This window comes from Streptomyces sp. R11 (assembly GCF_041051905.1).
Taxonomy (GTDB): Bacteria; Actinomycetota; Actinomycetes; order Streptomycetales; family Streptomycetaceae; genus Streptomyces.
In genome coordinates, this window is the sequence record NZ_CP163432.1 from 3,587,354 (window position 1) to 3,644,595 (window position 57,242).

Here is a 57,242-nt window from a genome sequence, read left to right on the forward strand (position 1 = left end):
AAGGAGCTTCGCCCCGCGGCGGATGATGCCCTCGTGCTCCTGGTCGACGCCGGGCAGGAAGCCGGGCACGTCCACCAGGGTGACCAGCGGGATGTTGAACGCGTCGCAGAACTGCACGAACCGCGCCCCCTTCTCGCTCGCCCGGATGTCGAGCACGCCGGCCATGGAGGCGGGCTGGTTGGCGACGATGCCAACGACGTGGCCGTCGAGACGGGCCAGCGCGCAGACGATGTTGGTGGCGAAGGCGGCGTGGACTTCCAAGTAGTCGCCGTCGTCGACGAGTTCCTCGATCACCTTGCGGATGTCGTAGGAACGGTTGCCGTCCTCGGGGACCAGGTCGAGCAGCGCGTCGCCGGGGCGGTCCGCGGGGTCGTCGGTCGGGTGGGCGGGCGGCAGTTCGCGGTTGTTGGAGGGGAGCAGCGACAGAAGGTAGCGGACCTCTTCGAGGCAGGTGCGCTCGTCGTCGTAGACGAAGTGGGCCACGCCGGAGATGCCGCCGTGCACGTCGGCGCCGCCCAGGCCGTTCTGGGTGATCTCCTCGCCCGTCACTGCCTTCACCACGTCCGGGCCGGTGATGAACATCTGGGAGATGTCGCGTACGGCGAAGACGAAGTCGGTCAGGGCGGGCGAGTAGGCCGCGCCGCCCGCGCACGGGCCCAGCATCACGCTGATCTGCGGGATGACGCCGGACGCCTTGGTGTTGCGCTGGAAGATGCCGCCGTAGCCGGCGAGAGCGGAGACGCCCTCCTGGATGCGGGCGCCCGCACCGTCGTTGAGGGAGACCAGGGGCGCGCCCGCCGCGATGGCCATGTCCATCAGCTTGTGGATCTTCTGGGCGTGGGCCTCGCCGAGGGCGCCGCCGAAGATGCGGAAGTCATGGGCGTAGACGAAGACCGTGCGGCCCTCCACCGTGCCCCAGCCGGTGACGACGCCGTCGGTGTACGGCCGCTTCGCTTCCAGGCCGAAGCCCTGGGCGCGGTGCCGGCGCAGGGCCTCGACCTCGGTGAACGAGCCGGGGTCGAGGAGGAGTTCGATGCGTTCGCGGGCGGTCAGCTTGCCCTTGGCGTGCTGGCGGTCGGTGGCCTTGGGGTCCGGGCCGTTGCGGGCGCGTTCCTTGATGGTCCGCAGTTCCGTGAGCCGGTCCGCCTCGGTGGCGTCCGGGGCGGTGTCGAGCACGGGAGCTTCGGGAGCTCGGGGTTCGGTGACGGTTACGGTCATGATGCCTGGGCCCTTTCCTTCCTGTTCCTGGTGTCGATGAGGGCGTGCGTCCGGACGGCGGACGGGTCGTGGGCGCGCAGCACCGTGCGCAGGGCCGGCTGGACGGCGGAGATCCGCCGGTCGGCGTCGCGAGTGTGGAGCCACTCGGCGGGCACCGGGTGCAGGGCGGCCCGCCAGTCCTTGTCACCGGCCAGTGCGGCGGCGCCGACATGGCCGTCGCACAGGGGCATGTTGCGCACCGTCCAGCCGGTCGGGCGCCAGGACTCGGCGGCCTCGCCGAGGTAGTCGAGGTCGGCCGCGCGGGCGAGCCCGGTGCCGAGGCCCTTCAGATACGCCTCCTTGCGGGACCACAGCCGTGCGAAGGCCGTCTGGCGCCGGTCGGCGGGGAGCCGGGTGATCTCCTGCCGCTCAGCCGGGTGCAGCAGGGGCAGACAGGCGTCGACGGTCTGCGGCGACGGCAGGGCCTGGACGTCGACGCCGACCCGGGTGCGGGCGACCGCGACCAGGGCCAGGCCGTGGCTGTGCGAGAGCGAGAACTCGGGGGCGCCCGGCAGATCGACCAGGACCGGTCGGCCGTGCCGTTCCCCGCACTCCTCGCACCACTCCCGGCCGAGGGGCAGGAGCCGGGGTGCGACGCCCGTGTAGACCGACAGAACTCGGCGCAGGCCCACGTGGGCGGCGACGTACAACTGCCGGTCGCTCTGCCTGCGGTAGGAGGCGGCTCGGCGCCGCTCGTGCTCGTCGAGTTCGCCGTCCGGTACGTCGCGGGGCGAGGCGGGGGGCGGCAGCAGCCAGACGTGCACGTCCGACGGGCCCAACTCCCGGGTGCCACGCGGGGTGTTCGGTATGTGAGGGAGGTTCATGGGCGGCTCCCGGTGCCGGGCGTGGGTTCGGATGTGGGCTCGTCGACGGTTGCTGGGTCGGTTGCGCGGTCCGTGGGGTGGGGGTGTTCCCGGGGCCGGTCGGCCGGGGTGGTGGCCGCCGCTCGTGCGTCGCTGCGGTCTGCCACCGCCGCCACCAGGGCGGCCGTAAGGGAGATCAGGCCGCCCGCCCACAGCGCGGAACGGGTGCCGAGGTGCGCGGTGACGGCGCCGACGAACAGGGCGCCGAGCGGGGCGCTGCCCTGCAGGATCAGGGTGTAGAGGGCCATGACCCGGCCCCGGTAGGCGGGGTCGCTGCCCAGCTGGACACGGTGGTTGGCGGCCTGCGCGAAGTACAGGGAGGCGAAGCCGGTCGGTACCAGCAGGACCAGCGCCGTCGCCAGGTTCGGCGCCCATCCGGTGGCCGCCGCGAGGGCGCCGAAGGCGCAGGCCCAGCCGATGACCAGGCGGGCCCGGGGGCGGCCCCGGCGCAGGGTGCCGGTGAAGGCGGCCAGCAGTGATCCGGCGGCGAGCGCCGCGGTGAGCAGGCCGAAGGCGGCGGCGTCGGTGTGGAAGACGGTACGGGCCATGAGCGGCAGCGTCAGCTGGAGGTTCAGGCCGAACAGCGACACCGCCGCGAGCAGGGCCAGCGTCGCCACCAGGTCGGGCCGGGACCGCAGATGGGCCAGCCCTTCGGTGACCCGGGCCGGGCCCGCCGCCGGGCGGTGCGGCCGGTGCAGTTCCCCGGGCCGCATGGCGCGCAGCCCGGCCACGGTCGCCGCGTAGCTCGCCGCGTTGAGGAGCATCACGGTGCCGGTGCCGGCGGCCTCGATCAGCAGCCCGGCCAGTGACGGGCCCAGCACCCGCGCGATGTTGAAGTAGGCGCCGCTGAGCGCGGAGGCGTTGGGCACCAGGTCGGGTCCGACGAGTTCGGCGATGAAGGACAGCCGGGCCGGGACCTCCACGGCGTTCGCGACGCCGAGGGCGAGTGCGAAGACGTAGACGTGCCACAGCTCGGCCGCGCCGCCGGTGACCAGCAGGCCGAGCAGCAGCGCCAGCACGCCGGAGACGACGTTGGCCCCGGTCAGCAGGGCCCGCTTGTCGTACCGGTCGGCGATACGGCCGCCGTAGAGCGTCAGCAGCAGCATCGGCGTGAACTGGAGCGCGGTGACCGTGGCGAGTGCCGTGCCGGAGTCGCCGGTCAGTTCGAGGACGAGCCAGTCCTGGGCGACGACCATCATCCAGGTGCCGGTGGCGGACGCGATCTGACCGCCGGCGAAGAGACGGAAGTTGCGTACGGTCAGGGAGCGCAGGCTGGTGGCGAGCAGTCGGCGGGGCGGTCGCCGGCGCTTGCTCGGCGTCCTGCTCTTGCGTGGTGTTCCGGCCGGGGTCATGGACCGTCCCGCTCCGGCAGGCCTTCCTCGAAGTACAGGCACTCCTCGAAGAAGGCGAGCGCGCGCAGGTGGTAGGCGCGGGCCGTGCGGCCCAGGCTGATGTTGTGCCCGGCGTCCGGCTGCCGGTCGACGACCACGCGCGGCGCGGCGTTCAGCCTCGCCCGCAGGTCGTCGAGGGCGTCGGCGTCGTGCCGCCACCACAGTTCGTGCTCGGCGAAGGTCAGGCGTACGGGGACGCGCACGCGCGGGGCGAGCGCGTCGAAGACGTCCGGCCAGTCGGAGGCGGCCCGCAGCTCCAGTTCCGGGATGGGCTTCACGAAGGCGGCGCTGCGCTTGAAGGTGGCGGGCGGATAGAGGCCGAGCCGGCCCCAGTTGTGCTTCCAGCGGGCCCGGTCGGGACCGGTGAGCAGTTCCGCGGAGCGCGGGGCGTAGCGGTGCCCGCAGCCGGAGATGTCCAGGCCCAGCAGCTCGGCGGGCGGGGCTTCGGCGGCGAGGGTGAGGGCGAGTTTGCCGCCGAAGGAGTGCGCCAGCAGGAACGTACCGATGCCGATGTCGTACTCGGCGTCGAAGTGGTCGAGCGCGGCCCGCAGGACGCGGGCCTGCCCGGCGAGGTCCAGGCCTTCGGGGAGCCCGGCGGCGGAGTCGCCGTAGCCGGGCCGGTCGACGGCGAGGACCGCGTACCCCAGATGCGCTCCCAACGCGCAGAGGGAGGCGTCCGGTTGGGCCCCGCCGTCGAAGTACCCCGCGCTCATCCCGGCGCCGTGCAGCGCGACCACGGTGGCACGCGGCGGCGTGCTCTGCGGTGCGCTCAGCAGGGCCGACAGGGTGTGCCCGGCGGCATCGAGCGTGATCCGCCGCACGCGCGGGCCGACCGACAGGGACGTGGCCATCGTGCTACGCCACCTCCGGGGTGCCGAACCAGTGGTGCAGGGCGATCACGAGGGCCTCGATGCCGGTCGGGTCGTCGGCGAAGGGCCAGTCGGCCTCGGGCGTCGTGGCCTCGGCTCCGGCGCCGCGGGGGGTGCCGGCAACGGGGCCGCCGGCAGCCGTGGGGCTGGGGATGCGACCGCCGGCGGGCGAAGGGGCGGGAGCGGCCACGGCACCGGAGGCAGGAGCGTCCGCGGCCACGGGGCCGGAGACGCGGCCGTCGGCGGTCACGGGGCCGGAGGTGGGGGCGGGGGCGCCGACGGTGGCCGGGCGCCGCCGTGTGGAGGCTCCGGTGCTCTCGCCGACGGCCGCCCAGGCCACATGGCCGTCGGGGCGGACCAGCAGGGCCGTCGCGCCGGCGAAGACACCGAAGTGCTCGGGGGCGGCCGTGACGACGGTGACCCGGTCGGCCCAGGTGGCCGCGGCCTCGCGGACGGTGGCGTCGTCGGTCAGGTCGAGCAGGACGCCGCGGGCCGGGTGCAGCAGGGCGGTCGTGGTGGTCCGGGTGCCGTCGGACAGGTGGAGCGGGCGCGGCGGGAGGCGGCGGCCGACGAGGGGGTGGGTGCCGGGGCCCAGGTCGTAGGTGATGTCGAGGTGGCTGACGACACCGGCCAGTCGGCGGCGGACGTCCTCCAGCTCCATCAACTCGCCGAACACCTTGCGCACCGGGTCGGCCTCGGCGCCGCCGAGGAAGATCATCCCCTGCGCGCGGGTGTTCATCAGCAGCCGGGCGCCGACGGGGTGCCGTTCGTCGTGGTAGCTGTCGAGGAAGGCGTCCGGCAGCTCCCCGCGGATCACCGCGGCCAGCTTCCAGCCGAGGTTGACCGCGTCCTGCACGCCCGTGCTGAGCCCCTGTCCCCCGGCCGGGAGATGGACGTGCGCGGCGTCCCCGGCGAGCAGCACCCGGCCCCTGCGGTAGGCGGAGACCTGGCGGGTGGCGTCCGTGAAGGAGCTGACCCAGTCGGCGCCGCCACCGGCCAGCGACTCGCCGGTGATGCGCTCCCAGGCGGCCGCGACCTCGTCGAACTCCACCTCCTCCGGGCGGTCCCCGGCCGGCGTGCCGTCCTCGCACACGATGATCCGGTCGACGCCCGGCGCCAGCGGCGCGGCCATCACCATGCCGTTGTCCAGCCGCTCCCCCAGGAAGCGGGGCCGGATCTCGCAACCGGTGACGTCGGCCAGGTACATCCGGCGGGTGGCCGCGAGCCCGGGGAAGTCGAACCCGGCCGCCTTGCGCACGACGCTCTGCCCGCCGTCGCAGCCCACCAGGTACGCCCCGCGCACCCGCTGCTCGCCCTCGGGCGTGACCGCCACGATCTCGACGCCGTCGCCGTCCTCGGCCAGCTTGGCCAGTTCCCAGCCGCGCCGTATGTCCGCGCCCAGTTCACCGGCCCATTCCTCCAGGACGGCCTCCGTCTGGGACTGCGGAACGCCCCGCGCGCCGAAGTGGGCGTCCTCCAGGACGGTGTAGTCGAACTGCACGCCGCCGAAATGGCCCATCGGGCTCTTCTCCAGCGTGCCGAACCGCGGCAGCAGCCCGCGCTGGTCGAACACCTCCATCGCGCGGGCCGTGAACCCCAGCCCCCGGGACTGCCCGGTCGGCCGTGCCAGCTTCTCCACGACGACGACCCGGGCGCCGCCCAGGCGCAGTTCCCCGGCCAGCATGAGGCCGGTCGGCCCCGCGCCGACGACGATCACGTCCGTCACATCCGTGTCCACAGCGCTTCCCTCTCTGAACCTGAATTGAGATGATTTCATCCGAATTGCCAAGACTGTGGTGTCCGGTGGCGCGTCTTCCGGTCACAGCCCGGGATCGGGCCGTCCGAACCAGTGGCGGATCGCCGCCGACGCCGCCCACGGGTCCTCCCCCGCCCAGGCGACATGGCCGTCCGGACGGACCAGCAGCCCGTCGGCACCGTGCAGCGGCTCCGCCGAGTCCGGTCGTACCGCCACCGGAGTGACACGGTCGGACCAGACCTTGCCGAGCCAGCGCAGTTCGGCCCGGGCGGAGTCGGCGACCAGCAGCAGTCCGCGTCCGTCGCGCAGTGCTTCGGCGACGCCGACCGGGCCGTCCGGCGTCGGCAGCGTGCCGAGCGGGAGCCGGGCGCCGAGCAGGGGGTGGGTGCCGCCGCCCACGGGGTAGCGGATGTCGAGCCCGGTGATCATCGACGCGAGGTGGTCCCGCGTGGGGCCCGCGGCGATGAGCTCGCCGAGCAGGGTGCGCGCCGGTTCCACCTCCGGCCCGCCCAGCAGCAGCAGCGCCTGGGCCCGGATGTTGGCGAGCACCCGGCGCCCGACCGCGTGCCGCTCGTCGTGATAGGTGTCGAGCAGCCCCGCCGGGACCCGGCCGCAGGCCACCGCGGCCAGCTTCCAGCCCAGGTTGGCCGCGTCCTGGAGGCCGAGGTTGAGCGCCTGGCCGCCGCTCGGCATCTGTCGGTGGGCGGCGTCCCCGGCGAACAGCACCCGCCCGTGCCGATACCGCTCCAGCTGCTGGTTCGCGTCGCCGAAGGCGTTGAGCCACACCGGGTGCCCACCGCTCAGGTCCTCGCCGGTGACGCTTCGCCATACGTCCACGACCTCCGCGAAGTCCGGCGGTCCCGTCCGCGGCCGGGCCGGACGTCCGAAGGCGTGCACCATCACCCGCGTGACGCCGCCGGGCATCCGGGCCGCGATGGCCAGCCCGTGCTCCCGGCGCTCGAAACGCCGGTTCGGGATGTCGATCCCGGCGATGTCCGCGCGCAGCAGTTCCCGTCCCGCGGGCGAGCCGGGGAAGGCCGCCCCGGCCAGCCGCCGCACGGTGCTGTCCTCGCCGTCACAGGCGACGGTGTACGCCGCCCGCAGCCGGCGTACACCGTCCGGGGTGTCGGCCGTGACCTCCACGTACCCGTCCTCCTGGACGAGTTCGCGCACCTCCCAGCCGCGCCGGACGTCGGCGCCGAGGGCGCCGGCCCAGTCCTGCAGCAGTTCCTCGGTCCTGGTCTGGGGCACCTTCCACTGGCCTGAGTACGGGCCGGGCATGGTCAGGTCCATCGGTACGCCGCCGAAGTGGCCGCGGGGCTCGCGCGGCGGGTCGCCGAGCGCGTCCAGGAGACCGCGGCAGTCGAAGAGTTCCGCCGTGCGGGCGTGCAGCGTGGAGGCCCGGGACTCCGTGGTGGGGGTGCGCAGCCGTTCCAGTACGACCACGTCGGCGCCGCCGAGGCGGAGCTCGCCGGCGAGGAAGAGGCCGACGGGGCCCGCGCCCACCACGATGACCCGGGTGGCCGGGGAGGCGTCGTCGCCCGTGGCCCGGGAGGTGTGGTCCGCCGCAGCCCGGGAGGTGTCGTCGGCCATGGTCAGCGGCTCTTCTCCGCGTGGTCCCTGGCGTGACCCAGCGTGGCGCGGCTGTTGGTGCTCAGGGCGCCCTGGACGTACTCGCGGGCGTCCTCGACGGTCGCGTCGGGGCCGAGGATCCGCTCGATGTTGTCCGGGTTGAGCACGACCGTGTGCTGCGAGGTGGCGGCGACCCCGCGCGGGTACTCCTCGAACGTCCACAGGCCCGTGTGCAGCGTCATCAGGGCCGGCAGGGTGACCTGCTTGTAGGCGATCGCGCGGTGCGGGAAGGTCACCCGGTACGACTTGGTGGTGTGCGTCGAGCCGTCCTTGGCCCTGGTGTCCATCTCCAGCACCTGGAGGCCGGGCGTGGGCTCCTCGAAGCCGACTCGGGCCACGTGCGGGAGCCGGTCCACCCAGAGGTGGGCCTCGTTGATGAAGTCGTAGACGTCCTTGGCGGCGCCCTCGATGAGCACCGTGTCCTCGAAGGAGAAGGTCAGCTCGCGGGTGGCGTGGGCCCGCTCGACGTTCTCCTTCAGCGCGGCCAGCTCCGAGTGGGAGTTGCGGTCGACGGCCTCGTCGATCCAGGCGAGGCCCTCGGGGTCGTCGTCGACGGCGCGGTAGTCGTGCAGCAGCCGTACGAGGGAGTCGCCGCCCGGCAGTTCCTCGATCACCCAGGCGCCGCCCATCGCGGCGACCGGGGGCGCGGAGACCTCCTGGCGGAAGGTGATCCGGCGGTTCTCGGGGTCCAGGGTGCGGCGCGAGGTCCAGCTCTTGGGGGCGCCGTTGGCGGTGGCCCAGATGCGGATGCGCTCCTCGCGCTCGCCCTTCTCCAGGTGGTCCACGTAGATGGTGGGCGGGAAGATCCGGGGCCAGTTCTCCACCTCCGCGATCAGCCGGTAGACGGCGTCGGCGGGGGCCGAGACGGTGATCTCGTGCGCCACCTCGCGGGTTGTTTCTTCCGTCGTGGTCACGTCCTCGTCCTCATCTTCCTTTGTTGGTCCGGCAGGCGGGTGTCGGCGCCGGCGTCGGCGTCAGCAGCCGGCGGGGGTCAGAAGTTGCCCAGGCCGCCGCAGACGTTGATCGCCTGGGCGGTGACGGAGGCGGCGGTGTCGGAGGCGAGGTAGCCGACCATCCCGGCGACCTCCTCCGGCGTGGAGTAGCGGCCGAGCGGGATCTTGGCCTGGAACTTCTCGAGGATCGCGTCCTCGGTGGTGTCGTAGGCGGCGGCGTAGCCCTGGCGGACGCGCTGGGCCATGGGGGTCTCGACGTAGCCCGGGCACACGGCGTTGACGGTGATGCCGGTCGGGGCGAGTTCGTTGCCGAGGGCCTTGGTGAAGCCGACGACTCCGTGCTTGGAGGCGGAGTAGGGGGCGCCGAGGACGACGCCCTGCTTGCCGGCGGTGGACGCGATGTTGATGATCCGGCCCCAGCTGCGGCCGCGCATGCCGCCGGTGTTGAGCACCTCGCGGGTCATCCGGAAGACGCTGTTGAGGTTGGTGTCGATGACGTCGTCCCACAGCTCGTCCGCGATGTCGGCGGTCACTCCGCCACCGCTGCGGCCGGCGTTGTTGACGAGGACGTCCACGGCGCCGAAGCGGTCGACGGCCGCCTGCACGAACGCCTGGACGGCATCCGCCGAACGGACGTCCACGGCGGCGCCGTCCGCCTCCAAGCCCTCCTCCTGGAGCTGCTTGACCGTCGCGGCCACGTTGTCGGCGTCACGCGCCCCGATGAACACGCGGTGCCCGGCGGCACCCAGCTGCCGGGCCGCGGCCAGGCCTATGCCACTGGTGGCTCCGGTGATCAGCGCGACGCGCTGCGTCTGGTGCTGCGGCATGCTTTTCCAACTCCCTTGGGTGGAGCACTACGAGGACTGTGTGTGGGGGGTGCGCCGCCGCCGGGTGACATGCTGGATGCGCCGACGGCGGCGAGATCACGAAATGTCGGGTACGACGAGACGTCAGGCGGCGGCCTGGGTTCCGCCGCCCAGCTGGGCGTTGACCGCATCGATCAGGGCGCGCGGCGTGTTGCTCTCCGACAGGACGTCGTCGTCCAGGACGATCCCGTACTCCCGCTCGATCCGTCCGCCGGTCTCGAGCAACGCCAGCGACTCGTAGCCGAGGTGCTCGAAGTCCGCGTCGAGGATGTCGCCGTCGAGATCGACACTCTCCTCGGCGCCTGCGCCCTCGATGAGGATGCGCTTGAGGTCGTCGAGGGTGAACTGCTGCGGTTCCACGTGGGGTTCCTTTCGGGTGCGTGTTGTTGCTGACTGGTGGTCGGTGATTGGTGGCCCTGGTGGGTGGTGGCCCGATGGTCGGGGGCTGCTGATGGTGGGCGGTGGCCAGGGTGGCTGTGGTCGCCGTTCGACGGCCTGGGGCCGAGGCCCGGTAGCCGTGATCGGCAACCCCGCCCGGAGACGGGTGGCCGAGGTCGAGGTCGAGGGTCCGGTCGTCGGTGGCCGAAGCCCGGTGGGCCCGGAGGCCGAGGGGCAGCAGCCTGGTGGGTGGTTGCCGTTCAACTGCCGGGGGCCAAGGTCCGGTTGCCAGTGATCGGCAACCCCGCCCGGAGACGGGTGACCGAGGTCGAGGTCGAGGGTCCGGTCGTCGGTGGCCGAAGCCCGGTGGGCCCGGAGACCGAGGGGCAGCAGCCTGGTGGGTGGTTGCCGTTCAACTGCCGGGGGCCAAGGTCCGGTTGCCAGTGATCGGCAACCCCGCCGGGAGACGGGTGACCGAGGTCGAGGTCGAGGTCGAGGGTCCGGTCGTCGGTGGCCGAAGCCCGGTGGGCCCGGAGACCGAGGGGCAGCAGCCCGGAGGCCGGTGGGCTACAGCCCGGAGGCCGGTGGCCGAAGCCCGGAGGCCCGGAGGCCGGTGGCCGAAGCCCGGAGGCCCGGAGGCCGGTGGCCGAAGCCCGGAGGCCCGGAGGCCGGTGGCCGAAGCCCGGAGCCTCTTGAGAGGTGGCCCGTTGGCGGAGGTCGGTGGCAGTCGGCCGCCGGTCAGATGCCGGCCGGCCCCCGGGCCGCCGACACGTGGCGGCCGCTCAAGCCACCCCCCGCACCACCGCCGCCGAGTTGAAGCCCCCATGACCGCGGGCCACGATCAGGGCGGTCCGCAGCGCGGTCTCGCGCGGGCGGTCGGTTACCAGGTCGAGGGGGTGGTCGGGGGGCGGGGTCACGTGGACGGTCGGGGGGATGATGCCGTCGCGGATGGCGAGGAAGGCGGTGGCCAGGTCCAGGGGGGCCGCGCCCGAGTAGAGGCGGCCCGTCATCGTCTTGGGGGCGGTGACCGGGACGGACCGGGGGCCGAAGACCGCCGTGATCGCCTCGGTCTCGATGCGGTCGAGCTCGGGATCGGCCGCCGCGTCGGCGAAGACAACGTCCACCTGGTCGGGGCTCAACCCGGCATCGTCCAGGGCGAGTTCGATCGCGCGACGCAGGGCCGGCGGGCGCTCGGTGCCCGGCGCAGGGTCGAACGTCGCGGCGTACCCGGCGATCTCGCCGTAGATCCGCGCGCCGCGCGACCGTGCCGACTCCTCGGACTCCATGACGAGCAGCGCACCGCCCTCGCCCGGCACATACCCGTCGGCCGCCCCGTCGAAGGGCAGATACGCCTGGCTGGGCTCGTCGCGCGTGGTCAGCCGCTGCGCGGCGAGCTGGGCTACCCAGCCCCACGGGCAGATGGAGGCATCCACGGCGCCGGAGACCACGATCGGCGTGCCCTTACGGATCTGGCGGCGTGCCTGCGCCACCGCGTCCAGCCCGCCGGCCTGGTCGCTGACGACCACGCTGCTCGGGCCCTTCATGCCGTGCCGGATGGAGATCTGGCCGCTGTTGACCGCGTAGAACCAGGCGAACGACTGGTACGCGCTGACGTACTGGCTGCCCCGGCTCCACAGCGCCTGCAGCTCGCCCTGGCCGAACTCGAAGCCGCCCGACGAGCTCGCCGTGACCACGCCCATGTCGAACCCGGGCAGGTCCTGCGGCCGTATCCCCGCGTCCGCGAGCGCCCAGTCGGCGGCGACCAGTGCCAGCCGGGTCATCCGGTCGGTCTGCGGCAGCAGCCGGCTCGGCAGGTGCTCTTCGGCCGCGAAGCCGGGGATCTCACCGGCCAGCCGCGCCGGGTACCCCGACGGGTCGAAGCGGGTGATCCGCCCGATGCCGCTCTTGCCGGCGAGCGTCGCCGCCCAGTAGTCCTGAACTCCCAGGCCGTTGGGGGCCGTGACACCGAGGCCCGTCACCACGACCGCGTTCATGCCATGCTCCTCTCGGGACGGGCGAGCACCATCGCGCTCTGGAAACCGCCGAACCCACTGCCCACCGACAACACCGCGTCGGTCAGTTGCTCGCGGGCGGTGAGCGGCACGTAGTCGAGGTCGCACTCCGGGTCCGGGGTGTGCAGGTTGGCCGTTGGCGGCACCACGTGGTGCTCCATGGCCAGCGCGGACGCGGCGATCTCGATCGAGCCGATCGCGCCGAGCGAGTGCCCCACCATCGACTTGATGGAGCTCACGGGAGTGCGGTAGGCGTGCTCACCGAGGCTCTTCTTGAAGGCGGCCGTCTCGTGCCGGTCGTTCTGCTTGGTGCCGGAGCCGTGGGCGTTGATGTAGTCGATCTGGTCCACGTTCATGCGGGCCTCGTCCAGCGCCACCGTGATCGCCTCGGCCATCTCCGCGCCGTCCGGCCGCAGACCGGTCATGTGGTACGCGTTGCTGCGGGTGGCGTAGCCGGCGATCTCGGCGTAGATGTGCGCCCCGCGCCGCCGCGCGCTCTCCAGCTCCTCCAGGACGAACACCGCGCAGCCCTCGCCGAGCACGAACCCGTTGCGGGTGCCGTCGAACGGCCGCGAGGCCTGCTCGGGGTCCTCCCGGCGCGGGGTCGTCGCCTTGATGGCGTCGAAGCAGGCCATGGTGATCGGCGAGATCGGCGCGTCGGACGAACCGGCGATCATCACGTCGGCCGAGCCCTCACGGATGAGCTCGACGGCGTAGCCGACCGAGTCGATGCCGGAGGTGCAGCCGGTGGACACCACGGTGTTGGGGCCCTCCGCGCCGACGGTCCAGGCGACCTCGGCCGAGAAGGAGCTCGGGACGAAGTAGTTGTAGAGGTGCGGTACCGCGTACTCGTGGTCGACCAGGTGCAGCCGGCCGCCGTCACTGACGATCCGGTACTCCTCGTCCAGCCCCATCGTGGCGCCGACCGCGCTGCCGATGGTGACGCCCACCCGGTGCGGATCGTGGGCGGCCAGGTCGATGCCGCTGTCGGCCACCGCGCCGCGCGCCGCGACCACCGCGAACTGGGCGGCCCGGTCCATCCGGCGGACCTCCTGCGGTGTGAGCCCGTGCCGGTCCGGGTCGAAGTCCATCTCCGCGGCGACCTGCGAACGGAACGGGCTCGGGTCGAAGAAGGTGATCCCGCGCGTCGCGGTACGGCCCTCGCTGAGCATGTTCCAGAAGCTGTCCTTGCCGACGCCGCCGGGCGCGAGGACCTCGATCCCGGTGATGACGACCCGCGCGGGGCTGTCCCGACGGCCGCTCATCGGGAGGCCTCCCAGTTGTAGAAGCGCGTCGCCATGGCGTCGGCCGGGGAACGCCAGGTGGCCGGGTCGTACGCCTCTATGTAGGGCTTCAGGTCCTCACTGATGCGCACGAAACGCTCGTCGGACTTGGCCTTCTCGATCAGCTCGCCACCGTTGTCCGTGTCGAAGTCCTGCAGGTGGAAGTACAGACCTCGGTAGTGGAAGAGCTGGCGGCGTCGCGTACCCATCAGATGAGGCATCTCGGTCTCGTCGAACGCGCCGAACAACTTGGCGACATCGACCGCGGAGCCCGGTTCCATCCGAGCCACGATCAAGGTGCTGTGCATGAGCTCTCTCCTTGGAAAAGGTGCGTGGGAAAAGGGGGGCACGGAACGCGGAAAGGGAAGTCGATTTCCGTCAGTCGATGCCCCGGCAGATGTGCGGGTGGTCGCTGTCGTTCTCGTCGTCCTCGCCGGCCAGGAGCCAGGCGGGCGCCCGGGGCGCGGGCGCGTCGTGCCCGTCGTACGACTCGGAACACGTCGGGGAAAAGGTCCCGGAGTACGTCTGGGAATAGGTCCCGGAGTACGTCTTGGAATACGTCTTGGAATACGTCTCGGAGTACATCTGGTCACACCTCCCTGGGACTTCCTCAGTCCTTGATCTCGCAGATGGCTGCGCCGGAGGTGAGGGAGGCGCCGACGACGGCGGACAGGTCCTTGACGGTGCCGGACTTGTGGGCGTTGAGGGGCTGTTCCATCTTCATCGCTTCGAGTACGACGATGAGGTCGCCTTCCTTGACCTCCTGGCCTTCCTCGACGGCGACCTTGACGACGGTGCCCTGCATCGGGGAGGCGAGGGTGTCGCCGGAAGCGGCCGGGCCGGAGTTGCGCGCCGCCCGCCGCTTCGGCCTGGCCCCGGCAGCCAGCCCGGTGCGGGCCAGGCTCATGCCGAGGGAAGCAGGCAGGGAGACCTCCAGGCGCCGGCCGCCGACCTCGACCACCACGGTGTCGCGACCGGGCTCGTTCTCCGTGTCGGTGTCGGCGGGGGCGGCGAAGGGCTTGATCTCGTTGACGAACTCGGTCTCGATCCAGCGGGTGTGGACCGTGAACGGGCCGTCCTGACCATGGACTTCGGGCGCGAAGGCCGGGTCGTTGACGACCGCGCGGTGGAACGGGATGGCGGTGGCCATGCCCTCGACCTGGAACTCGGCGAGGGCGCGGGCGGCGCGTTGGAGGGCCTGCTGGCGGGTGGCGCCGGTGACGATCAGCTTGGCCAGCAGGGAGTCCCACGCCGGGCCGATCACGCTGCCGGACTCCACGCCCGCGTCCAGGCGGACGCCCGGGCCGGTCGGCGGGGCGAACGTGGTGACCGTGCCGGGGGCGGGCAGGAAGTTGCGGCCCGGGTCCTCGCCGTTGATGCGGAACTCGAAGGAGTGGCCGCGCAGCTGCGGGTCGTCGTAGCCGAGTTCCTCGCCGTCGGCGATGCGGAACATCTCGCGCACGAGGTCGATGCCGGCGACCTCCTCGGTGACCGGGTGCTCGACCTGGAGGCGGGTGTTGACCTCCAGGAAGGAGATCGTGCCGTCCATGCCGACGAGGAACTCCACCGTGCCGGCGCCGACGTAGCCGGCTTCCTTGAGGATGGCCTTGGAAGAGGAGTACAGCTCAGCGACCTGGGCGTCGGACAGGAACGGGGCCGGCGCCTCCTCGACGAGCTTCTGGTGGCGGCGCTGCAGCGAGCAGTCACGGGTGGACACGACCACGACGTTGCCGTGCTGGTCGGCCAGGCACTGCGTCTCGACGTGGCGGGGCTTGTCGAGGTAGCGCTCGACGAAGCACTCGCCGCGCCCGAACGCGGCGACGGCCTCACGGACCGCCGACTCGTACAGCTCGGGCACCTCTTCGAGGGTCCGCGCGACCTTCAGACCGCGTCCGCCGCCACCGAAGGCGGCCTTGATCGCGATCGGCAGGCCGTGCTCCTCGGCGAAGGCGACGACCTCGTCGGCGCCGGAGACCGGGTCGGGCGTGCCCGCGACGAGCGGGGCACCCGCCCGCTGGGCGATGTGGCGGGCGGCGACCTTGTCGCCGAGGTCGCGGATGGCCTGCGGGGGCGGGCCGATCCAGATCAGACCGGCGTCCAGGACGGCCTGGGCGAAGTCGGCGTTCTCCGACAGGAATCCGTAGCCGGGGTGGATGGCGTCCGCGCCGGACTCGCGTGCCGCGTTCAGGACCTTGTCGATGTCCAGATAGCTGCTTGCCGGGGTGTCACCGCCCAGGGCGAACGCCTCATCCGCGGCGCGGACATGCGACGCGTCACGGTCCGGATCCGCGTAGACGGCCACGCTCGCGATCCCGGCGTCCCGGCAGGCCCGGGCCACGCGGACAGCGATTTCGCCACGGTTGGCGATGAGCACCTTGCGCACGACTGGCCCCCTCCTCAATCGGCAGGAATTCTGGGATGATCAAGCGCGGCCGGGGGAATTCCACTCCCGGGCAGGCGCCGAATACCTGTCCATACTCCGTGCGGGACCTCGGCACTTTCAACAGCCGACCATTAAGCCTTCGGACCAGATCCTCAGCTGGGATACGGCTTTGTTGGCGCAGCGCCAGGCAAGTGTCAGGGAATTGTCAGAAGTCCCGTCGAAGCGCGCACGGCGGCAGAACAGTTGACCGCCACCCGAAAGGGCATGGGCATGCGAAAGGGCGAGCTCCCCCCGTCAGGAGCCCGCCCTTTTCGAAGTCGGCGGCGATGTGGTGACATCGCGCCGGATGCGAGATCAGCCGCTACCGAAGCGGAACCCCACTCCGCGTACGGTGACGATCCAGTCGCTGCCCCCCAACTTGCCGCGGAGGCTGCTGACATGGGTGTCCACGGTGCGACGGGACCAGGACCCACCCCAGACCTGCTGCATGATGCGCTTGCGCGAGATCACCGTCTCCGGATGGGAGGCGAGCAGATAGAGCAGATCGAACTCCTTGCGGGTGACCTCCACGACCTGGCCGTGCAGACTCACCTCGCGCGAGGCGGCGTCTATGCGCAACGGCCCCCGCGAGACGACCTGCTCGCTCTGCACCTGCGGACGCGAGCGACGCATGACGGCGTCCATCCGGGCCATCAGCTCCCGGAAGCCGTAGGGCTTGACGAGGTAGTCGTCCGCGCCGGCCTGGAGACCCAGGACACGGTCCAGTTCCGTCCCCCACCCGGTGACCGCTATGAGCGGGACGTCACTCAGGGAACGGATGGAACGGCACACCTCCAGACCGTCCAGGTCGGGTAGTTCGAGGTCCAGCAGAACGATGTCCGACACCTGGTAGGCCTGCAGGGCCGCGTTGCCCGTGCCGACCCCCTCGACCTGGTGGCCGTGTCGCCGCAGGCCGGCGGCGAGGGCCTCCATTTCGCCGGTGTTGTTCTCGACCACCAGGACCCGCCAGTTGGTCGACGGCTTCCGGATCTGCGAGGTGACGGGCTTTCGGAACTCCAGAGTGCTGCTCATTGCGCGTTGGCTCACTGCTCTCCCCCTGAACGTGTAGTTCCCGCTCGAGCGCTCTTGGCTTGTCGAGCCTAAAAACCTACCTCTCGGTTTGTCAAAAAAAAACTCGGTAAACTCACCGTCTGTGACAACTGATGCCACTTTTGCCGGAGTTGCCAGCACATGAAGGATCAATTCCGCCGCGAAACGTAACCGAGATCGTTGTTCTGGATCTTGAAAGTGGTCAAAATTCGCCCCCAGGCCATGAGAAAGTAATCACTGACGGCGGCTGCGGTTTGTTCTGGGTCTCAACAACCGGGCCTACTCGTCCGTAGATCGAGTACGGAGGGCGGCCCCGCCCGACGCATTGCGCATCCCCTGAGGCAGTGGTAGACCGTCCAGGATGTTCTCGGCTGGCTGATTCCCTGCTTCCACTTCTCCCCTGCCCTGGTCATGAGGTGGGAAAGTGTGATCTTCTGGGCAGTACTGACGGTGTGTCGATAGAAAACGAGAGCCGCAGCCGGACCGACGCTCCCGGCACTCGGGCATCCACACCCCACAAACAAACCTTCAAGTCCGTTTCCTGGACTGCGGGATGAAAGGATTCAGGCAGGTGGGACTACAACAGGAGAGGGCGATCCGCACCCGCCGACTGATGCTGAAGTCGGCGGCGGAGGTCTTCGACCGCGAGGACTATGCCTCGGCCAGGCTCTCCGACATCAGCGCGCGGGCCAACATGAGCACGGGCGCACTGCACTTCCACTTCGCGAACAAGGAGGACCTGGCCCAAGCGGTCGTGAGCGAGGCGCGAGGCATCCTGTGGCGCGCCGCGCGCCTCGCGTACGAGAAGAACTCCGAGCCGCTGCAGGCCCTCACCGACATCTCCCACACCCTGAGCCAGTTGCTGTCCTGGGACGTGGTGTCGAGGGCCGGGCTGCGGCTGGACAACGACCGGTCCCGCAGGGGGCGGGAGCAGTTCGCACACGCGTGGCACGCCTGCGTGCAGCGCCTGCTGGACCGCGCGCGCCAGGAGGGCGGGGTCGCCGCGCAGGTCCAGCTGCCGGCGCTGACCTGTGCGATCGTCGCCGCCACGACCGGTATAGGAGTACTGATAAAGGGGGGTGAGGGCGACCGGACCCGGCTGGCTTTCACGGGGTTCTGGCAGGGCTTCCTGCCGGGGCTCGCCGCGCCTGGACTGCTCGCCACGCTGAACCCCGGCGGCACACCGGACGTGGTCGACCACGCGGTCTCCGTCTCGCGTTACCTGCCCTACGCCACGGACGAGGAGGTCGACGCGGAGGCTGCGACCACGGGGGTGAGGTGATGCGTGCCCGATGCCGAGTCCGGGCCGGCCCGTCGGAGCCGTCGCGGGAGCGGCCCGTGGGAGCGGCCCGTGGAACCGGCCCGTGGAACCGGCCCGTGGAACCGGCCCGTCGGAACGGCACCTGGGAGCGGACGTCCGACCGGCCCGCCGCAGCGGCACGTGAACCCAGCCCGTGGGAGCGGCTCGTGGAACCGGCCCGTCGCAGCGGCCCGCGCGCCGGCCGTCGGAGCGGCCCGTGACACCGGCCCGTCGCAGCGGCCCGTGGGAGCGGCCCTGGAAGACCGGCCGTCGCAGCGACCGTGTGACCGGCCCTGGAACCGGCCCGTCGCAGCGGCCCGTGACACCAGCCCGTCGCAGCGGCCCGTGGGAGCGGCCCTGGAAGACCGGCCGTCGCAGCGACCGTGTGACCGGCCCTGGAACCGGCCCGTCGCAGCGGCCCGTGACACCAGCCCGTCGCAGCGGCCCGTGGGACCGGCCCTGGAGACCGGCCGTCGCAGCGACCGTGTGACCGGCCCTGGAGACGGCCCGTCGCAGCGGCCCGTGCGACCCGCCGTCGGAGCGGCCCGTGACACCAGCCCGTCGCAGCGGCCCGTGGGACCGGCCCTGGAGACCGGCCGTCGGAGCAACCGTCGGAGCGGCCGTGGGGCGGCCGTGGGGCGGCCGTGAGTTGGGGTGTCCGTGCCTTCGCATCCTGGCGGTTCCGTCAGCGGCGGACCGCCGGCCCGGGGAGACCGCGCGGGAGTTGCCTGCGGCAGTGCGCGGATCCGCCACGGCCTACGCCCCCGCGACGCAGGCCATGGCGACCGTATGTCCGCCGCCCGGGACGGACGGGATGACCGGCGAATCCGCCGGAACCCCCGGCACCGCCGCCAGGACGTGCCGGCTCAGCCGCCGGCCCTCGTCGCGTCGTCGCCCAGGGTCACGGTGAAGACGGGTTCGTCCTGCTGGAGGCCCTGCACATGCATCACGGTGCCCTGCTCCGCGGACCGGTCGGGGCCCGCCAGGATCCAGCAGGGCTCGGTCAGTTCGCAGTACTTGTGGAAGGCGATCCGCATCGAGGCGGGGTGGAAGTCGTGCCCGGGCGTCAGGACGTTGGCGGCCTGGCGGGCGGCTTCGAGGAGCACCATGCCGGGGACGTGGTCGTTGGGACGGGCGAAGAGTGTGGGGTGCGTGGTGTCCAGGCGGAGCCGCCAGCCGGGGCGATGCCTGGAGGGGGCGAGGACGACGTCCTTGCGGTCGCCGCGGCCGGCCTCGCGGGGCGCGACGGCGGTCAGCAGCGGCAGTGCCCGACCCGTGACGGCCGTCCGCTCGCCGCGCAGCCGGCGGTAGACGCGGGCCGAGGTGCAGCCCAGGATTCCCATGCTCGTGGCGAGCAGCCGGCCGAGGCGCTGGAAGCGCAGGTCGACCCGCATGCCGACGAGGCGCCCGGCGCGTAGCTGGACGTCGCTGCACTCGACCACGACGTCGATCGCGCCCGAGGCGCCCGCCACAGTGAACTCCGTTGTCTCGACCCGGTATCCGAGCTCCCGCATCAGGAACTGGTCGCCGATCGGCACTCCGAACTCGGCGTGGGCCAGCATCATCGTCGCCTGCCGGGTGGTCTCGGCGACGAGCAGCGGATCCTGACGCCCGCCGGGCAGCGGAGCGAAGAAGCGGTGTGCGGCGGGCCAGTTCACCGAGACCAGGAACCGGTGCTCGGTGAGGCGCAGCCACTCGACGGGGAAGCGGTCCTCGGGGTCCGGGCGGTGGCACAGCTCGGCGGTGGCCCGGCCGTCGGGAATCAGAACCGGGGAGTCGGTCCGGTATGCGGGTCGTGGGGCGGACTCGTCCGAGGGGATCGGTGCGGCCTGTCCGGCCGGCGGAGCGGTGTGCCGGGCCGTGCTCGCCACGCCGGCGGGGTCGGGTCGCTTCTGTGCCGGGTACATACCCGCACTGGACTCAACAAATCGGTCGACTACAGATATCGCGCCATCAGGCATGGATTGCCCCCTGAGTCGATAAATGAGGGGATCGTTCCCCTCTCGACAAAAGACTGGCAGTCCGGTTCTCTTTGCGGGGGAACCTGACCAAGCTCTGACATAGAAACAGGCACGGACGCATGGCACGTCAAGCGAGAGCCATCCAGACCCGCAAGTCGATCCTGCTGGCGGCGGCCGAGGTGTTCGACGAGCGGGGCTACAGCACCGCCACCATCACGGAGATCATCGCGCGGGCCGGTGTCACCAAGGGGGCGCTGTACTTCCACTTCACCTCCAAGGAGGACCTGGCCCTCGGGGTGATAGCGGCGCAGCTGGAGCTCGGCCCGTTGCCTCCGCAGCGCACGAAGCTGCAGGAACTCGCGGACCAGGGCCTGTTGTTCGCGCACCAGCTGCAGCACGACCCCCTGACCCGGGCCAGCGTCGGACTCGCCATGGACCAGTGGAGCGAGAGTGCCGAGAGCGCCGAGAGCAGCAATCCCTTTCACGGCAGGCCGTTCCAGTCCTGGGCGGACCGGCTCACCGGACTGCTCGTCGAGGCGCGCGGACGCGGCGAGTTGCTGCCGCACGTGGATCCGGCGGAGACGGCGGAGTTGCTGTCCGGGTCCTTCACCGGCATCCAGTGGACGTCCCAAGTGCTGTGTCAGCGCAGGGACTTGACCCGCCGCGTGATCTCCATGTTCCGCCACCTCCTGCCGACCATCGCGATGCCGCAGATCCTCCCGACGCTGGAACTGACCCCCGACCGAGCCGTGTCGCTGCTCGCATCGCGCGATGCGGCACTGGAGGGGGAGGACGCACCGGCCGACGAGGAGTACGACGCCGCGGCCGAGGGCGCCTCCGCCTCGGAGGCCGGCACGGCCTGGGAGCCCGACACCGCCCCCACCCGGGTACGGGAAGGGAGCGCTGCCCCGGAGGGGGAGGGCAGCGCTGCCTGATCGGCGGTCCGCAACGGCCCCCGTGGAACCGGCATCGCACATCACCGGAGAGGGGCGGAGGGCGACGTTTCCTCCAGGCGGTAGCCGACGCCCCGGACCGTGGTGATCCAGCCCTCGCCCAGCTTGGCGCGCAAGGCGCTGACGTGGGTGTCGACCGTGCGGGTGGAGATGGCCCACTCGTCCGCCCAGACCCCGGCGATCAGATTCCGGCGCGAGATCACCGTCTCCGGTGCCGAGGCCAGCAGCAGCAGGATGTCGAACTCCTTTCGGGTCAGCTCCAGGGGCTGCTCCCCCACCCACGCCTCACGCGTCCCGGGGTCCAGCCGCAGGGCCCCGCAGGACACGCCGGCCGGTCCCCCGCCGGTGGCGACGCGCCGGGTCACCGCGTTCATCCGGGCGATCAGCTCCCGGAACCCGTACGGCTTCACCAGACAGTCGTCCGCACCCGACCGCAGACTGAGCACCCGGTCCAGCTCGGTGTCCCGGCTGGTGAACGCGATCAGCGGGGTGGTGCCCCGGGCCCGGATCTCGGCGCACACCTGCAGACCGTCGACGTCGGGCAACTCCAGGTCGAGCAGGACGACTTCGGCCTGCTCCCACGCCTGTAGGGCCGCCCGCCCGGTGCGGGCCCGCCGGACCTGATGGCCGTTGCGCACCAGGCGGCAGACCAGGGGCTCGGCGGTCCCGTCATCCGGATCGATCACAAGTACGCGCATGTGCACTCCACTCCGGGCCGCGTCCGGGCGGCGCCAGGCACCTCCCGGTCGGCGGCCCGGACCGTCACTCGCCCGCCGACCGGGTGTGCACCACGCGGTAGGTGTTGGAGTCCCGCCAGATGGCCAGCGCGTCCACCGTGGCGTCGATCTTCTGCCGCTCCGCCGACCGCTGCGCCGCGGGCTGCTCACGGAAGGCGTCGTACGCCTCCTTGCTGTCCCACTGCGCGTAGACGACGACCCACTTGCCCTCGATGCCACGGCCGCGCAGACCGCGCAGCACCGTGTGACTGCGGTACCCCGGGACCTTCTGCAGCCAGTCCTGGGCAGCCCCGAGCGTGTCGACCAGGTCGTCCTGGTGCTTCTCGGCGACGCCGTACAGGTCGATGACCGTGTAGTCCTCGCGCTCCGGCCCGATCTCGGTGTCGCCCGCGCCCGGCTTCGACTGGGTGAAGACCGCTTCGTTCTGCAGGAGCCGGATCGCGGTGGTGATCTCACCGAAGAGCGGCAGGGTGCGGTGCTTGAACTCCTCGCCGGCGTACCGGGCCTCCAGGTCCTCGGTGGAGCGCCACTGGATGAAGTTGGCGGTGCCGAACTTGGTCTGCCCGCTGTGCACGGTGCTGGAGATCCAGCCGTCGTAGGCGGCGGCGTCGACGATCTCGCGCATCGCGGCGAGCAGGCTGTCCTGCTTCTCGGCGGAGTCGGTCGAGAACAGGTTGAGGACGGTCAGGTTCTTACCATCGGCTGCGATCTTCGGCATTCTCTTCTCTTCCGGTAGATCGGGTGATGAAAGGTTGACGAAAGAAGCAGAACTCGAATTTCCGGCTCAGCGGATCAGTGCTTCCCGACCAGCATGACAAGCCATCAACCCCTGCTGAAGGGCGCTCTGTTCAGGACTCCGCGCGGATTGTCAGGTCTTTTCCGCCAGCGTCAGATCTTCCGCAGCTACGTCAGGTCTTCGACAAGTGCCCTTGGGTGCCCATTGGCCACCGCGCGATGCTCGGGCAATGAATTCCGTCACGTCAACAGCCGAAATCAGCACCTTGCTGGACCGATATCTATTGGGCCTCGACGAAGACAAACTCGACGACGCCTGGGCGCGCACGCTGTTCAGCGACGACGCCCGCGTCGAGTTCCCGATGGCCCGGCACGAGGGCATCGAGGGACTCGCCGCCTGGCACCGGCAGGCACTCGACGCGTTCGCGCGCACCCAGCATCTCAACTCCCCGGCGGTGGTGGACCTCTCCGGCGAGGAGCGGGCGGTGCTGCGCGCCAACCTGGTCTCCACCCACGTACACCATCCGGACGCGCCCGGCGATCCGCTGTTCGTCTCCGGCACCCTCGTCCACGGCGAGGCCCGGCGCACCGAGCAGGGCTGGCGTCTGACGGAGCTGTCGTTCCAGCTGGTCTGGTCGACGGGCAACCCGCCACGACCGGAGGGCTCGCGATGACCGCGCTGGCGGCGGGGGGCGGCGAGCAGCAGATGGCCACCATGCTGCTCGGCATCGGCGTGATCCTGCTGGTCGGCGCCGCCCTGGGTGCGCTCGCCCGGAAGCTGGGCCAGCCGAAGGTGATCGGCGAGATCACCGCCGGCATCGTGCTCGGCCCGAGTCTGCTCGGTCTGTTCCCCGGCAACCTGACGGAGCGCCTGTTCCCTGGCGACGTACGGCCGTTGTTGTCCGCGGTCTCCCAGGTCGGCCTGGTCCTGTTCATGTTCGTGGTCGGCTGGGAGTTCGAGAAGCGGCTGATACGGCCGCACGCGCGTCTGGCGGCGGGCGTCTCGCTGTCGTCGATCGTGCTGGCCTTCGGACTGGGCGTCGCCGCGGCGGTCGTGCTGTATCCGCACCACGACACCGTGGCCGGCAAGCACATCTCCTTCCTCGCGTTCGCCACCTTCATGGGCACCGCGATGTCCGTGACGGCGTTCCCCGTGCTGGCACGGATCCTCACCGAGAACAAGCTGATGGACACCCGGGTCGGCGCCCTGTCACTGGCCAGCGCCGCGATCGACGACGTCCTCGCCTGGTGTCTGCTGGCGTATGTGTCGGCGCTGGTCAGCTCGGACGGCAACTACGCGGACCTGGCCCGCATCGGGGTGCTGAGCGTGGTCTATGTCGCGCTGATGTTCATGGTGGTACGGCCGCTGGTGGCCCGGCTGGTGTGGCGTTGGGCGGCGACGGAGCGCTGGAGCGCGCTGCTCGCGGTGCTGTGCGCGGGCGTGTTCGCCTCGTCGTGGCTGACGTCGTGGATCGGCATCCACCAGATCTTCGGCGCGTTCCTGTTCGGCTTCATCATGCCGCGCGAACCCAGGAGGGTGCTCGCGGCGAACCTGCGCCGGCCGCTGGACGACGTCAGCGTCGTGCTGCTGCCGGTCTTCTTCATCGTCACCGGCCTCGGTGTCGACCTCGGCTCCCTGACCGCGACCGACTATCTGTCACTGGCCCTGGTCATCACCGTTGCCTGCGCGGGCAAGCTGCTCGGCGCGATCGTCCCGGCCCGGCTGTCCGGCCTGTCCTGGCGTGAGTCCAAGGACCTGGGGGTGCTGATGAACACCCGTGGCCTGACCGAACTCATCATCCTCAACGCCGCCGTGAGCCTCGGAGTGCTCGACGGACGGATGTTCACCATGCTGGTGATCATGGCCCTCGTGACGACGGCGATGGCGGCCCCGCTGCTGTCCCGGCGCGAGCACCTCACGGCCGGCGTGAGTGAGAAGGCACGTACACCCGTCGCGGACGCGACCGCGCCGCGCACCTGACGAGGGGGCTCACGTGATACCCGTCCAGCCGTTGTCCCAGCACGGCCGACAGCTGCCGCAACCGCCGGTCGACGGCCGCGCGTTGCGTACGGTGTGCGGCAACTTCGCCACCGGCGTCACCGTCATCACCACCGGGGGTCCCGAGGACGGCGCCGCCACCACGGTGAACTCCTTCACGTCCGTCTCACTGGAGCCGCCGCTGGTGCTGTTCTGCCTGCACAAGCAGTCGCGGCTGCGCCCCGTCCTGGAGAAGGCCGGCGGCTTCGTCGTCAACTTCCTGACCCGCAGCCAGGAAGGCCTCGCCTGGAAGTTCGCGGGCCGCGAGTCGGCACGTCTGGCGGAGGTGCCGCACCACCGCTCCACGAGCGGACTGCCGGTCCTCACCGAGGCGCTGGCCTTCCTGCAGTGCCGTCTCGCCGACGAGTACGACGGCGGTGACCACGCCATCCTGCTCGGCGAGGTCACCGCCCTGGGCACGTCGACCGAGGAGGCCGACCCGCTGGTCTTCTACAAGGGCTCGATGCGCGTCCTCGACACCGATGTCCCCGCGCCGGCCAGGGGTTAGCAGCCGGTCCCGGCGCAGGTCAGCGCGGTACGGCCGTCGGTTCGTCCGCCGTGTCGAACTCCCGCCTGGCCCGCTCCACCTTCTGGAGGTTCTCCGCGGACCACTCGGCGAGGTGGGCGAAGATCGGCGCCAGGCTGCGGCCCAGCTCGCTGATCTCGTACTCGACCCGGGGCGGCACCTCGGGGTGGTACGTGCGCACGACCAGGCCGTCGCGCTCCATCTGGCGCAGTCGCTGGGTGAGGACCTTCGGCGTGATGGTGCGGATGTTGCGCTGGAGCTCGACGAAACGCTGCCGGCCGAACTCGTGCAGCGTCCACAGGATCGGTGTCGTCCAGCGGCTGAAGACGATGTCGACCACCGGGGAGACCGGGCACGCCAGCTCCGAGTCGACCTGTCCGCCACGCGTGGTGGTGCTGCCCATGGCGCCGGTGCTGCCCATTCGGACCCTCCCAGGAAGTCACTTTCCTCTAGGTACCTACTTTACCCAGGATGCTAGCTTCCCGGAAGACGGTGAGCGGGCTCCCGCTCCCGGCCTCGCGCCATGTCCTTTCCCTCCGGATGTCCGTCCCTACGGAACCCTTCCGTCACCTCCACTAGGAGCGACATGTCGACCCAAGAGTCGCTGCGCCTTCCCCGCCACTCCGATGCATCGGCCCCGCCGCACCGCCCGGGACTCATCCTGGCGTTCCTCTGCCTGGCCGGCTTCATGACCTTCCTCGATGTGTCCATCGTCAACGTGGCCCTGCCGACCATCGAGGACGAACTGCACATCTCCCAGACGTCGTTGCAGTACATCGTCACCACGTACGGCATGCTGCTCGGCGGCTTCCTGCTGCTGACCGGCCGGCTGGCCGACGCCTTCGGCCGGCGCCGGATGCTGCAGACCGGCCTGATCCTCTTCGCCCTGTCCTCGCTGCTCGCCGGGTTCGGGCAGAGCGCGGCCATGCTGATCGTGGCGCGCGGCGCCCAGGGCCTCGGTGCCGCGTTCATCGCGACCGCCGCGCTGTCCCTGCTCGCCAACAACTTCGCGGAGGGCGCCGAGCGCAACAAGGCGCTCGGTGCCTGGGGCGCGCTCAGCGGCATCGCCGCCGTCGCCGGTGTCACCCTGGGCGGTCTGCTCACCGACGGTCCGGGCTGGCGCTGGATCTTCTTCATCAACGTGCCGATCGGCCTGGTCTGCGCCCTGATCGCCCCGAGGATCGTCGGCGAGAGCCGCGCCGCGGAGCGCCGCAGTTCCTTCGACGTCGCCGGTGCCGTGACGCTGACCGCCGGTCTCGTGCTGCTGATCTTCAGCCTCGGCCAGACCGTCGACGACTCGGACGTCCCGATGGCCCGCGTCTACGGCGGCTTCGCCCTCTCCGCGGTCCTGCTCATCACGTTCCTGCTGATCGAGCGCCGCGCCGAGGCACCGCTGATCCCGCTCGGCGTCTTCAAGCGCAAGTCGCTGCGGGCCTCCAACATCGTCGCCGTCCTGCTGCTCGGCACCTGCGTCACGCTGTTCTTCTTCGCCAGCCTGTTCATGCAGCAGGTCCTCAACTGGTCGGCCCTGAAGACCGGTCTGGCCTACGTCCCGCTCGCCGTGATCGTCGCGGTCGGCGCCGGTATCGCCTCCCAGCTGGTGACCAAGGTCGCCGCCAAGCCGGTGCTGATGGTCGGCCTGACGCTGACCAGCGTCGGCATGTTCCTGCTGTGGCGGGCCCCCTCCGACGCCTCCTACGTCGTGGACCTGCTGCCCGCCTTCCTGATCTCCGGCCTCGGTCTCGGCCTGTCCTTCGTGCCGGTGCAGGTCGCCGCGTTCACCGGCACCCAGGAGGACGAGTCCGGTCTGTCCGCGGGGCTCATCAACACCGCGCAGGAGGTCGGCGGCGCCCTCGGCCTCGCCGTGGCCGCCACCTACGCCTTCCGCCAGGTCGAGCAGCTGACCGAGTGGGCGGACGGGGTGCCCGCGCGGGTGACCCAGGCGCGCACCGAGGTCTTCCACGACGCGTTCCTCGCGGGCGCCTGCTTCGCCGTGGCCGGACTGCTCCTCACGCTGCTCCTGCTGCCCTTCACCAAGGCGTCGGAGCAGCCGGCCGACGCTCCCGCCAAGGCCTGAGATCGGAAACCCGCAATAGATCGGAAAGCCGCCATGCCGACGTCACCACGGTTGTCCCCCGCGGCCGAGGACTTCCTCGCCGAGAACCATCTGTGCACCTTCACCACGCTGCACCCCGACGGCTCGCCCCATGTGACGCCCGTGCGGTTCACCTGGGACGGGGAGGCGGGCCTGGCGCGGGTCATGACCGCGGTGACACGGCGCAAGGCCAGGAACGTACTGGCCACGCCCGCCGGCCGGGCCTCCCTCTGCCAGACGGTGGGGCCCCGCTGGATCACCCTGGAGGGCACCGCCGCCGTCCACGACGACCCGTTACGGGTCCAGGAGGGCATCCGGCGGTACGCCAAGCGGTACTGGACGCCGCCGCCGGAGCCACCGGGCCTGGTCGTGATCGAGATCCAGGTCGACCGGGTGCTGGGCCTGCTCTGAGCCGGGTCCGAACCGGCCGAGGGCGTCGGAACTTCCTTCCGGCGCCCTCGCGTATTTCCACCGCCTGACGCAGCTGCAGAATCTCTGACGAAACTTGTCAGAGACCTGTACTTGCGGCCATTCAGCTTCCCCAACTCCCCCGGAATACTGGAGAAAAATCCACTGGGAGAGGAAACATGGATAACTTTCATGCCGACGTGATTGTCGCCGGGGCCGGCCCCTCCGGACTCATGCTCGCCGGTGAACTCCGCCTGGCCGGACGGTCGGTGGTCGTACTCGACCGCCTCGCGGAGCCGATGCAGCAGTCCCGGGCGCTCGGGTTTTCCGCCCGCACCATCGAGGAGTTCGGTCAGCGCGGACTTCTCGAGAAATTCGGTCAACTCGAGACGATACCCTTCGGGCATTTCGGTGGACTGCCCATTGACTATCGTATCGTCGAGGGCGGCAATTTCGGCGTCCGCGGTGTTCCGCAGTCGCGGACCGAGGCCATTCTGCTCGAGTGGGCGACCGGCCTCGGCGCCGAGATCCGCCGCGGGCACGAGGTCGTCGGCATGACCCAGGACGAGCAGGGTGTCGTCGTCGAGGTCGGCACCGCCGACGGCGTCGAGACGCTGCGCGCGGCCTACCTGGTCGGCTGTGACGGTGCCCGCTCCACCGTGCGCAAGCTGGCCGGCATCGACTTCCCCGGCACCAGCGCCACCATCGAGATGCTGATGGCCGACGTCGCCACCAACGAGCTGCGCATCCGCCCGACCGGCGAGGTCGGCGAGTCCGGCATGGTCGTGGTGCTCCCGCTCGGCCCGCAGGCCACGCGCGTCGTCGTCTTCGAGCGCGGCGCCGGTGTCCGCCCGACCCAGGAGGCGCCCACCTTCCCCGAGGTCGCCGCCGCCTTCCAGCGCGTCACCGGCGAGGACATCACGGGCCACAAGCCGCTGTGGACCAGCTACTTCACCGACGGCAGCCGGCAGGCCGCCGAGTACCGCCGGGGCCGGGTCTTCCTCGCGGGCGACGCCGCCCACATCCACCTGCCCATCGGCGCCCAGGGCATCAGCGCCGGCGTCGGCGACGTGGTGAACCTCGGCTGGAAGCTGGCGGCCGAGCTCAACGGGCACGCCCCCGAGGGCCTGCTGGACACCTACCACACCGAGCGCCACCCGGTCGGCGCCCGCATCGTCGCCAACACCCTCGTGCAGCGCTCCCTGTACCTCGGCGGCCCCGAGATGGAGCCGCTGCGCCGGCTCTTCGGCGAGCTGGTCGGCATCGAGGCGGTCCGCCGCCACCTGGTCGGCCTGGTCACCGGCCTGGACATCGGCTACGACATGGGCGAGGGCGGCCACCCGCTGCTCGGCCACCGGCTGCCCGACCAGGAGCTGCTGGTCGGCGACGAGAAGAGCAGCACGTACGAACTGCTCACCCGCGGCCGTCCGCTCCTGCTGAACCTGCGCGGCGGCGACGCCCTCACCGAGGCCGCCGCGGGCTGGGCCGACCGCGTCGACGTGGTCGCCGCCTCCCGCCCCGACCCCGCCGCCCCGGCCGCCGACCTGCTGGTCCGCCCCGACGGCTACATCGCCTGGGTCGGCACGGACGGCTCCACCGACGGCCTCGCCACCGCCCTCGAGCGCTGGTTCGGCGCCCCGCGCTCCGCTTGAGGTGCCGCGACAGGTCGTTCGTTGTCTGCGGCGCCGTCGTGGCTGGTCGCGCAGTTCCCCGCGCCCCTGAGGGCGCTGCCCCGAACGTACGTCAGAAGAGGAGTCCCGAGTTGACCGGCAAGGCCGAAACAGAGATGCCCACACCGAAAGCCGGCGAGTGGAACGAGTGCGACGTCATCATCCTGGGCGCCGGAATCGGCGGCTCGATCACCGGCGCGATCCTGGCCCGGCAGGGCGCGAAGGTGGTGCTCGTCGACGCCGGGCAGCACCCGCGGTTCGCGGTCGGTGAGTCGCAGAACCCGCAGCTCGTGGAGTGGCTGCACATCCTCGCCGTGCGCTACGACGTCCCCGAGATCAAGCACCTGCTCGACATCAAGGCGGTCACCAAGTACATCGGCGCCCACCACGGCAGGAAGCAGAGCTTCGGATTCGTACGGCACGTCCCGGACCGGGAGCCGGACCCGCGCGAGGCGACGATGTTCGTCATCCCGAAGATGCTGACCGAGGCGTCGCACATGTTCCGCCAGGACACCGACACCTACTACTTCAACGTCGCCGCCAAGTACGGCTGCACCCTGCGGCAGAACTGGCGCGCCACCGACCTGGACTTCGACGACGACGGCGTCACCGTCACCGGCCAGAGCGGCGAGGTCTTCCGCGCGAAGTACCTCATCGACGCCAGCGGTTTCCGCTCGCCGCTCGCCCAGAAGTTCGACCTGCGCGAGAAGCCCTCCCGGCTCAAGCACCACGCGCGCTCCCTGTTCACGCACTATGTCGGCATCAAGCCCTACGACGACGTGTGCAACTACCCCGAGGCGCTGCGCCCGCCGGCCGAGTCCCCGTTCCACGGCGGCACCCTGCACCACCTGATCGAACGCGGCTGGTTCTGGATCATCCCGTTCGACAACCACAAGGACTCGCGCAACCCGATGTGCAGCGTCGGCCTGACCTTCGACGAGCGGCTCTACCCGCAGCCCAAGGACAAGACGCCGGACGAGGAGTTCAACCACTACCTCGACATGTACCCGGCCGTGAAGCGCCAGTTCGACGGCGCGCGGCGGGTGCGGGAGTGGATCTCCACGCCGGACCGGATCCAGTACTCGTCGAAGCAGACGGTCGGCGACCGCTGGTGCCTGATGTCGCACGCGGCCGGCTTCGTGGACCCGCTCTACTCGCGCGGTCTGTCCAACACCTTCGAGGTGGTGGACGCGCTGTGCTACCGCGTCCTGGAAGCACTGCGCGACGACGACTTCTCGGCCAAGCGCTTCGAGTACGTCGAGCGTCTGGAGCAGGGGCTGCTCACCTACAACGACATGATCGTCAACAGCTCCTACATCGCGTTCTCCCACTTCCGGCTATGGAACGCGGTGTTCCGGGTCTGGGCCTGCTTCACCACGCCCGCCACCATGCGGCAGATCCAGGCCCGCCAGGAGTTCGTCCTGGACGGCGACGACCGGCACTTCCGCGAGATGGAGAACTCGCCCTATCCGGGCCTGTGGTGGCCGGACAGCCACGCCTTCAAGCACCTGCTCGACGTCACCAACGAGACCTGCCTCAGCTACGAGGCCGGCGAGATCGACGGCGACAAGGCGGCCGACATCGTCTTCCAGGCCATCAACGACTGCGAGTCGGTCAACACGCCCTTCGGCTGGAAGGACGGCGAGGACCACCGCTTCTACCGGGCCACCACCCCCACGATGATCAAGTTCATGTGGTGGGCGAGCACCAACGGCCCCAAGGAGATGCGCGACCTCGGCCGCTCGATGCTCAAGGGCGTCGCCAAGTCCGCCGTACGCGGCAAGAAGGTCTCCTGACCCGCTCCGGACCACCGCCGCACCCCCGAGACCGGCCCGCACAGGGCGTGGTGCCACCCCCACGCGCAGCCCTGTGCGGGCCACCGGCCACCGACCCCCGGCCCCCCGAACCCTCACCGAACCTCCGTCCACCACACCCGCATCGACACTGGGACACCGTGTGATCAGTCGTAGAACCCTGCTCGGCGCCGGCTCGGCCGCAGCCGGCATCGCCCTCGTGCCCGCCATCCCCGTCGCCGCCGAGGGCTCGGGGACACCGTGGAACCAACTCGCCGCCAAGCTCTCGGGCCGGCTCGTGCTGCCCACCGACCCCTACTACTCCGTCGCCCGCCAGCTGGAGCTGGGCCAGTTCGACGCCGTCAACCCGCAGGCGGTGGCCTACTGCGCGAGCGCGGCGGACGTCTCGGTCTGCGTGCGCTTCGCCCAGGACAACGGCGTCCGTACGGCGGTCCGCAGCGGCGGCCACAACTACGGCGGCTGGTCCACGACGCCGGGCATGATCATCGACGTGTCGAGGCTCAACGCCGTGACGGTGAAGAGCCCCTCGTCGGTGGAGATCGGCCCGGGCGCGCAGAACGTCAACATCCTCAACGCGCTGGCCCCGCACCACCTGGTGGTCAGCGAGGGCGGCTGCCCGACCGTGTGCGCCGGCGGCTTCCTGCAGGGCGGCGGCTTCGGCTTCCTGACCCGGCCGACGGGCATGGCCAGCGACGCGGTGACCGCCGCCCAGGTGGTGCTCGCCGACGGCCGTGTGGTGACCACCTCGGCGAAGCAGTACCCGGACCTGTTCTGGGCGCTCCGCGGCGGCGGTGGCGGCAACTTCGGCATCGTCACGAAGTTCACGGTCACCCCGCACAGCGGCGACCAGATGGCCATCAGCAACCTGATCTTCCCCTACGACCGGATGGCCGACGTCCTCGACGGAGTGGCCCGGTGGCTGGTAGACGCCCCGCACACCATCGGCGGCGGTGCCTACGTCGTGCAGCCCGACGCGGCGCCCGGCTCCGTTCCGCAGGCCAACGTCTTCCTCGCCTCCCGCGGCACCCCGACCGAGCTCGCCGGCGAGGCTGCCCGGTTGATCGCCCTGACCGGCGCTCCCGTGCAGCGCCAGGACGGCGTCATGACGTACCAGCAGCTCATGATGATGATCTTCGGGTGCGCCACCCTCACCGAGGCGCAGTGCCAGCGCTCCGAGAAGACCCCGCAGGGCACGCTGTCCCGCCCGGCGTACGGCCTGGAGCGCACCCGGATGGGCAGCGAGCCGTACCCGGCGAGCGGCTGGGCGGACGTGATGACGGCGTTCGACGCGAACCGCAGGGCGGGGCAGGCGCGTTACCTGGACTTCCACTTCTTCGGGGGCGCCGCGAACGACATCGCGCGCACCGCCACCGCGTATGTGCACCGCGACTCGCTCTTCTCGGTCAACTACCGGGTCCTGATCAACGACCCGGCCCAGGTGACCGACGAGGCCAAGGCAGTGGCGAACACCTGGGTCGACAACGGCTTCGCGACGGTCGACCCGCTGTCGAACGGCGAGACCTACCAGAACTGGATGGACCCGTCGCTGGAGGACTGGAAGGCGTCGTACTACGCCGAGAACTACTCCCGGCTGACCCGGATCAAGTCCAAGTACGACCCGTACCGGTTCTTCCGCTTCCCGCAGTCCATAGGCAGCGCCTGACCGCCACGGCCCGAACCTCGAAAGGCCGCCGGACAACGGGGTCCGGCGGCCTCGCGGGGAATGTGCGGTACGGGCTCAGGGCTTGCGGCCGTACCAGCCGACCAGGCGGTCGATGGCGGGGGCGTCCTCCGGGACGTCCACGACGGGGCCGAACGGCACCTGGCCGCCGCGCGGCTCGCGGGGCACGGCACGCTGCATGGCGGCGAGCGGTGCGGCCAGGACGTCGTCGTCCCAGGCGGGGCTCTGGCCGGTCGCCTTGGCCAGGTCCCAGGTGTGCAGCACGAACTCGTTGGTGTAGATGACCGCGGCGGCGGCGCCGGGGACGGGCCCCCAGGGCAGCCCGATCTCCCGGCCCAGAACCGCCGGGTCCGTCCAGACGGACCGCAGCTCCTTCGTCCCGGCGGCCCAGGCCTCGGCCCAGGCACCGTCGGCGACGTCCTCGGCGAAGTGCGGAACGCTGAAGAACTGTCCGCCGGCGCCGATCACGGCAACCCGGCGGAGCACGGAGACAAGGTGATTGGACAGTTGGCGCACCGAGTAGTCCGGACACGGCGTGGTGCGGTCGTAGTGCTCGGGCCGCACCGAGGCGAGCACGTCACCGGCCAGGTCGACGGCCTTCAGCAGTCCGTTGCGGGGGTCGTTCATCGAGTTCGTCATGTCGTCGAGTCTTCCGGCCAAACAGGCCATCCTCCGGCCACTTTCCAGGAAAGGCTGATCACTGATGCGAGCTGACCGATTGGTGGCGGCTCTGCTCTTCCTCCAGGCGCGCGGCCGGGTGACCGCCGCGGAACTCGCCGCCGAGCTGGAGGTCTCCGAACGCACCGCACGGCGCGACCTGGAGGCCCTGATCGCCTCCGGCGTCCCCGTGTACGCCCAGCGCGGCCGGGGCGGCGGATGGCGGCTGGTCGGCGGAGCGCGCACGGATCTGACCGGGCTCACCTCGCCGGAGGTGCAGGCGCTGTTCCTGGCCGCGGGCTCCTCCGCGGCCTCCCCCGAACTGCGCGCGGCGCTCCGGAAGTTGCTGCGGGCGGTGCCGGAGCCGCTGCGGCCGCACGCCGAGGCGGCGTCCCGGGCGCGGATCGTCGACGACCAGGACTGGTCGCGCACCGCCGTGATGGCGAGCGGCCCGCACCACACGGCCCTGGAGCGAGCGGTGCTGGACGGCGTACGGGTCCGCCTCGGCTACGCCCGCCCAGGCGGCGTACCGCACGAGCGCACGGTGGACCCGCTCGGGCTGGTCCTCAAGGCGGGCCACTGGTACATGGTGGCCGGCACGTCGGACGGGCTGCGTTCCTTCCGGCTGGGCCGGGTGACCTCGGCGGAGGCGACCGACGAGCCGGTGCGCCGTCCCGCCGACTTCGATCTGACGGCCGCCTGGCGGACGTTGGTCACCCAGCTGGAGGACCGCCTCCTCGCCGCGACGGTGACGGCGCGGGCCGACCAGGACGCCCTGCCCGTGCTCCAGCGCCTGCTCGGCGGGCGGCTGAGCATCGGCCGGTTACTGGAGGACGGCAGACGGGAGATCGAGGCCGCCGGGCCGTCGGTGGAGGTGCTGGCCGCGCAGCTGGCGGCTCTGGGGGCCCGGGTCGAGGTGGTGGGCCCGCCCCAGGCACGCGAACACCTGGCCCGCCTCGGCCGCGACCTGATGGCGCGCTACGAGGTGCTCCAGGAAGCAGCGACGACATAGTCGCTTTCCTCTAGGTACCTACTATACGGAGGATGCTAAAGTCGCAGACATCGCGTTGATCCGCCCCAACTCCACCCTCTTTACACACCTTTGGGAGTCCTCATGTTCGTTGTCACCGGAGCCTCCGGAAACGTCGGCCGCCCGCTCGTCGAGACCCTCGCCGCCGCCGGCGAGAAGGTGACGGCCGTGTCCCGCAATCCCCTCTCCTACGACCTTCCGGAGGGAGCGCGGCATGTCCGCGCCGACCTCGCCGATCCCGCCACCCTGGGCCCCGCCCTGGACGGCGCCGCGGCCCTGTTCATCCTGCTCGCCGGTGAGCTGCTCGGCGGCGGCGCGCCCGCGGTCGACGTGCTGGCGGCGGCCAAGGAGGCCGGCGTGCGGCGCGTGGTGCTGCTCTCCTCGCAGATCAACGGCACCCGCCCGGACGCCCTCTCGCACGGCCGGCTGCGGGAGTTCGAGGAGGCCGTGCGCTCCTCGGGCCTGGACTGGACGATCCTGCGCCCGGGCGGTTTCGCCTCCAACGCCTACGCCTGGATCGAGAGCGTCCGCACGAAGCGCGCGGTGATCGCCCCGTTCGCCGACGTGGCGCTGCCGGTCGTGGACCCGGCGGACATCTCCGAGGTCGCCGCCGTGGTCCTGCGCGAGGAGGGCCATGTCGGCCGGACGTACGAGCTGACCGGCCCGGCCGCCGTCACCCCGCGCGAGCAGGCGGCGGCGCTGGCCGAGGCGATCGGTGAGCAGGTCGGCTTCGTGGAGCTGACGCGTGAGCAGGCTCGCGAGCACATGGCGCAGTTCATGCCCGAGCCGGTGATCGACGGCACGCTCGACATCCTCGGCGAGCCCCTGCCCGCCGAGCAGCGGGTCAGCCCCGACACGGAGAAGATCCTCGGCCGCCCGGCCGGCTCCTTCGCGGGCTGGGCCCGGCGCAACGTCCACGCCTTCAAGTGACGCCGACGCCCGGCGCCGCGGAGTAGCGCGCCGCCGCGGCCCCCTCAGCACCGCCCCGGATCCGGAATTCCCCCGTACGGGTCCGGGGCGGGCCATTCGGCCTCAGCACAGGGCAGGCTTGCGCCAAGCACACTCGACGTCCGTGTTGGTCCCGCCCCCGCGGATCGACGCGGAACCGGCGACCTCGGCGGTCGACCGGGCCAGCGTCACCACGATGGCGTCCTCCAACGGCTTCACGGACGAGGCCAGGTAGTTGTTGAGGACGATGCCGTAGACGAGTTCACGCCCGCCGGAGTCCGTGACGTACCCGGAAAGAGCCGAGGCGCCCGTCAACGACCCCGTCTTGGCACGGGCGTTGAGCGCGGCCGGCGTCCCGCACATCCGTGACCGCAGCGTGCCGCCGACGAAGCGGTCGGGGTCGCAGGCGACCGGCAGCGCACGGTGCCAGTCGGCGTACCAGGGCTCCGCCCGCACGGCGAGGAGCAGCTCGACGAGTTGCCCGGCGGCGAAGTTGTCCATCCGCGACAGCCCCGAGCCGTCGACCTGCCGCACCTTCCCGGCGTCGATGCCCACGCCCTTGAGGTAGCCGCTGATCGCGTCCAGCCCGGCGCCCCAGCTCCCCTGCCGCGAGACCTCGTGGCCCATGGCCTTGGTGAGGATCTCGGCGTGCATGTTGTTGGAGAGCTTCATGAACGGGATGAGCAGGTCCTTGAGAGCCATGGAGTCGTGCGAGGCCAACTCCGTGGCTCCTGCGGGAGTCGGGCGTCCCAGGCGGGTCGGCCCCACGACCTTGACGCCATGGTCCGCGAGCGCGACCCGGAAGACCGCGGCGGCGTACCCGGTGGGCCCCCACACGCTGACCCACTCCTTGGCACCGGCGCCCCCGACGGGTGTCGTACCGCTGACCACGACGGTGTTCGTGCCGTGCTCGCGCTCGACGGTGAGATCGTTCGCCCCGCCGGCGGCGACCGTCGTGGCCCGCACGTCGATGTCGACGTAGTCGGTGTCGGGCGTGACGGTGACGACCGGCTCGTCACCCGCCTCCTCCCCCGGCCCGACCGTGACGATCACGGTCCCGGTGTCGTAGTCGGTGTCCGGCGCCACGCTCAGCGCGCTGATCTGGGCCGAGTAGTACGACGACTCGTCATCGGCGGCCCAGGACCGCCCGAGCCGCACGCTGTCGAACCGGGTGTCGTCGGCGATCAGCCGCCCGTCCACGCGCCTGATCCCCGACGCGGCGAGACGCGCGGCTAGCCGGTCGTAGTCACCGGCGAGCAGGGTCGGGTCCCCGGTGCCACGCAGATACAGGTCGCCCCGCAGCACGGATCCGTGCCGGCGCCCGGTGGTCAGCACGTCGGTGGTGAACCGGTACTGCGGCCCCAGGATCTCCATGGCCGCGGCCGAGGTGGCGAGCTTGGTGTTGGAGGCGGGCATCAGCCGGGTGGCGGGCAGATGCTGGTAGAGGAGCTCACCGGTACCGGCGTCCGCCACCACGACGCTCGCCACGCCGCCCTCCATCCGCGCATCGCCCAGGATGGTGTCGACGGCCTCCGGCAGGCCGCTACGGTCCGAGTCCGCACCGGCCTGCGCGCCGGGCCCCAGGACGGCGGCGACGAGCGCCACGGCGACGGGCCATGTCCACAGTCTGCTACGGGAGTTGACGCATCTCCCGGAAGTTCTCACGGGTCCGCTCATGCTTCAGCAGCATCCCGGACAACCGCCCGCGGCGACAGAGCGCCCTCGACTCACCCCAGTCCCCAGGCCCGCCCCATCCGATACGCGGCACACAGGTTCACGTCGAGGACATGCGCCCCGGCACTCCCGCACTGCTCGCTCCCGCTCCCCGGATCGACGGGCTGCCCGTGCCCCATCCCGGTGACGCTGTACGTCTCCACGACGGCACGCCCGCCCGCGTCCCGGAAGACCTGATGCGGATACCCGGCCACGGTGTCTCTCACATCGGCGGCCTGATCGCTCCCGTGCACATCGGTCCACTGCTTCACCAGGTCGGTCATGTTGACGGGCTTCACGGTGTAGTCGGCCGTGCCCTGGAATGCGACGAGGGTCGGCCAGGGCCCGGCGTACCCCGGCCGGGCGGCCCGCACCCGGTCCCCCCACTGCTTCGGGGTCTGTGTCGCCCCGACGTACATGCACACATACGGCGACCCGGCCGCCTGCGCACACCCGTACGGCAGCCCGGCGACGATCCCGCCCGCCGCGAACTTCTCCGGGTACGTCGCCATCATCACCGCGGTCATCCCGCCCCCGGCGGACAGCCCGGTGGCATACACGCGCGAGGCGTCCGCGGAGGTGTCGGCGAGCTGCCGGTCGACCATCTGGGCGACGGACGCGGCCTCGCCCTGGCCGCGCGCGATGTCGCCGCTCTGGAACCAGTCGAAGCAGGACGAGGCGTTGTTGGCGCTCTGCTGCTGCGGCAGCACGACGGAGAAGCCCCAGCGGTCGGCGAGTTGGAGCCAGCCGCTGCCGGTGCCGTATCCGGAGGCGTTCTGTGTGCACCCGTGCAGCGCGACGACCACGGGCCGTCCGGCGGGCAGCCCGTCGGGGACGTACCGGAACATGCGCAGCGCACCGGGGTTGGGACCGAACCCCGTGACCTCCTGGAGGGAGGCGGCCTCGGCTCGGCCCGGCGTGAGGAAGGCGGCGATCAGGGCGACGAGAAGGCTCGCGCAGACGGCGATTCGACGGCTTGCGGCTCTGGTCTGTGTCATGCGGAGGGACCGTAGAAGCATGAACGACCCGTCGATATGGAGTGGGACACCACAACGGACGCCTCACCCATAGTGGTTCATCGAGCGGGCGAGGGTGCCGTCCGGAACTGCCGCACGAGCCTGCGCGGATCCCGCACGACCTCCCACAGCCCGACCGCGAGCAGCAACAGGCTGCTGACGAAGCAGACCCAGAACACGACCTGGGCGCCCGCCGCGAGGTTGTGCGTCCCGCCGTCCTCGTAGAGGCAGTACGCCTGCGGGGGAAACGCCTTGGAGACGCCGACGCCGCCGTAGCGCACGGAGCACGGGTCCTCGCCGGGGTCCTTGATCGTGTCGTCCGCCATGACGATCAGCAGCCAGGCCGCCGCCGCGACCGGAATCGTGACGAACGCCGTCGCCCTCGCCCAGGCCGGAAGGCGGGGATGGCCGATGAGTCCGTTCAACGCGACCAGCACGACGACGTACCCGGCGACGACGGTGACGGCGACGACGGTCCGCCCGATCACCTCGTCCAGGAGCCAGGCCACTCCCACCACCGGAGGCGCGGTGAGGACGAGGACCCTGACGCCGGGCGCGATGCGCGGATGGACGAGCAGGCCCAGCGCCAGGGCACCCGCCAGGACGGCGAGAAGACCGGTCACCGGTACGTCTCGTCCTTCTTCCACGGCCCCACCCCGAGCTTCCCGGTCGTCCCGAGGTCCAGTTCCGGCATCACCGTCACGGGGTCGGCACCCTGCTCGGCCCGCACCCGGACGTACGGCGCGTTGACCGGGTCACCGAGGCCGGCCTCGGTGGTGTTCCGCCAGGCCAAGGTCGACTGGGCGGCCTCACCCGGCCGCAGCACCACGGGTTGCGGCCGGCCGGTCCCACCGGTGCCGGTGCTGATCTGATCGGTGCCCTGGAGGATCCGCACGCCGTCGACGATGTCGTGGTCCGCGTCGAGGAGTTCGAGCTGCGGGTAGCCGTTGAGCTCGTAGGTCCGGGTGCCGCAGTTGACGAGATGCAGGCCGACGACGCGCAGCCCCATGGCGGCGTCCCCCTTGTCCGCGTAGACATGCACCCCGGACGCCGGACACGGTCCCGAGGCCGAGGACCCCTCGCCGACGGGAACGCTGCGCACCTTGATCACCTTCGCACCCGTCACCTCGGGTACCTGAGCGGCGGGTTCCGTCATGACGACGGCCGCCTTGACGGTCCGTCCCGGCTCGACCGACGCGACGGTCTGCTCGACGTTGTCGACGGAGCCGCCGGACGCCGACAGGAACCCGATGGTCACCGTGTAAGTGGCCGCCTCCGTCCCCTGGTTGGTGACCTCGAACGCGGCGGAGAAGTCGGCGTCGCAGCCGCTGCCCTGCCCCCAGGCGTACAGGCCGGTCACCCTGACCCCGTCCTCGCCCGGACCGTCGCCCGAGGAGGGCAGGGGCAGCGGCGTCGGCGTACCGGAAGGGGTGACGGCCGCTTCAACGGACGGCGGCGGGCTGCCGTACTGCACGAAGTCCGACGGGCACAGCGACGCGGCGCTGACCGGGGCCCCGGCGCCGCGAGCCCTCGTCGCGTCATCGCCCTGGGAACCACACGCGGCCAGCAGCAGAACACCGGCGAGGGCAGCGGGGACGGTGCGCGAGGCGGTAGGCATCCGCTCACCTCACCAGGGGCCGCGCCAACGGTCTGTGGCGGAACCCACACCTCCGGTCACAGGGGTGTCACAGATCACTCCGGCCTCACAGGGCCTGGCCTGAGAGTCCCGCCATGACAAAGGCCCCGCTGCCCGGAGGCGGCGGGGCCTTTGCCCACATGGGTTAGGGAGGTTCGGAAACCTCCCGATCGTGGAGATGGCGGGAATCGAACCCGCGTCCAACGGTGCAGAATCAGGGCTTCTCCGTGTGCAGTTCGCTGCGATTTTCTCGGCCCCGGCGATCACGCGAACAAGTCGCCGACGGGCCCAGTCACTGTTTGGTTTCCCTCTTCACCCCGTGACCGGGATCAAGGTTTAGTTCCCTAGCTGATGCCAGGATCCGGGTCGGGAACAGCCCCGGGCTGACACTTCGCAAGTCGCTACTTAGGCAGCGAGGGCGAAGGAATCGCGCTTGGTGTTGGCGATTATTTTTTGCGACATATGGTTTACGAGATCATTGCCGCTTCCTCGACACGCTTCCCCTGCTTCAACAGCCGCTGTCGAAACCGATCATCCCCATGTTGTTTTTTCAATTCCCCTCCGGAAACCTCCGGCGACCGGAGAGGGGCGCGCACCCTCTGTGAGGTGCAGTGCCATCGTACGTGACCAACGCACGACCATGCCAGCGTATTCCTTGCAGCGCGCTACTGGGCGCGCTGCCGCCGCTTCGCCGCCGCGATCGCCCGGTCCGACTCCCGCCGGTCCTGCTTCTCCCGCAAGGTCTGGCGCTTGTCGTACTCCTTCTTGCCTCGCGCCAGAGCGATCTCGGCCTTCGCGCGACCGTCCTTGAAGTACAGGGCGAGGGGCACGATCGTGTGACCCGTCTCCTGGGACTTCGCCTCCAGCTTGTCGATCTCCTCGCGGTGCAGCAGCAGCTTGCGCTTGCGGCGCGCGGAGTGGTTGGTCCAGCTGCCCTGGTGATACTCGGGGATGTGGGCGTTGTGCAGCCACGCCTCGCCCCGGTCGATCTGGACGAAGCCGTCGGTCAGCGAGGTCCGACCCTCACGCAGCGACTTGACCTCGGTGCCCATGAGGACCAGGCCGGCCTCGAAGGTGTCGATGATCGCGTAGTCGTGCCGGGCCTTCTTGTTCTGGGCGACGATCTTGCGCTTGCCGCCCTTCTCACCGTCTCGGCCCGCTTTGCCGGCCGCCCCACCGCCCTGCTTGGGCTGGGACTCCTTGGGTACGTACATTCCCTTGCTCATAGTGCCGTCCATTTTCGCACTACGGAGGGGGTGCGGGGAAAGCCGATTTACGAGTCGCCGAGGCCGCTGAGGACCGTCTCGGCCCGCTCCAGGACCTGTTGGTCGGCCTCCAGGTCGGGGGTGATGCCGCGGCCGTCGACGGTTCGCCCGGAGGGGGTGCGGTAGTGCCCGACGGTCAGCTCGGCGACGGAGCCGTCGGGGAGGCGGCTCGGCATCTGGACCGAGCCCTTGCCGAAGGTGCGGGTGCCCACGACGACCGTGCGGCCGCGGTCCTGCAGGGCGCCGGTGAGCAGCTCGGCCGCGCTCATGGTGCCGCCGTCGACGAGCGCGACCAGGGGTCTGGCCGTGTCGCCGCCGGGTTCGGCGTGCAGCGCGCGCTGGTCGCCGTCGACGTCGTAGGTGGCGACCAGGCCGCCGTCGAGGAACGCGGAGGCGGCGGTGACGGCCTCGGTGACCAGACCGCCGGAGTTGCCCCGCAGGTCGAGGACGACGCCGGTGGCGGCCGGGGCGCGTCGTACGGCCTCGCGGACCGCGTCGCCGGAGCCCTTGGTGAAGGAGGCGATTTTGATGACGGTGACGCCGTCGGCGAGTTCCCGCACGGTGACCGAGTCGGTGGACAGCCGGGCCCGGCGCAGCGTGAGGTCCCACGCGTGCGTGCCGCGCTCCAGGCCCACGGCCACCGCCGTACCTGCGTCCGCGTCGGTAGCGTCGCCCCGCAGTAAGGAGACGACCTCGGTGACCGGACGCCCGTCGACCTTCTGGCCGTCGATGCTGCGCACCAGGTCGCCCGAGCGGATCCCGGCGACGGCGGCGGGCGACCCCGCCCGCACCCTGGTCACCTCGATACGCCCGTCACGCTCGCGGCGCGCCCACAGCCCGACGCCGGTGTACTCGCCGTCGAGGGCCTCCTCGAACTCCTCGTACTCGCCCTGGGAGTAGACGGCGCCCCAGCGGTCCCCGCTGCGGCTGACCGCGCGCTCGGCGGCCTCCATGGGGGACTTGCCCGCGGCCATGGCCTGGGCGGCCGCCTCGGCGACATCCACGTGCCGGCCCGCCGGAGCGGCCGAACCGGCGGCGTCGGCGGGGGTTTTCCGGTCAGGGCCGGGCAGCGAGCCGGTCGCGGCACCGGCGACGAGCACGCTCGCGAAGACCAATGTCAGGGCGGCCCCGCGGCCGAAGCGGCGGGGCTGACAGAACAGGTCACGACCTGACATGCCGGTGAGTCTAGGACAACGCGAGGGGCCGTACGGTCCGTTGACCGGACGGCCCCCTTGGCGTTGGTCACACCTTCAGATACTTGCGCAACGCGAAGAACGCAGCCAACGCGGGCATCAGCAGGCTCGTCGCGAGGATGAGCGGCAGCTTCGTCAACACCGCGTCCCAGCCGATGAAGTTGATCAGCGTCAGCTTCTCCGACAGGGCCAGACCGTGGTCGATGATGAAGTACCTCGCCATCACCAGGAAGGCACACGCGACCGACCCGCCGATGAGTCCGGCGACCGCGGCCTCCATGATGAACGGCGCCTGGATGTAGAAGCCGGAGGCACCGACCAGCCGCATGATGCCGGTCTCACGCCGTCGGCTGAACGCGGACACCCGCACGGTGTTGACGATCAGCATGAGCGCGACCACGAGCATCAGCGCCATCACGGCCCGCGCGGCCCAGTTCATGCCGTTCAGCAGCCCGAAGAGGTTGTCCAGAATGCCCTTCTGGTCCTGCACCGACTGCACACCGTCGCGCCCGTCGAAGGCGGTCGCGATGACCTGGTACTTCTCCGGGTCCTTCAGCTTGATCCGGTACGACTCCTGCATCTGGTCCGGCGTGAGCGAGGCGGCCAGCGGGGAGTCGCCGAACTGCTCCTTGTAGTGCTTGTACGCCTGGTCCTGCGACTCGTAGGTGACCTTCTCGACGACCGTCATCTTGTCCAGGTCGGCGAGGATCTCCTTCTTCTGGTCGTCGGTCACCGCGCCCTTGGCGCAGTTGGGGTCGGACTCGGCGTCGCTCTTGTTGCAGAGGAACACCGAGACGTTGACCTTGTCGTACCAGTAGCCCTTCATGGTGTTGACCTGGTCGCTCATCAGGAGCGACCCGCCGAACAGAGCGAGCGACAGGGCGACGGAGACGATGACGGCGAAGGTCATCGTCAGATTGCGGCGGAGACCGACACCGATCTCGGAGAGTACGAACTGGGCGCGCATGGCGTCTTCTTCAGGCCTTTCCGTGGACGGTCGCGGTCAGTGCTGGTAGCCGTAGACGCCGCGTGCCTGGTCGCGGACGAGGCGGCCCTTCTCCAGCTCGATGACGCGCTTGCGCATCTGGTCCACGATGTTCTGGTCGTGCGTCGCCATCACCACGGTGGTGCCCGTCCGGTTGATCCGGTCGAGCAGCTTCATGATGCCGACGGAGGTCTGCGGGTCGAGGTTGCCGGTGGGCTCGTCGGCGATCAGCAGCTTGGGCCGGTTGACGAAGGCCCGCGCGATCGCCACCCGCTGCTGCTCACCACCGGAGAGCTCACCGGGCATCCGGTCCTCCTTGCCGCCCAGCCCGACGAGGTCGAGCACCTGCGGCACGGACTTGCGGATCTCGCCGCGGGACTTGCCGATGACCTCCTGTGCGAAGGCCACGTTCTCGGCGACCGTCTTGTTCGGCAGCAGCCGGAAGTCCTGGAAGACGGTCCCCAGCTGGCGGCGCATCTGCGGCACCTTCCAGTTGGACAGACGCGCGAGGTCCTTGCCCAGGACGTGCACCTGCCCGTGAGTGCACCGCTCCTCGCGGAGGATCAGCCGCAGGAAGGTGGACTTTCCGGAGCCGGAGGACCCGACGAGGAACACGAACTCGCCCTTCTCCACTTCCAGGGACACATCCCTGAGTGCGGGGCGGGTCTGCTTGGGGTAGACCTTGGAGACGTTGTCGAGTCGGATCACGGGTGCACCATGGGTCGCCGGGGTTAGATGAGCGTGACCATACGCGAACCAGGGGTAGGGGCGCAGGCACCGGGAGGGGTTGCGTGAGGCTTGTGCAGTTTGTGCCGGGTTGGCAACCACCCCTCCGAGAGCGCCCGCGCCCTTTCCCGGGGAACCTGGCATTGTGGAGGGGGGAACGTTCTCGGGGCCGAACCCGTTGAACCCCCGGAGGGAACTGGCTAGGAGGGTGGCGCATGACGTACGACCGGCTGGTGTGCGCGAACTGTGCCGCGCCCGTGAGTGAGGGCCGCTGCCCCGTGTGCCGGGCGAACCGTGAGCGGCTGCAGCAGGAGAACCTGTTTGCGGGTCTGAACCCGATGACGCTGATCGCCCTGCTGGCGGTGCTGATCGCGGCTGTGGCACTGCTGGCGCACCAGACGGCATAGGGCGACGCCCGCACCGTGTACTGACGTGCGGACATGGCGAGGGGCCCGGAGCGAATTGCGCTCCGGGCCCCTCGGCCGTACGGCGTGAATCACGCAGCGTGGACGACCGGCTACCGTCAGGCAGCCGCACCGCCACGGCCGCCCACGAGGCGCGGCAGAATGCGGAAGCCGATACCACCGGCGATCATCGTGGCGGCGCCGACCAGCAGGAACGTGGTCTGAGCGGCACCGGTCTCGGCGAGCTCCTCACCGTTGCCCTGGGCGGACGTGTTGGCGCCGGTGCCCGTGCTGTCGGTGTTGGTCTCCGTCAGGGAGGAGGAACCCTCTTCCTGGGTGGAGGTGCCACCATCGGGGTCGGTGTTGTTGTTACCGCCGCCGTTGTTGCCGTTGCCGTTCCCATTGCCGTTGCCGTTCCCGTTGCCCGGGTCGGTCGGCTCGGTGGTCGGGTCCTCGGTGGGCTCCTCCGGCTCGGTCGGCTCGACCGTCGGGTCCGTCGGAACCGTGGGCTCCTCGGTCGGGATGTCCGTCGGGATGTCGGTGGGGACATCGGTCGGCGGGTCGGTCGGCACCGGCGGGTCGGTCGGGTCGTCCTCGCCACCGATGCAAATGCCGAGCAGGCAGTCCTCCGCCGGCGCGGCCGAAGCGGCACCCGCAGCGGTCAGCGACGCACCGGCCGCGATCACGGCACCGGCCGCGAGGCGCGCGATACGGATCCGCGTCTTCTTCGTCATGTGGTTGCTACCCCCAGTAGCTGAATCGTCAGTGAGGCGGCGCTCGGGGGCCGTGATCGACGGAGGACGTCGCTTAACTCGAATCCCCCGGTTCACATGCGCCCCAGAGATACGCATGCCACGCTTTACCCTTCCCATTTTTCAAAGACACGTCAAGGCCGTTTGCGGGCGCCATGTCCAAATACGGGAGCTATGCCAGGGGTTGGAGCCTGTGAGTGTGATGTAAAACCCAGACATGCAGGCACAGAAAAGGCAACTGCCGCTGAAGTTGCGGCAGTTGCCTTGTCGACAAAGTTACTTCTCCTGCTGCTTGCGCCAGCGAATCCCGGCCTCCAGGAACCCGTCGAGCTCACCGTTGAACACGGCCTCGGGGTTGCCGACTTCGAACTCGGTGCGCAGGTCCTTGACCATCTGGTACGGGTGCAGCACGTACGACCGCATCTGGTTTCCCCAGGAGTTGCCGCCGTCGCCCTTCAGGGCGTCCATCTTGGCCTGCTCCTCCTGGCGGCGCCGCTCGAGCAGCTTGGCCTGGAGGACGTTCATCGCGGTCGCCTTGTTCTGGATCTGCGACCGCTCGTTCTGGCAGGAGACGACGATGCCAGTGGGGATGTGGGTGAGGCGCACCGCGGAGTCGGTGGTGTTGACACCCTGACCGCCCGGGCCGGACGACCGGTACACGTCCACGCGCAGCTCGGACTCGTCGATCTCGATGTGGTCGGTCTGCTCGACCACGGGAAGGATCTCGACGCCCGCGAAGGAGGTCTGGCGGCGCCCCTGGTTGTCGAAGGGCGAGATCCGCACGAGCCGGTGGGTGCCCTGCTCGACCGAGAGCGTGCCGTAGGCGTACGGCACCTGCACGGCGAAGGTGGTCGACTTGATGCCGGCCTCTTCGGCGTACGACGTCTCGTAGATCTCGGTCTTGTAGCCCTTCTGCTCCGCCCAGCGCAGGTACATCCGCTGCAGCTTCTCGGCGAAGTCGGCGGCGTCGACGCCGCCCGCCTCGGCACGGATGTTGACGAGTGCCTCGCGGGAGTCGTACTCGCCGCTGAGGAGCGTCCGGACCTCCATCTCGTCCAGTGCCTTGCGGACGGCGACGAGCTCGGACTCGGCCTCGGCGCGGGTGTCCGGGTCGTCCTCCTCCTCGGCCATCTCGAACAGCACGGCGAGATCGTCGATCCGGCCACGCAGGGCTTCGGCCTTCCGCACCTCGGCCTGGAGGTGGGACAGCTTGCTGGTGATCTTCTGCGCCTCGTCCGGGTTGTCCCACAGGGACGGCGCGGCCGCCTGCTCCTCGAGCACGGCGATGTCTGCCCTCAGCTTGTCGAGGTCCAGAACGGCCTCGATCGACTCCATGGTCGAGGAGAGGGACTTGAGCTCTTCGGATACATCGACGACTGCCACGCCTCCAGCGTAACGGCTCCGCCAAGCGGGCCATGCCGGGTGACCGTGCCCGACGGCGTGCCCGGCGTCACCGCTGACGTACCAGGGGGCTCCCCCTGGACCCCCGGGCCTTCGCCTCTCGACGCCGGTCCAGGCATTCCAGCCCGTCCGGCGTTTGAGGACGAGGCCCGTTCAGGGCCGAAGCGGGGGTCTGGGGGCCGCAGGCCCCCAAGGGACGGGACGGGCGACGGGGGCGACGAAACTACGGGGTCGCCGGAGCCGTGTTGTTCGTGTCCTGGGGTGTGGCCCCGGCGTCGTCCTCCGAGGTCGCCAGCCACGCGCCCACCCCGGCCGCCGCGACCAGCGCCACCGCGGCCGCCCCCACCGCCACCCGGCGCCGGCGCGTCACGGCGCGATGGCGGGCGGAGCCGGGGCGCGGGGCGCCCGCTGCCCGAGGCACCCGCGCCGTACCGCGCGCACCCCCGGCCAGTTCGTCGGGCCCCGGCACCCTCATCGACGTATGCGTGTCCCGGTTGGAGTCCGCCGGCTTCGCGCCCGGCACCAACGGGACCGCGCCACGCCGCCGCACCCGCTCCCCCGCCGGCGCCGCCTCCTCGGCGGCCGGAGCCTCGTCCTCCGCAGGCTCCGCGTCCGGCTCGTCCACGTCCAGCGGCGGCATCCCGGCCACCAACGGCAGCAGCTCCCGCAGCCGCGCCCCGAGCTCCGACGCCCGCAGCCGCGAGGCCGGTGCCTTCGCCAGGCACTGCACGAGCAGCTGCCACAGCTCGTCGGGGATGCCGGGCAGCGGCGCCACGCTCTCCGTGACGTGACGGCGGAGCACCGCGCCCGGGTGGCCGCCGCCGAAGGGGGTGAAGCCCGCGAGAAGCTCGTACAGGACGGTCGCCAGCGCGTAGATGTCGACCGCGGCCCGCGGCGGCAGCCCCTCCACGATCTCCGGCGCCAGGTAGTCCGGCGTCCCGATGATCTTCGTGGCGCGGGTGCGACGCGGCGAGTCGATGAGCTTCGCCACGCCGAAGTCCGTCAGCAGGGCGGGATGGGCACCCCCGGGACCCAGCGGCCCCTGCATGTCCAGCAGGACGTTCTCGGGCTTGACGTCCCGGTGCACGACCCCGGCCGCATGCGCCGCCGCCAGCCCGTCGGCGACGTCCGCGACGATCGCCACGGCCGCCTCGGGCGCGAGTCGCCGCTCGCGGTCGAGCCGGGTGCGCAGGTCCGTGCCCCGGACCAGGTCCATGACCAGCGCGAGGTCATTGCCGTCGACCACGAGGTCGCGTACGGAGACCACGTTCGGATGCTCCAGGCCGAGCAGGGCCGTGCGCTCCTGCACGAAGCGTCCGACGAGTTCCTGGTCGGACGCGAGGTCCTCGCGCAGCAGCTTGATGGCGACGGGCCCCTCGGGCCCCTCGCCCAGCCACACCGTGCCGGCGCTGCCCCGCCCCAGGATCTGGTTGGCGGTGTACCGGCTGCCGATCTTCCGTGCCAAGGCTGCTCCTACAGACGCGTGTGTCGCTAAAACTACGCGTCCGAGGAGCCAACCTTCACCGCCGAGGCGGAAATCACCCGCCAGGTGTCGACAAATAACCAAACCAGCCGACGCCGTACCGCGTCGGCCCCGGGTCAGCTCGTGCCCGAACCGCCACCCGAGCCGCCCAGGTCTCCGATCCACCCGCTCACGGTGCTGACCCAGTCGCTGAGCTGCTCCCAGTAGCCCTTGCCCGTGCCGATCCACTCCTGCAAGGGGCTCAGCTCCCAGACCAGCCAACCCGCGACGAAGAGGATGACGATCGTGAAGAGGCATCCCTTGAGGCAGCCGAGGCCGGGGATCCGCATCGGGTTGGCGCTGCGCTGGCGCGGCTGACGCGGCTCGCGCCGGGGCCGCTGCGGCTCCGGCGTGGGCGGCGGTGCGTACCGCTGGGGCTGCTGCTGCGGCTGACGCTGCGGGGCGTACTGCTGCGGCTGGGGCTGCTGCGGCTGGTGCTGCTGCGGATGGCCGTAACCCTGCTGCCGGCCCTGCGGCGGCCGCTGCTGCTGGGGCTGCTGCTGCGGGCGGGCGACCTGGCGCTGGGGGCGCCTGCGCAGCGGGTCCTGGTTGGGATCGAGGTACTGGACCTGCGTCTGCTCGTTGCGGTCCCGGGCCGCGCGCAGCTGGTTCTGCCAGGGGTGCGGGTCCTCGGGGCCGGGCTGACCGGGCTGTCCCGGCGGCATCGGCGGCATGACGGCCGTCGGGTCGGCGGCGCCCCGTCCACCGGGGCCGCCCGTGTTCGGCAGTACGGCCGTGGGGTCCGCGGCGCCCGCCGCGCCGGTGTGCGGCAGGACGCTGGTCGCGCCGTTGGGGTCGTACGCCCCCGGGGCCGCGCCGTGCTGCAGCACCTGGGTGGGGTCGGCCGAGCCCGGCACGGCCGCCGGCGCGGGGTCGGGCGCGAGCAGCGCGGCGACGCCCTCGGCCGCCGCGATCTGCGCGGAGTTCGCGTGCACGCCGATGCCCTCGGCGACGACGCGCAGGCCGCGGGCGAGGTTCTCGGCGCTGGGCCGTTCGTCGGGGTTCTTGCGCAGGCAGCGTTCTATGACGGTCCACAGCGGGTCGGGGACCGTGGAGGGGCGGCGCGGCTCGGCACTCAGGTGCTGGTGCAGGACCTCCAGGGCGGAGCCGCCGCCGAACGGCGGACGGCCGGTGAGCAGCTCGTAGAGGAGGATTCCGGCGCCGTAGATGTCGACGGCGGACGTCTGCGGGCGGCCCTCGGCGGACTCGGGCGCGATGTACGCGGGCGTGCCGACGAACTCGTGGGTGCGGGTCAGGCCCGGGGAGTCGGCGAGGCGGGCGATGCCGAAGTCGGTCAGCATCGGGTGCATCTGGCCGCCGTTCTGCTGGAGCAGGACGTTGGCGGGCTTGAGGTCGCGGTGGACGACGCCGTCGGCGTGGCTGCACGCCAGCGCGTCGGCGATCTGCGCGGTGAGCAGGGACGCGGCGACCGGGGTGAAGGGGCCGTTCTCGCGCAGGTAGCGGTGCAGGTCGGGGCCGTCGATGAGGTCCATGACGAGCGCCAGCAGCTCACCCTCGACGACCAGGTCACGGACCCGGACGATATTCGGGTGGGTCAGCCGGAGCAGGACGGACCGCTCCCGCAGGAACCGCATGACGATGTCCGCGTCGCCGGCGAGCTCCTCCTTGAGGACCTTGATCGCGACGGTCTCGCCGGGCTGCCCCTGCACCGCGGCCTCGGCGCCCGCGGTCTCCCGCTGGCGGGCCCGCCAGACGGTCCCCGTGGCGCCGCGACCCAGCGGCTCCTCGAGGAAGTACTTGCTGCCTACCGGCCGCACGTCGCGCTCCCTGCTGCTTGCCTACGTTCCGACCCACTGTAGTGCCGTGCCCCGGGGCACCGGCCTGTCCTCTTTCTGTGCGTCTTACGTACGGCTTCCCGTACATGTTCGAAGGAAAGACGCTCGGCTCTGTCTCGTGGTTGCCGCAAGCGGACGTGACCGATCTCAAGCGGTCGTCGGTAGGTCATCTGTCAGGCACTTTTGCGGGCAGAGCCGACCAATCAAGATCACTTGTCTTCGGGCGGGGGGCGCGTTGTCAGTGGCAGGTGCGAGGATGCCTGCAGTACTGGCCGATGTGCTCGTGTGGGGTGGGGAGGGCCGTGTTGGAGGGCCCTGGTCCGCGCCCGCGCAGAAGGGACCGCTGACGCCGATGCAGATCCGGCTGACCGTCGTAGACCCGCTGGCCCCACCTGCCCCGGCGCGTGGCCGCGCCGCGAGCTGCGACGTGCTGGTCACGGCACCAGCGGGCACGGCCCTGGCCGCGGTGGCCTCGGCACTCGCCTCGGCGGTGTCCGGGGGCGACGGCCCGGTCGTGCTGTACGCGGGCGCGGAGCGCCTCGACGACCGGCGCAGCACACTGGGTGAGCCCCCTCTGATAGACGGCGCCGTGCTCTCGCTCGGCGCCCCGGCGGCGCCCGAGCCCCACCCCGAGCTGGACGACGCCCCTACCCAGCTCCATGTCGTGGCGGGCCCCGACGCGGGCGGGGTCCACCTGCTGCACGGCGGCGAGATCCGCATCGGCCGCTCCGCCGAGGCCGACGTACCGCTCGACGACCCGGACGTCTCCCGGCTGCACTGCGCGGTCACGGTCGCCGCCGACGGCCGCGTCTCGGTCGCCGACCTGGGCTCCACCAACGGCACGACGCTGGACGGCACCCGGCTGACCACCCGCCCGGTGCGCTTCGTACCGGGCGCGCTGCTGCGGATCGGTGAATCGGCCCTGCGGCTGGCTCCGGCCGGCGGCCCGGGGGCACGAGTGCGGACCGAGCCGGACGGGGAGGGGCACACCCGTGTCCCCGGCGCAGGCGACCGCGAGGTCGACGGCCCGGCGGCACCCGCGCGGGGTGACGCGGCAGTGCCGCACGCACGCGTGGCGGACGGAAGCGGCGCTGACGCCTCCTCGGGAGCGCGGCCGACCGCTCAGGGGCACGGCACCGGCGAGCCGCCCGTCGTGCCCGTCCAGGGCGGAGCACCGCGGATCGAGCGGCACGGCGGGTCGCAGCCGCCGCTCCCGGGACCGCGGGCAGGCGACACGCACGGCGCGGGCTTCGGGGTGGGCGCGCTCGACGGGGGTCAGGGCGAGGAAGACGCCCGGGACATGTTCCCCGGTGCGTCCCCCACGGCCGCCGGGGCCGGGCTCACCGACGGCACAGCGGCCGGCAGCACCCGCAAGGGCACCCCGCTGCGGGGCACCGACATCCCGCCGGGCGTGCGCAGGCGCGGCGGTCTCACGGCGTGGGCGCGGCGGCTGGCCGGCGGGCGCGGCGAGCAGGACGAGGTCCGGCGCGGGACGTACGACGTCGACGAGCCGGCCGAGGCGACCGGCCTCCCCTCGGCGACGAGCCGGTCCCGGTTGCCGGAGGCCTGGCCGGATCCGGCGTCCCTGCTGCTGACCGCGCTGGGGCCCGGGCCCCGGCTGTGGGAGCGCTCACCGGGTCACCCGGAGGCGCTCACGGTGCGGCTCGGCACGGCCGACCGTGCGGCGCCCGACGGCTCGGGGCTGCTGCCCGCGGTGCCGGTGACCGCCGATCTGCGGGAGGTCGGCGCGCTGGGCCTGGCCGGTCCGCGCGAGCGGCTCGCCGGGCTGGCCCGAGCGGTGCTCGCCCAACTCGCCGCGCTGCACTCGCCCGATGCCCTGGAGGTGGTCCTGCTCAGCGCGGACCGCTCCCGCCCGCTGGAGGAGCGCACCGCCGAGTGGGCGTGGCTGGGCTGGCTCCCGCATGTCCGCCCCGGTCACGGCCAGGACTGCCGCCTGCTGCTGGCCTACGACCGCGAACAGGCGACGGCCCGCACCGAGGAGTTGCTGCGCCGGCTGGAGGACCTGACGGCGCAGCCGCGGGGCGCGGTCGCCGCAGCCGTGCCGGACGGGCAGGTGCCGGCGCAGCGTGCCGCACGGCGGCCGTCGTGGGCACAGGACGACGGGCCCGGCGACGGGGCGGACGGGTTCCCGGGGCCGTACACCGTGGTCGTCGTGGACGGCGATCCCGGGGGCGCCGATGTGCGCGAGGCGGTGGCGCGGCTGGCGTTGGAGGGGCCGCGGGCCGGGATCCACGTCGTGTGCCTCGCCGAGACGGCTTCGGCGTCGCCCGCGTCGCCGGTGACGGAGACCTACGAGGCGGCGTGCACGGTGGCGCCGGTGTTCCGGGAGTGCGGGGCGGTCGGGCTGCTCAGCGGGGACGTGGCGACGGCGCTGCGGCTGTTGCGGGTGGCACGGGGCGGGTCGTCCGAACAGGGCGCCGTCGGACGCGAGACCGCCGCAGCTCACGGCACGGCCGGCAGCGCCCCGCGCGGGCACGACACGGCCGACACCCCGGCCGGGCCCGGCGCCGCGACACCCGGCCCCACTCCCCCCGCAGCCACCCCGCACGGCCCCATCGGACACGGCACCGTCGCCGCGGTGGACGCCGTCTCCCTCGCCTGGGCGGAGCGGTTCGCGCGGGCCCTGGCGCCGTTGCGGACGGAGGGGGCCGTCGGGGAGGGGCACGCGCGCTTGTCCGTGCCGTTGCCTCAGGCGGCGAGGCTGCTCGACGAGTTGGGGCTGGCCCGGGCCACCCCGGCGTCGCTGATGGCGCGGTGGGCCGACGCGGCCGACGACCCTCAGGCCCTCGGTGGGCGGGCCTGTGCCGTGCTCGGGGCCGGGCCGCGCGGGCCGGTCGGCGCGGACCTCGGCGCCGACGGACCGCACCTGCTGATCGAGGGGCCGCCCGGCAGCGGGCGTACGGAGTTGCTGCGGGCCCTCGTCGCGTCGCTCGCCGCGGCCGAGCGGCCGGACCGGCTGGGCGTCGTGCTGATCGACGGCCGGGACAGCGTCGGCGGGAGCGGCGGGCACGGCGAGGGGCTGCGGGCGTGCACGGACATACCGCATGTGACCACCCACCTGACCGCCAACGACCCCGTCCGCATGCGGGAGTTCGCCCAGTCGCTCAGCGCCGAGCTGAAGCGGCGCGCGGAGCTGCTCGGGCGGTCCGACTTCGCCGAGTGGCACACCGGGCGTGAGCTGTCGGGCCGGATGGTGGCACAGCGCGCGGCGGGGGCCGGTGCCGCTGATCTCACGGGGGATCTGGACGCGCCGTCCAGTTCCACGATCAGGCTGCGGCCGGGGGCGGCCCGTCGGCAGGCCGAGGCCGTGCCGCCGCTGCCCCGGCTCGTGGTGGTCGTGGACGACCTGGACGCGCTGGTCTCGCCCGCACTGGGATCGCCGGGCAGGCCGGCGGCGGGCTCGGTGATACGCGCGCTGGAGGCGGTGGCCCGCGAGGGCGAGCGGCTCGGCGTGCATCTGGTGGCCGCGGCGGCCATCGGTGGCCGTACGGCGGAGTCGGAGCCGGCGCGACTGGCGACGCTGCGGGTGACGCTGGACGCGGTGACGGCGGGCCCGGACGAACCGGCGCCGGGGCGCGGCCGGTTGACCTGGGCGGACGGCAGAGCGGTGCCGTTCCAGGGCGGGCGGGTCACCGGACGTATCCCGCGGACGGCGACGCTGCGGCCCACCGTCGTGCCGCTGGAGTGGCACCGCATGGGTGATCCGCCGGCCCGGCGCCCGGTCCGCGAGCTGGGGAACGGGCCTACGGACCTGGCGTTGCTGGCCAGCGCGGTGGAGAGGGCGGCGCGGGAGGTCTCGGCGACCGAGGTGCCCTCGCTCCTGTGACGCCGGTCGGCGCAATCCAGCCCGTCCGGCGTTTGAGGACGAGGCCGTTCAGGCCGATAGCGGGGGTCTGGGGGCGACAGCCCCCAGGGACGTTCACCCCAGCGCAGGGCCCCTGGTCACGAGCCGGTCACGATCTCCCACTTGACAGCGGACGCGGTCTTGCCGCCCCCAAACCCAAGGCGTAGACCAGATCGCACGGGACAGCGCTCGAACGTTCGACGAGGCACGAAGAACGGGGCAGTGATGCGCACCAGCACGAGCAGCAGGAACCGGACAAGCAAGGCCGTCAGGGCCGCGGCGGCCGTATGCGCGGGCGCCCTCGCACTCTCGCTCACCGCATGCGGAGGCGACGACAACGACAGTGGCAACGAACAGGGCGGATCCGGCCAGGAGACCGCCGACACCGTCACCCTTCCCAAGCTGAACGGCGAGTCCCTCGAGGTCGCCGCCGTATGGACCGGTGCCGAGCAGGAGAACTTCAAGAAGGTCCTCGCGGAGTTCGAGAAGCGCACCGGCGCCAAGGTCACCTTCGTGCCCGCCCAGGACCCGATCATCAACTTCCTCGGCTCGAAGGTCGCGGGCGGCCAGCCGCCGGACATCGCGATGCTTCCGCAGCCCGGCGCCATCAAGCAGGCCGTCGACAAGAAGTGGGCCAAGCCCCTCGGCGCCGAGGCGATCAAGGAGCTCCAGGAGAACTACTCGCAGGGCTGGCAGGACATCGGCAAGGTCGACAACAAGCAGTACGGCGTCTACTACAAGGCCGCCAACAAGTCCCTGATCTGGTACAACGCCCAGGTCTTCGAGAACGCGGGGGCCACCGAGCCCAAGACGTGGGACGAACTGCTCACCACCGCGCAGACCGTCTACGACTCCGGCGTGACGCCGTTCTCGGTCGGTGGCGCGGAGGGCTGGACCCTCACCGACTGGTTCGAGAACGTCTACCTCTCGCAGGCGGGCCCGGAGAAGTACGACCAGTTGGCCAGGCACGAGATCAAGTGGACCGACCCGTCCGTGAAGGACGCGCTCACCACGCTCGCGCAGGTGTGGGGCAAGAAGGACTATGTGGCGGGCGGCGCGGACGGTGCGCTGCAGACCGACTTCCCGGCCTCCGTCACGCAGGTCTTCACCGGCGGCGACCAGCCGAAGGCCGCCATGGTCTACGAGGGCGACTTCGCGCAGGTCAACATCACGCAGGCCAAGGCGAAGGTCGGCACGGACGCCAAGGTGTTCCCGTTCCCGACCGTGGGTGACACCGCACCCGTCGTCTCCGGCGGCGACGCGGCCGTCATCCTCCAGGACTCCAAGGCGGCGCAGGCCCTGGCCACCTTCCTGGCCTCCCCGGACGCGGCGACGATCCAGGCCAAGCTCGGCGGTTACCTCTCGCCGAACAAGAACGTGGACAACTCGGCGTATCCGAACGAGGTGCAGCAGAAGATCGCCAAGGCCCTGATCGACTCGGGCGACGACTTCCGCTTCGACATGTCCGACCAGGCCCCGCAGGCCTTCGGCGGCACACCCGGCAAGGGTGAGTGGAAGGCTCTCCAGGACTTCCTGAAGAACCCGTCGGACGTCGCGGGCACACAGCAGAAGCTGGAAGCCGACGCGGCCGCGGCCTTCGGACACTGACGCCGTGGCGTCGACGGACGCGGCAGGGGGCACCGCGCCCCCTGCCGCACCCAAGTCGCGCGGAAGCGTGACCGGCACGCGCAGGACCGTGGTGGTGCTCTTCCTGCTGCCCGCTCTCGTGCTGCTCGGCGCGCTCGTGGTCTACCCCATCGGGTACTCGGTCGTGCGCAGTTTCTACGATCAGTCCGGCGGCGGCTTCGCAGGATTCGACAACTACGAGGCGCTGTTCACGGACGAGGGCATCCGTACGGCACTCAAGAACAACATCATCTGGGTGGTGTTCGCCCCGACGGTCGCCACCGCGCTCGGTCTGATCTTCGCGGTGCTGACCGAACGGGTGCGCTGGGGCACGGCGTTCAAGCTGGTCGTCTTCATGCCGATGGCGATCTCGATGCTGGCGGCGGGCATCATCTTCCGACTGGTGTACGACCAGGATCCGGACAAGGGCGTCGCGAACGCGGTGTGGGTGGGCGTGCACGACACCTTCGCGCAGGCGTCGGCGTTCCCGAAGGCGCACCCGGGGCGGGAGTCGCCACTCGAAGCGGCACCGGGCGGCGGCTTCATCACCAAGGACACCGTCAGCGCCGGCACCCCGGTCAGCCTGCCCCTGGTGGGCGTCGCCCCCGACCAGATGCCGGACGACTCCAAGGCGGCCGTACCGGCGAAGGCCGATCCGGCCGGGATCACCGGCACCACCTGGCAGGACTTCACGCGCGGCAAGGGCGTCGGCACCCTCGGCGGGGTCGACGCGGCCGAGCTGGGCTATGCCGGGATGAAGATCGAGGCCGTCAAGGACGGCAAGGTCGTGGCCGCCACGAAGGCCGCCGACGACGGCACCTTCACACTGCCGGCCGCCGCCGAGGGGGCCCAACTGCGGCTCCCGCCGGACAACTTCAAGGAGCCGTACAACGGCCTGGACTGGCTCGGCCCGTCCCTCGTGACGCCGGCCATCATCGGGTCGTACATCTGGATGTGGGCCGGTTTCGCGATGGTGCTGATCGCGGCCGGGCTCGCGGGCATCCCCCGCGATCTGCTGGAGGCGGCCCGCGTCGACGGCGCCAACGAGTGGCAGGTGTTCCGCCGCGTCACCGTGCCGCTGCTGGCGCCCGTCCTCGCGGTGGTCACCGTCACCCTGATGATCAACGTCCTGAAGATCTTCGACCTGGTCTTCATCATCGCCCCGGGCTCCTCCCAGGACGACGCGAACGTCCTGGCACTGGAGCTGTACCGCAAGGGCTTCTCCGAGGACCAGCCGGGCATCGCGAGCGCGATCGCGGTGTTCCTGCTGCTCCTCGTGATCCCGGTGATGTGGTTCAACATCCGTCGGCTCAGGCGGGAGGGGCGGCGATGAGTACGCATGCCGGTGGGCCCAGCAAGGCGGCGGCGCCGCCGTCCACGACCGTCAAGGCCGAGCAGTCCCTCGGCGGCCGGATCGCCTCGTTCGTCAGCGGCGGGGTGGTGCGGGTATTTCTCATCCTCGTGGGCCTGTTCTGGCTGGTCCCGACGATCGGGCTGTTGCTGTCGTCGCTGCGGCCGCCGGAGGAGATGACCGCGAGCGGCTGGTGGGAGGTCTTCAGCAAGCCCTCCCAACTCACCTTCGACAGCTACGACAAGCTCCTGAGCAACAGCGACATCACCGACTCGATCCTGAACACCGTGCTGATCACGGTCCCGGCGACGGTCCTGGTCGTCGTGATCGGCTCGCTCGCGGGATACGCGTTCGCTTGGATGGAGTTCCCGGGCCGCGACTGGTGGTTCCTGGGCGTGGTCGGCCTGCTGGTCGTACCGGTGCAGGTGGCGCTGATCCCGATCGCCGAACTGTTCGGCAGGATCGGCATCTTCGGCTCCCTGACCGGCGTGATCCTCTTCCACGTCGGCTTCGGACTGCCGTTCGCGGTGTTCCTGCTGCGGAACTTCTTCGCCGAGATCCCTAGGGAGCTGCTGGAGGCGGCCCGGCTGGACGGCGCCGGTGAACTGCGCCTGTTCTTCCGCGTCGTGATGCCGCTCGGCGGTCCGGCGATCGCCGCGCTCGGCATCTTCCAGTTCCTGTGGGTGTGGAACGACATGCTGGTCGC

48 protein-coding genes, 1 other RNA gene and 1 pseudogene (2 of these 50 running past the window's edge) are annotated in these 57,242 nt (G+C 71.3%); 17 read left to right on the forward strand and 33 right to left on the reverse strand.

All coding sequences use genetic code 11. The annotated features are described in order from the left end of the window. The 15 genes and pseudogenes from AB5J55_RS16345 to AB5J55_RS16415 form a co-directional block, all read right to left on the reverse strand. Positions 1 to 1,218 carry the 5' portion of an acyl-CoA carboxylase subunit beta gene (locus AB5J55_RS16345; RefSeq protein ID WP_369271383.1) on the reverse strand. Its footprint begins 396 nt before the window's first position, so only the first 1,218 of its 1,614 coding nucleotides appear in the window; the start codon lies at positions 1,216 to 1,218; the stop codon falls past the left edge of the window. After that, a complete protein-coding gene (locus AB5J55_RS16350) occupies positions 1,215 to 2,081 on the reverse strand; it encodes a 4'-phosphopantetheinyl transferase superfamily protein (protein ID WP_369271384.1) in 867 nt (288 codons plus the stop codon). The genes AB5J55_RS16345 and AB5J55_RS16350 overlap by 4 nt, the downstream gene beginning before the upstream one ends. After that, entirely contained in the window at positions 2,078 to 3,472 is a 1,395-nt protein-coding gene (locus AB5J55_RS16355) for an MFS transporter (protein ID WP_369271385.1), read from the reverse strand. Before AB5J55_RS16355 ends, AB5J55_RS16350 begins: the two co-directional genes overlap by 4 nt. After that, positions 3,469 to 4,362 (reverse strand): alpha/beta hydrolase, encoded by an 894-nt coding sequence (locus AB5J55_RS16360; protein ID WP_369271386.1) that lies wholly within the window; start codon positions 4,360 to 4,362, stop codon positions 3,469 to 3,471. Before AB5J55_RS16360 ends, AB5J55_RS16355 begins: the two co-directional genes overlap by 4 nt. Before the next feature lie 337 nt (positions 4,363 to 4,699). Then, positions 4,700 to 6,157: pseudogene (locus tag AB5J55_RS16365) on the reverse strand (FAD-dependent monooxygenase); the annotation flags it as partial. A 42-nt stretch (positions 6,158 to 6,199) separates the two neighbouring features. After that, positions 6,200 to 7,729 carry an FAD-dependent monooxygenase gene (locus AB5J55_RS16370; protein WP_369271387.1) on the reverse strand — a complete coding sequence of 510 codons (1,530 nt, stop codon included), beginning with the start codon at positions 7,727 to 7,729 and terminating at the stop codon, positions 6,200 to 6,202. A gap of 2 nt (positions 7,730 to 7,731) precedes the next feature. Next, positions 7,732 to 8,682, reverse strand: a complete 951-nt coding sequence (locus AB5J55_RS16375; RefSeq protein WP_369271388.1) for an aromatase/cyclase — start codon at positions 8,680 to 8,682, stop codon at positions 7,732 to 7,734. A gap of 77 nt (positions 8,683 to 8,759) precedes the next feature. Further along, on the reverse strand, positions 8,760 to 9,548 hold the full coding sequence (gene fabG, locus AB5J55_RS16380) for a 3-oxoacyl-ACP reductase FabG (RefSeq protein WP_369271389.1): 789 nt from the start codon (positions 9,546 to 9,548) through the stop codon (positions 8,760 to 8,762). 123 nt (positions 9,549 to 9,671) lie between these two features. After that, positions 9,672 to 9,947, reverse strand: a complete 276-nt coding sequence (locus tag AB5J55_RS16385) for an acyl carrier protein (protein WP_369271390.1) — start codon at positions 9,945 to 9,947, stop codon at positions 9,672 to 9,674. An 800-nt stretch (positions 9,948 to 10,747) separates the two neighbouring features. After that, positions 10,748 to 11,959 (reverse strand): ketosynthase chain-length factor, encoded by a 1,212-nt coding sequence (locus AB5J55_RS16390; protein WP_369271391.1) that lies wholly within the window; start codon positions 11,957 to 11,959, stop codon positions 10,748 to 10,750. Beyond that, positions 11,956 to 13,242, reverse strand: a complete 1,287-nt coding sequence (locus AB5J55_RS16395) for a beta-ketoacyl synthase (RefSeq protein WP_369271392.1) — start codon at positions 13,240 to 13,242, stop codon at positions 11,956 to 11,958. Before AB5J55_RS16395 ends, AB5J55_RS16390 begins: the two co-directional genes overlap by 4 nt. Continuing rightward, the gene (locus AB5J55_RS16400; protein WP_369271394.1) at positions 13,239 to 13,568 is read right to left on the reverse strand and encodes a TcmI family type II polyketide cyclase; all 330 of its coding nucleotides are present in this window, start codon (positions 13,566 to 13,568) and stop codon (positions 13,239 to 13,241) included. The genes AB5J55_RS16395 and AB5J55_RS16400 overlap by 4 nt, the downstream gene beginning before the upstream one ends. A gap of 70 nt (positions 13,569 to 13,638) precedes the next feature. Beyond that, positions 13,639 to 13,845, reverse strand: coding sequence for a hypothetical protein (locus AB5J55_RS16405; protein ID WP_369271395.1), 207 nt, complete (start codon positions 13,843 to 13,845; stop codon positions 13,639 to 13,641). A 25-nt stretch (positions 13,846 to 13,870) separates the two neighbouring features. Further along, positions 13,871 to 15,643 (reverse strand): biotin carboxylase N-terminal domain-containing protein, encoded by a 1,773-nt coding sequence (locus tag AB5J55_RS16410; protein ID WP_369271396.1) that lies wholly within the window; start codon positions 15,641 to 15,643, stop codon positions 13,871 to 13,873. A 354-nt stretch (positions 15,644 to 15,997) separates the two neighbouring features. Further along, a complete protein-coding gene (locus tag AB5J55_RS16415) occupies positions 15,998 to 16,714 on the reverse strand; it encodes a response regulator transcription factor (protein WP_369271397.1) in 717 nt (238 codons plus the stop codon). 589 nt (positions 16,715 to 17,303) lie between these two features. On the opposite strand from AB5J55_RS16415, the gene AB5J55_RS16420 reads away from it, so the two are divergent. Continuing rightward, entirely contained in the window at positions 17,304 to 18,014 is a 711-nt protein-coding gene (locus AB5J55_RS16420; RefSeq protein WP_369271398.1) for a ScbR family autoregulator-binding transcription factor, read from the forward strand. Positions 18,015 to 18,898: 884 nt separating this feature from the next. On the opposite strand, the gene AB5J55_RS16425 is transcribed toward AB5J55_RS16420, so the two are convergent. Beyond that, positions 18,899 to 19,939, reverse strand: a complete 1,041-nt coding sequence (locus tag AB5J55_RS16425; protein WP_369271399.1) for a ScbA/BarX family gamma-butyrolactone biosynthesis protein — start codon at positions 19,937 to 19,939, stop codon at positions 18,899 to 18,901. Positions 19,940 to 20,112: 173 nt separating this feature from the next. On the opposite strand from AB5J55_RS16425, the gene AB5J55_RS16430 reads away from it, so the two are divergent. Beyond that, positions 20,113 to 20,928: a ScbR family autoregulator-binding transcription factor gene (locus tag AB5J55_RS16430; protein ID WP_369271400.1), complete on the forward strand. Its 816-nt coding sequence runs from the start codon at positions 20,113 to 20,115 to the stop codon at positions 20,926 to 20,928. A 41-nt stretch (positions 20,929 to 20,969) separates the two neighbouring features. Here AB5J55_RS16430 and AB5J55_RS16435 read toward each other — a convergent pair whose 3' ends face one another. Both AB5J55_RS16435 and AB5J55_RS16440 read right to left on the reverse strand, forming a co-directional pair. Next, positions 20,970 to 21,644, reverse strand: coding sequence for a response regulator transcription factor (locus AB5J55_RS16435; protein WP_369271401.1), 675 nt, complete (start codon positions 21,642 to 21,644; stop codon positions 20,970 to 20,972). A 64-nt stretch (positions 21,645 to 21,708) separates the two neighbouring features. Further along, positions 21,709 to 22,401 carry an antibiotic biosynthesis monooxygenase gene (locus AB5J55_RS16440; RefSeq protein ID WP_369271402.1) on the reverse strand — a complete coding sequence of 231 codons (693 nt, stop codon included), beginning with the start codon at positions 22,399 to 22,401 and terminating at the stop codon, positions 21,709 to 21,711. Positions 22,402 to 22,648: 247 nt separating this feature from the next. Here AB5J55_RS16440 and AB5J55_RS16445 point away from each other — a divergent pair, with 247 nt between their 5' ends. Genes AB5J55_RS16445 through AB5J55_RS16455 form a run of 3 tightly spaced genes read left to right on the forward strand, consistent with a single transcriptional unit; the run spans position 22,649 to position 24,964 of the window. Next, the gene (locus AB5J55_RS16445; protein WP_369271403.1) at positions 22,649 to 23,092 is read left to right on the forward strand and encodes a nuclear transport factor 2 family protein; all 444 of its coding nucleotides are present in this window, start codon (positions 22,649 to 22,651) and stop codon (positions 23,090 to 23,092) included. Next, entirely contained in the window at positions 23,089 to 24,399 is a 1,311-nt protein-coding gene (locus AB5J55_RS16450; RefSeq protein WP_369271404.1) for a cation:proton antiporter, read from the forward strand. The genes AB5J55_RS16445 and AB5J55_RS16450 overlap by 4 nt, the downstream gene beginning before the upstream one ends. Before the next feature lie 13 nt (positions 24,400 to 24,412). Then, positions 24,413 to 24,964: a flavin reductase family protein gene (locus tag AB5J55_RS16455; protein WP_369271405.1), complete on the forward strand. Its 552-nt coding sequence runs from the start codon at positions 24,413 to 24,415 to the stop codon at positions 24,962 to 24,964. 19 nt (positions 24,965 to 24,983) lie between these two features. Here AB5J55_RS16455 and AB5J55_RS16460 read toward each other — a convergent pair whose 3' ends face one another. Further along, positions 24,984 to 25,385, reverse strand: coding sequence for a winged helix-turn-helix transcriptional regulator (locus AB5J55_RS16460; protein ID WP_369276201.1), 402 nt, complete (start codon positions 25,383 to 25,385; stop codon positions 24,984 to 24,986). 183 nt (positions 25,386 to 25,568) lie between these two features. Between AB5J55_RS16460 and AB5J55_RS16465 the strand changes: the two genes are divergently transcribed. The 5 genes from AB5J55_RS16465 (at position 25,569) to AB5J55_RS16485 (ending at position 32,632) form a co-directional block, all read left to right on the forward strand. After that, a complete protein-coding gene (locus AB5J55_RS16465; protein WP_369271406.1) occupies positions 25,569 to 27,059 on the forward strand; it encodes an MFS transporter in 1,491 nt (496 codons plus the stop codon). Between the two features lie 33 nt (positions 27,060 to 27,092). Further along, positions 27,093 to 27,488: a pyridoxamine 5'-phosphate oxidase family protein gene (locus AB5J55_RS16470; RefSeq protein WP_369271407.1), complete on the forward strand. Its 396-nt coding sequence runs from the start codon at positions 27,093 to 27,095 to the stop codon at positions 27,486 to 27,488. Between the two features lie 176 nt (positions 27,489 to 27,664). Then, the gene (locus AB5J55_RS16475; protein ID WP_369271408.1) at positions 27,665 to 29,137 is read left to right on the forward strand and encodes an FAD-dependent monooxygenase; all 1,473 of its coding nucleotides are present in this window, start codon (positions 27,665 to 27,667) and stop codon (positions 29,135 to 29,137) included. A 110-nt stretch (positions 29,138 to 29,247) separates the two neighbouring features. Further along, positions 29,248 to 30,951, forward strand: a complete 1,704-nt coding sequence (locus tag AB5J55_RS16480; RefSeq protein ID WP_369271409.1) for an NAD(P)/FAD-dependent oxidoreductase — start codon at positions 29,248 to 29,250, stop codon at positions 30,949 to 30,951. A 160-nt stretch (positions 30,952 to 31,111) separates the two neighbouring features. Continuing rightward, positions 31,112 to 32,632: an FAD-binding oxidoreductase gene (locus AB5J55_RS16485; RefSeq protein WP_369271410.1), complete on the forward strand. Its 1,521-nt coding sequence runs from the start codon at positions 31,112 to 31,114 to the stop codon at positions 32,630 to 32,632. A gap of 75 nt (positions 32,633 to 32,707) precedes the next feature. Here AB5J55_RS16485 and AB5J55_RS16490 read toward each other — a convergent pair whose 3' ends face one another. Then, entirely contained in the window at positions 32,708 to 33,289 is a 582-nt protein-coding gene (locus tag AB5J55_RS16490; protein WP_369271411.1) for a TIGR03086 family metal-binding protein, read from the reverse strand. Positions 33,290 to 33,353: 64 nt separating this feature from the next. Between AB5J55_RS16490 and AB5J55_RS16495 the strand changes: the two genes are divergently transcribed. Both AB5J55_RS16495 and AB5J55_RS16500 read left to right on the forward strand, forming a co-directional pair. After that, complete coding sequence (locus tag AB5J55_RS16495; RefSeq protein ID WP_369271412.1) at positions 33,354 to 34,319, forward strand: helix-turn-helix transcriptional regulator; 966 nt, start codon at positions 33,354 to 33,356, stop codon at positions 34,317 to 34,319. Positions 34,320 to 34,421: 102 nt separating this feature from the next. Next, a complete protein-coding gene (locus tag AB5J55_RS16500; protein ID WP_369271413.1) occupies positions 34,422 to 35,267 on the forward strand; it encodes an SDR family oxidoreductase in 846 nt (281 codons plus the stop codon). A 102-nt stretch (positions 35,268 to 35,369) separates the two neighbouring features. On the opposite strand, the gene dacB is transcribed toward AB5J55_RS16500, so the two are convergent. The 9 genes from dacB to ftsE form a co-directional block, all read right to left on the reverse strand. Then, positions 35,370 to 36,950 (reverse strand): D-alanyl-D-alanine carboxypeptidase/D-alanyl-D-alanine-endopeptidase, encoded by a 1,581-nt coding sequence (dacB, locus tag AB5J55_RS16505; RefSeq protein WP_369271414.1) that lies wholly within the window; start codon positions 36,948 to 36,950, stop codon positions 35,370 to 35,372. A 62-nt stretch (positions 36,951 to 37,012) separates the two neighbouring features. Continuing rightward, positions 37,013 to 37,996 (reverse strand): PHB depolymerase family esterase, encoded by a 984-nt coding sequence (locus AB5J55_RS16510; protein ID WP_369271415.1) that lies wholly within the window; start codon positions 37,994 to 37,996, stop codon positions 37,013 to 37,015. Positions 37,997 to 38,073: 77 nt separating this feature from the next. Beyond that, the gene (locus AB5J55_RS16515; RefSeq protein WP_369271416.1) at positions 38,074 to 38,637 is read right to left on the reverse strand and encodes a hypothetical protein; all 564 of its coding nucleotides are present in this window, start codon (positions 38,635 to 38,637) and stop codon (positions 38,074 to 38,076) included. Then, a complete protein-coding gene (locus AB5J55_RS16520) occupies positions 38,634 to 39,632 on the reverse strand; it encodes a DUF4232 domain-containing protein (protein WP_369271417.1) in 999 nt (332 codons plus the stop codon). Before AB5J55_RS16520 ends, AB5J55_RS16515 begins: the two co-directional genes overlap by 4 nt. Before the next feature lie 188 nt (positions 39,633 to 39,820). Next, positions 39,821 to 40,189, reverse strand: a transfer-messenger RNA (tmRNA) gene (gene ssrA / locus AB5J55_RS16525). 126 nt (positions 40,190 to 40,315) lie between these two features. Continuing rightward, positions 40,316 to 40,864: an SsrA-binding protein SmpB gene (gene smpB, locus AB5J55_RS16530; protein ID WP_369276202.1), complete on the reverse strand. Its 549-nt coding sequence runs from the start codon at positions 40,862 to 40,864 to the stop codon at positions 40,316 to 40,318. 59 nt (positions 40,865 to 40,923) lie between these two features. Next, entirely contained in the window at positions 40,924 to 42,090 is a 1,167-nt protein-coding gene (locus AB5J55_RS16535; protein WP_369271418.1) for a S41 family peptidase, read from the reverse strand. Positions 42,091 to 42,157: 67 nt separating this feature from the next. Next, entirely contained in the window at positions 42,158 to 43,075 is a 918-nt protein-coding gene (gene ftsX / locus AB5J55_RS16540) for a permease-like cell division protein FtsX (protein ID WP_369271419.1), read from the reverse strand. A gap of 36 nt (positions 43,076 to 43,111) precedes the next feature. Beyond that, a complete protein-coding gene (ftsE, locus tag AB5J55_RS16545; RefSeq protein ID WP_274239363.1) occupies positions 43,112 to 43,801 on the reverse strand; it encodes a cell division ATP-binding protein FtsE in 690 nt (229 codons plus the stop codon). Positions 43,802 to 44,034: 233 nt separating this feature from the next. Between ftsE and AB5J55_RS16550 the strand changes: the two genes are divergently transcribed. Beyond that, a complete protein-coding gene (locus tag AB5J55_RS16550) occupies positions 44,035 to 44,226 on the forward strand; it encodes a hypothetical protein (RefSeq protein ID WP_190074618.1) in 192 nt (63 codons plus the stop codon). 116 nt (positions 44,227 to 44,342) lie between these two features. Here the strand turns inward: AB5J55_RS16550 and AB5J55_RS16555 are convergent, their stop codons facing one another. The 4 genes from AB5J55_RS16555 to AB5J55_RS16570 form a co-directional block, all read right to left on the reverse strand. Further along, on the reverse strand, positions 44,343 to 44,957 hold the full coding sequence (locus tag AB5J55_RS16555; protein WP_369271420.1) for a hypothetical protein: 615 nt from the start codon (positions 44,955 to 44,957) through the stop codon (positions 44,343 to 44,345). Positions 44,958 to 45,251: 294 nt separating this feature from the next. Further along, the gene (gene prfB / locus AB5J55_RS16560) at positions 45,252 to 46,358 is read right to left on the reverse strand and encodes a peptide chain release factor 2 (RefSeq protein WP_369271421.1); all 1,107 of its coding nucleotides are present in this window, start codon (positions 46,356 to 46,358) and stop codon (positions 45,252 to 45,254) included. Between the two features lie 241 nt (positions 46,359 to 46,599). Continuing rightward, positions 46,600 to 47,841, reverse strand: coding sequence for a serine/threonine-protein kinase (locus AB5J55_RS16565; RefSeq protein WP_369271422.1), 1,242 nt, complete (start codon positions 47,839 to 47,841; stop codon positions 46,600 to 46,602). A 134-nt stretch (positions 47,842 to 47,975) separates the two neighbouring features. Beyond that, positions 47,976 to 49,676, reverse strand: coding sequence for a serine/threonine-protein kinase (locus AB5J55_RS16570; RefSeq protein ID WP_369271423.1), 1,701 nt, complete (start codon positions 49,674 to 49,676; stop codon positions 47,976 to 47,978). Positions 49,677 to 50,046: 370 nt separating this feature from the next. On the opposite strand from AB5J55_RS16570, the gene AB5J55_RS16575 reads away from it, so the two are divergent. The 4 genes from AB5J55_RS16575 to AB5J55_RS16590 all read left to right on the forward strand — a co-directional run. Continuing rightward, positions 50,047 to 53,541 (forward strand): FHA domain-containing protein, encoded by a 3,495-nt coding sequence (locus AB5J55_RS16575; protein WP_369276203.1) that lies wholly within the window; start codon positions 50,047 to 50,049, stop codon positions 53,539 to 53,541. Between the two features lie 243 nt (positions 53,542 to 53,784). After that, positions 53,785 to 55,167, forward strand: a complete 1,383-nt coding sequence (locus AB5J55_RS16580) for an ABC transporter substrate-binding protein (RefSeq protein ID WP_369271424.1) — start codon at positions 53,785 to 53,787, stop codon at positions 55,165 to 55,167. 67 nt (positions 55,168 to 55,234) lie between these two features. Then, entirely contained in the window at positions 55,235 to 56,518 is a 1,284-nt protein-coding gene (locus AB5J55_RS16585; RefSeq protein WP_369276204.1) for a carbohydrate ABC transporter permease, read from the forward strand. Then, positions 56,515 to 57,242 carry the 5' portion of a carbohydrate ABC transporter permease gene (locus tag AB5J55_RS16590; RefSeq protein WP_369271425.1) on the forward strand. The gene runs 187 nt beyond the window's last position, so only the first 728 of its 915 coding nucleotides appear in the window; the start codon lies at positions 56,515 to 56,517; the stop codon falls past the right edge of the window. Before AB5J55_RS16585 ends, AB5J55_RS16590 begins: the two co-directional genes overlap by 4 nt.

Excerpts from the sequence above, each read along its gene's own strand:
- AB5J55_RS16575 (WP_369276203.1), top strand. The coding sequence starts at position 50,047 with ATGCAGATCCGGCTGACCGTCGTAGACCCGCTGGCCCCACCTGCCCCG.
- AB5J55_RS16470 (WP_369271407.1), top strand. The coding sequence starts at position 27,093 with ATGCCGACGTCACCACGGTTGTCCCCCGCGGCCGAGGACTTCCTCGCC.
- AB5J55_RS16445 (WP_369271403.1), top strand. The coding sequence starts at position 22,649 with ATGAATTCCGTCACGTCAACAGCCGAAATCAGCACCTTGCTGGACCGA.
- AB5J55_RS16520 (WP_369271417.1), bottom strand. The coding sequence starts at position 39,632 with ATGCCTACCGCCTCGCGCACCGTCCCCGCTGCCCTCGCCGGTGTTCTG.
- AB5J55_RS16395 (WP_369271392.1), bottom strand. The coding sequence starts at position 13,242 with ATGAGCGGCCGTCGGGACAGCCCCGCGCGGGTCGTCATCACCGGGATC.
- AB5J55_RS16370 (WP_369271387.1), bottom strand. The coding sequence starts at position 7,729 with ATGGCCGACGACACCTCCCGGGCTGCGGCGGACCACACCTCCCGGGCC.
- AB5J55_RS16580 (WP_369271424.1), top strand. The coding sequence starts at position 53,785 with ATGCGCACCAGCACGAGCAGCAGGAACCGGACAAGCAAGGCCGTCAGG.
- AB5J55_RS16415 (WP_369271397.1), bottom strand. The coding sequence starts at position 16,714 with ATGAGCAGCACTCTGGAGTTCCGAAAGCCCGTCACCTCGCAGATCCGG.
- AB5J55_RS16450 (WP_369271404.1), top strand. The coding sequence starts at position 23,089 with ATGACCGCGCTGGCGGCGGGGGGCGGCGAGCAGCAGATGGCCACCATG.
- ftsX (WP_369271419.1), bottom strand. The coding sequence starts at position 43,075 with ATGCGCGCCCAGTTCGTACTCTCCGAGATCGGTGTCGGTCTCCGCCGC.
- AB5J55_RS16425 (WP_369271399.1), bottom strand. The coding sequence starts at position 19,939 with ATGTACCCGGCACAGAAGCGACCCGACCCCGCCGGCGTGGCGAGCACG.
- smpB (WP_369276202.1), bottom strand. The coding sequence starts at position 40,864 with ATGTACGTACCCAAGGAGTCCCAGCCCAAGCAGGGCGGTGGGGCGGCC.
- AB5J55_RS16490 (WP_369271411.1), bottom strand. The coding sequence starts at position 33,289 with ATGACGAACTCGATGAACGACCCCCGCAACGGACTGCTGAAGGCCGTC.
- AB5J55_RS16550 (WP_190074618.1), top strand. The coding sequence starts at position 44,035 with ATGACGTACGACCGGCTGGTGTGCGCGAACTGTGCCGCGCCCGTGAGT.
- AB5J55_RS16555 (WP_369271420.1), bottom strand. The coding sequence starts at position 44,957 with ATGACGAAGAAGACGCGGATCCGTATCGCGCGCCTCGCGGCCGGTGCC.
- AB5J55_RS16350 (WP_369271384.1), bottom strand. The coding sequence starts at position 2,081 with ATGAACCTCCCTCACATACCGAACACCCCGCGTGGCACCCGGGAGTTG.
- AB5J55_RS16460 (WP_369276201.1), bottom strand. The coding sequence starts at position 25,385 with ATGGGCAGCACCACCACGCGTGGCGGACAGGTCGACTCGGAGCTGGCG.
- AB5J55_RS16500 (WP_369271413.1), top strand. The coding sequence starts at position 34,422 with ATGTTCGTTGTCACCGGAGCCTCCGGAAACGTCGGCCGCCCGCTCGTC.
- AB5J55_RS16355 (WP_369271385.1), bottom strand. The coding sequence starts at position 3,472 with ATGACCCCGGCCGGAACACCACGCAAGAGCAGGACGCCGAGCAAGCGC.
- AB5J55_RS16435 (WP_369271401.1), bottom strand. The coding sequence starts at position 21,644 with ATGCGCGTACTTGTGATCGATCCGGATGACGGGACCGCCGAGCCCCTG.
- AB5J55_RS16390 (WP_369271391.1), bottom strand. The coding sequence starts at position 11,959 with ATGAACGCGGTCGTGGTGACGGGCCTCGGTGTCACGGCCCCCAACGGC.
- fabG (WP_369271389.1), bottom strand. The coding sequence starts at position 9,548 with ATGCCGCAGCACCAGACGCAGCGCGTCGCGCTGATCACCGGAGCCACC.
- AB5J55_RS16465 (WP_369271406.1), top strand. The coding sequence starts at position 25,569 with ATGTCGACCCAAGAGTCGCTGCGCCTTCCCCGCCACTCCGATGCATCG.
- AB5J55_RS16495 (WP_369271412.1), top strand. The coding sequence starts at position 33,354 with ATGCGAGCTGACCGATTGGTGGCGGCTCTGCTCTTCCTCCAGGCGCGC.
- AB5J55_RS16360 (WP_369271386.1), bottom strand. The coding sequence starts at position 4,362 with ATGGCCACGTCCCTGTCGGTCGGCCCGCGCGTGCGGCGGATCACGCTC.
- AB5J55_RS16400 (WP_369271394.1), bottom strand. The coding sequence starts at position 13,568 with ATGCACAGCACCTTGATCGTGGCTCGGATGGAACCGGGCTCCGCGGTC.
- AB5J55_RS16475 (WP_369271408.1), top strand. The coding sequence starts at position 27,665 with ATGGATAACTTTCATGCCGACGTGATTGTCGCCGGGGCCGGCCCCTCC.
- AB5J55_RS16535 (WP_369271418.1), bottom strand. The coding sequence starts at position 42,090 with ATGTCAGGTCGTGACCTGTTCTGTCAGCCCCGCCGCTTCGGCCGCGGG.
- AB5J55_RS16440 (WP_369271402.1), bottom strand. The coding sequence starts at position 22,401 with ATGCCGAAGATCGCAGCCGATGGTAAGAACCTGACCGTCCTCAACCTG.
- AB5J55_RS16510 (WP_369271415.1), bottom strand. The coding sequence starts at position 37,996 with ATGACACAGACCAGAGCCGCAAGCCGTCGAATCGCCGTCTGCGCGAGC.
- AB5J55_RS16430 (WP_369271400.1), top strand. The coding sequence starts at position 20,113 with ATGGCACGTCAAGCGAGAGCCATCCAGACCCGCAAGTCGATCCTGCTG.
- AB5J55_RS16405 (WP_369271395.1), bottom strand. The coding sequence starts at position 13,845 with ATGTACTCCGAGACGTATTCCAAGACGTATTCCAAGACGTACTCCGGG.